The organism is Chitinophaga filiformis (assembly GCF_900102545.1).
Lineage (GTDB): Bacteria > Bacteroidota > Bacteroidia > Chitinophagales > Chitinophagaceae > Chitinophaga > Chitinophaga filiformis.
This window is the reverse complement of record NZ_FNBN01000007.1, coordinates 172,590-230,260: the sequence shown is the minus strand read 5'-3', so window position 1 is coordinate 230,260 and position 57,671 is coordinate 172,590. Positions and strand designations below refer to the sequence as shown.

Sequence of the window (57,671 nt, the reverse complement as noted above, 5' to 3'; positions counted from 1 at the left end):
ATTTCTTGGTTTCCTCACTCATCTTATTAACATGCTTGTCGTTGATATTTTCAACCTCACTTATTAGAACACGCGATGGCGCTAGGGTTAAATTCCTCTTCGTAAATGGATTAATCTCGCCTTTTTTTAGCTTAGTGTTTATTCGTCTGATTACTTTCTTCGCATAGGCATAACGATCTTGTTTTGACTTCAACCTATTGATGTTAAACGTGGGTTTCAATCGCTCCATTTTCTGCGTCACGGGATGGCGAAAGTACAGTACAAAATACCAGCTGACGGACATGTCGCCACCAGCATGGTATAATTCAAGCGGTCTATATTCCAGTTCTTCTGCCATAAATTCTTTGGCTAAGTTTTTGGCCCACTTATTTTTAAAATCGTAAAGTCCGCTACCAGAGCGGACTTTAGATGTTTCGTCGGGGTGGCTGGATTCGAACTAGCACCCCTTGCACCCATGTCGAAAGGCAATAAAAGGGTAATTCTATCAACCCAAAAGGTTAGTTACTATACCCATAACCTTACGTTATTTTTTGTAGATAATTAGGTAAACCATACCCAAAGCCGTATTACCAGCTGCTGCACTACGTATCCTGACGCCTATTTCCTTTTTTGAAGTAGGGAGATTATTCAAAATATTAGATGACTTATGTATTTTCCTGTTGTTGAAAGATTCCGTTGCCGTGATTAGGCTATTATCAATAACTACCCCATCTGAAATATTATAAAGCTCAATCAGAGCTTTTGGTCCATATGACCATGCTGTTGCACAAAAAATGATGGAGTCAACATTCTGATAGTTGTTTTTGTCAAAGTCGGGAAAAGTTGCATATATATCTCCCGTTGTTGTTGATGTGGTTGTATTTCCACCCGTATAGTCGGAAAGTATAACCTGTTTATCTGTAGGCGTACTTGTCCCATTTTGTCCATTGCATACAGACTTTACACCTGTTACTTCATCGGTATCCAGCAGATTATTCCTATTCTTATCCAAGCCGCTTTTTACAACAATACCGCCATTTATACAGTCAATACCTGGCGCTGTTTCCTGAAGGTCAACCAAACTATTGAACCCGTTGTTCTCTTTTTTACAAGAAAAAAAAATTGCTATAAACAATAGGAATGCTGGCAGAATAATAGTTTTCATGGTCTTCATAAATTTCATAGAATAGAGGATATTTTTTTGTTGGATATTAAACAATGCTTAAAACAAAAGTATAAAGGCCGCCTCATCACTGAAACGGCCTTTAAAGCTTCGTCGGGACGACTAGATTCGAACTAGCGACCCCTTGCACCCCATGCAAGTGCGCTACCGGGCTGCGCTACGTCCCGAACCGGTAACCGCCGCTTTTTCAACGGCGGGATGCAAATGTAACAATTAATTTCATTTTTTAAAATTTTTAAGTACTTATTTCTGGACCTGACAACCTTTAGCGGAAGAGCGTTATGTATCTGACTATCAGAATAGTATAAGGAGCTTTAAATTGCAACCGATGTTACATTGGGAGGCGAAGCTGAATTCACAGAGTGGCGCCTATGCTGAAAAAACTAACTTGATAAAAAGCCAGGACATATCCCCCCGTCTTATACCGTATATTTATACTCATAAATCCACCAATTATGAGAACACTTATCAACCTTTTCTTAGCCCTCTTATTCACTGTCACTACCATCACCCAATCGAATGCCCAATCCGAAGTACTTGGCGCCTGGAAATCCACTTCCGGAGGAACTACAGCCGTAATGCTGGTCACGCCCGGATACTTCAGTATCACCGAATACGACACTGCATTTAAGTCTACCTTAGGTGGTACCTGGTCAGGATCTTCCGATAACGCCGGCATGACTACCATCGAGTTCAATTCAGCAGACGCATCACAGGTAGGAAAACAGCTTGAAGCCACTGTCGACTTTCAGGGAGACCAGCTGGTAACTACATTAAACGGTAACAAGATAACCTGGACAAGAGTAGATGACGGCAACAGCGCAATGACCGGTGTATGGCAGATAACAGGCAGGGAAACGAACGGAGCGATGAATGCGATGAAACCCGGCGACAGAAAAACTATCAAGATCCTCACCGGCACCAAATTCCAATGGATAGCAATGAATACAAAGACAGGAGAATTCTTTGGAACAGGTGGAGGCTCTTACACTTTTAAAGATGGTGTCTATACAGAAAATATCGAATTCTTTTCAAGAGATAACAGCAGAGTCGGTGCATCACTCTCCTTTAAAGGCAGTGTAAATGGCGACAAATGGGATCACAGCGGTAAGAGTTCTAAAGGAGATCCTATTCATGAAGAATGGACACGCAAGTAGTGATTGCATAATATGAATTCTACGTTAACATACTGAAACCATATTGCATTGATTTGTACCCGAATTTATTTTCGCGCTTATGAAACCTATATGTACTGGCATTCTATTGCTATTGTTGTGTTGTTTTACCCATTCACAACTATCCGCCCAGACAACCCAGGCCTCCATTACCGGCGTTGTCACTGATGAAACCAAACAGCTCATTCCAGGCGCATCCGTGCTTGTCAGGAATGAATCCACTGGTTTTAGTAGCAGAACAATTACGAATACAAAAGGTGAATTCTCGCTGAAAGAATTGCCTCTCGGTGGACCCTACACGATCACGATATCCTTTGTGGGGTATGGTGAACAGAAGCGTACGGGATATTCCCTGAACCAGGGCGACCTTGTAAAGGTTAATATCGAGATGAGATCTTCTGCTGTCAGCATGAATGAGATCACGGTAAGTGGTAGTGGGCTCAAAAACAAAACAGAGAACTTCGGAGCTGCTACGACTGTAACAGCGCGTGACATCGCAAGGCTGCCGGTAAACGGCCGTAACTTCTCGTCACTGATAGATCTCTCTCCTCTGAGTAATGGTAGTAACCTGGCTGGTCAGCTCGGTTCTTCTACCAATATCACGATCGATGGTACCTCCGCTAAAAATCCTACTTCCAGCAGCGGTACGAATACCCGTATCGGCGGACCGTATGCACTGTCTATGGAAGCGATCAGGGAGTTTAAAGTAGTGACCAACCAGTATGATGTTACCTTCGGCCGTAGCGGTGGAGGTACTATCAGTACTGTAACCAAAGCCGGTACGAATACCTTCTCCGGTAGTGCTTTCCTGTATTACAGGGGAGATGCATTATCGAGTAATTATGATATCCGCGGCGCTAAGCGCGTGAATGACTTCTCTACAAAACAATACGGCTTTTCTTTAGGAGGACCTATTATTAAGGATAAGGCGCACTTCTTTGTAGCATGGGATCACCAGGCAGATGCCCGCCCGCTGTTCCTGGCAGATATTCAGTCGCCCGCTGATGAGAAACGTCTGAGTGTCACTAAATCAACACTGGATAACTTCCTGACAATTGCACGTGGTAAATATGGTGTTGCCAATTCACCACAGTTCGGATCATTTGATAAAAAGAGAGGTACAGACGCAGTATTCGCCCGTATCGATCTGCAGCTGAGTGATAAGAGCCTGCTGACATTGCGCGATAACTATATTAATGACCGCGCTCCGCTGGGACGTGATGACAATACTGCTATCAACCTGTATGAAGTATATGCAGATGCCAAGGCTGTTAACAACAGCATCCTGGCTACCTTACGTACAGTGCTGAACCCACGCCTGACCAACGAGCTGAAAGTACAACACCTGTATACGTTTGAGGAAAGTACACCCGGTGATCAGCTGCCCGAAAAGAATATTCCGCGCGGTATCGTAGAGCGCGTACAATCCATCATGGGTACTGATACAGTTTATACGTCAATACAGTTTGGCGGACAGCGTTATTCTCCTGAACATTTCTACAATCATGTCGTACAGCTGGTTGACAATGTATATTTCAGTACCAATAAGGCTAACTACACCTTTGGCGCTGATATCATGTACAGCCATATGAACTCACTGTATGGTAGTGAAATGAACGGCCGGTTCTATTTTACAGGTCTGGATAATTTCAATAACATGAAACCTTACCGTTATGCACGTGAAGTGGCATTGGCGGATGATCCGAGCGTAAAACAGAATATTATCAGTAGTGCATTGTACGCCCAGATGCAGACAAAGCTGTTTCCCGGATTTGAGATGATAGCTGGTATCCGTGCGGATTATACTACATACCTGAACAAGCCTAACTTCAATGAAATAGTTTACCAGGATCTGGGACTACGTACCGATAACTCGCTGAAAACTTTCCAGGTGCAGCCACGCCTGCAGTTTAACTGGGATATCAATGAGAAGCATAAGGATTACCTGCGGTTCGGGGCAGCTATTTTCGGCTCTGATATCAACAACTACGCAATGATCAATAACATGCTGTTTGACGGTACCAAAGTACTTACCGTGGATGTCCAGGGCAGCAGTGTTCCTGCTCCAAATTTCGTTGAGTACCGTAAGAATCCTTCTTCGGCGCCTGGTAAAGAGTTGTTCGATCAGTTAGGATTGCCTCGTCAGGGTACTATTAACATGAATGGTAAAGACGCGAGGATTCCGGTAGTATACAAGGCGAATATTTCATACAACCACTTCTTCAGTGATCGTTTTAAGATGGGGATTACCGGTTTTATGACCCTGGCGCGTCACAACTACATGTACGTTGATCGTAATATGGTGGACCAGCCTTTCTTCCGCCTGAAAAATGAAGGCAACCGCGGTGTATATGTGCCAGACAGCACGATTACAGTAAGCAACGGTGCTACCGACTGGATGAAGGGACGCAAGAGCAATCGCATAGGCCGTGTGCTGGAATTGAACAGTGAAGGGAAGGTGAACCAGTTTGCCTTTGTGGTAGACGGTACTTACCGCTACTGGAAAGACGGGGAGATCTCTTTCAGTTATACCTGGAATGATTCTAAGGATAACACCTCTTACAACGGTGATGTGGCCAATACAGCAACATTATCCCTGATGGTAAAGGATGATCCCCGCGACCTGCGTACCATGTCGTATTCTGATAACCAGTTCCGTCATAAAGTAGTGTTTTATGGTACCCTGCCTACTTTCTGGGGTATTAATGTGGGCATCCGCTACTCCGGCATTGGCGGTACGCGCTACTCGCTGGCAGTGGGTGGTAACGTGAACGGCGACTTCGTAGCCTCGAACGACCTTGCCTATATTTTTGATGTGAATGACCAGAGCGTTCCTGAAAAGATCCGCAAGAATATCCAGGCTATCCTCGACAATCCGCAGGCGTCTGAAAGTGTGAAAGATTACATCAGGAAGAGTAGTGGTAAGATTGCTGAGAGAAATGGCGGTGTAAATGGCTTCTATGGTATCTGGGACCTGAGAATAGGCACTAAGATCAAGACTTATAAATCGCAGTATATTGAGCTGTCCGGCGATTTCTTCAATGTGGCCAACCTGCTGAATAAGGAATGGGGTACTATCAAGACACTTGGCAAACAGAATATTTATTCACTGGGTGGTTTTGACAGAGCTACATCCACGTATAAGTATAACGTCAATACAAACACAGGGGCGATAACACCTTCCGGAAATCCATGGCAGATTCAGATAGGTATCAGATACGGATTCTAAATTGATACACCTTTACAATATGAGGGCTGCTTCAAAAATGAAGCGGCCCTTTTTAACTAACACAGACAAAAAATTATTTAATACCCAGCTTCTGCTTAGCCGCCGATAGCAGATCTTCACAGGTAGCTGTTACAACACTTTCTTTAGAGCTATCCAATACGCATACAATCCCTTTTTCTGCTGCCAGATCGGATACCGCTTTTTTAGCTTTTGCAAGAATAGGCGCGCTCAGTTCCTGCTCGCGGGCTGCCAGCTTCTGTTCCATGCGTCCTCTGTATTCCTCAATATTCGCTTTGGCCGTTTCCAGCTGTTTCATCCTGATCTCCTTTATATCTGGTTTTAACGTCGGTTCATCTGCCTGAAACTTCGCTGCCATTTGCTCGAATTCAGTGATAAGCGCCTGCCCGTCTTTGGCCAGTTCCCCCTGGTATACCTGCAGTGTATCGTATGCGCGTTTTGCTTCCGGCATGCTGGTAACAAGTTGCTGCATATTAATGTAGGCGATCTTAGCCTGGGCATAACTGCGTGTAGCGGAGATGGTAATAAAGGCGAATAAAAACAATGCGATTGTACAGTTCTTTAGCATAGATAGTTGATTTAAATGATGCCGTAAGTTGTACAATCATATTCTAATAAAAAGTTAAGGGAACGATAAAGGAAAGTTAAGCAGGCTCCGGTATAAACATAGCATTGCGTGTCAATGCCTGACCTTTCTTCCAATAAAACATTATTTTTTCTGGTCTTTATCTATCTTTTGCAGCATGGCATTCAGCGGTTTTATTTTGCTGAAAACATGGCTCAGATCTGCAGGAGCTAATGAAGTGCCATGGTGACAGGTGAAGCAGGTGTGGCTGGTAGACTGGAAGTAAGTCTCCATTGTACTATTGGCTAAGAGGCTTGTACCAATTGCCAGACCTGAAATGGAATCTCTGGGATTATAGACGCCACCATTTGGCACTGAACCTCCAGACGTCCATACAGCTCCAACGAATACATAGTTTTTCCTGATGTCGTTACCCGGTATCATACTCATGATCGCATTGTTGATAGCGATAATTTCAGTATTGGAAGCGGAAGCACTGGTATCCTGCTGATTAGGGATTGAGTCCATTGCTGCGCCAAATGGGAACATCCGCAGTGTATTACTGGGGGCTATACCGACACTGGGTACTGCTGCTGTCAGGCTTTGGTTACTTGTGTCGTAATTAATGTAATTAACGTTGTAGGGAGTATCTGATGCATTGCTGTTAAAGAGCCATGAGCCCTTATCGGCAGCAACGGTTTTAACCTGGCCATTGGTGTTGATATACTGGTATGCCGGATTCGGTGTATTACTCTGATGTTCAAATGTTGCCCAGATCATCTCAGGATGTCCGGCTACACTGCCAACAATATGTATCCCTACCAATGCCAGTTTCGCCTTTTGTTGTCCGGCAGGTTTCCATAGTGTATCAGACGATGCCGCATATGTAGGGATCATCGCCTCCATTAAGAAGTAGTCTTGCGGATTGTCCAGGCTGTCAGCTATTACCCAGGAGGTTTTCAGTTCCATGGTCAACGCGGTTGAATCAGAGGGAACAGGATACCCATGTGAACTTGCGTAGTTAACAACGCAGGCCATTTCCGCGGCTGTTGTCGGGAACTGTTGACTGGAAATGCTATCATTCTTGAATTTCGGGTCATTGATAGCAGTGAGGTAATAGGCATACATGTCATTCACCATGGTGATATAATATACCAGGGAATTATTTTGAGCGATCAATGCATTACGTGTAGCCTGCGTTACCTCTGCATCCACTTCATTACCATTCATATCTATGAAGACGGTGCCAGTGCTGGTTGGAAATGCATGGAGCACTTTTTCGGGATTGATCAATTTCGTAACGATCAGCGGTTGCTCGATCTTATTGCCGGCTTTATCTTTCAACAGTGCTGGTCCGTTGGGGGTCTTTTCTACGTTACCTAATTCTATCACTTTACCGGCTTTGTTTTTTATAGTCACTCTTTCTCCTGCTTTGTGGAACATCACTTCAAACAGGCGGCCTTTTTTGTCTCTGAAAACGGGGAGCCTGTTAGGCCCATTTTTATCCAGGCTGCTTGTTGCTACCGGGATAATGCCTGCTGCATGTCTTTCCATTTGTAAGCCGCCAGCCGGGTCATCTACTACATTGAAAAATACGGGGGAAGCCATCACAGAGCCTCCATACTGCTCGGAAGAAGAGGTGAGCCATAAGAACATGCGCTCTGACCATTGATAGAAATCACAGTTGTTCTGATGACCGAAGGTGACACTATTGGCATTAGTGACCGCTCCGTTTTCAGTAGCTGTACCTTTCTGAAACCAGGTATTAAATGTGTCTTTTGACACAGTGCAGGAAGCCATGGCATCCTGGGGTAGCTGAATGCGGGAATAGGACCCGGTTCCAACTGCGCTTTCTGTGGTTTTGTTGTTACTGCTGTTACAGGCGCCCAGCCAGATGAGAGTGACTGCTGCCATGAGGGAAATACCGACAATTACGTTTTTTTTCATGTTGCTTGTACTTTTTTTAACGTGAGTTGTATACAGGGAATCAGATGAAGCAACAGCCACGGCTAATTATACCAGGATAGTATAGTATAGTTAGAAAATAGGGTGGTGATGTTACCTGTACTTTTGGGTTGTGCTTTTTCAGGAAGTAGAGAAGAAGTCTTCTTTAGTTGAGTTGTCGTAATAGGGGTAAATATAGGATATATTAAATTAAATGACCAATAATTTTTTTTATTGGTTCTTTTAGCTTTTATATTCAAACGCTTATAATTGATAAAGTCTATTGCTGTGCCATTTACACTAAAAAGGCGTACCAGATTGTGATACGCCCTTCAGTATAAATAGTTATTACTTACGCACTGATCTTAAATGCAGCACTGTATTTCAAACCGCTTTTCTCCTGTATGTTCTTCGGGATCTTAATAGTCAGCTGACCATCTTTCAGCGTCCATTGCAGTTTAGCTTTTGTACCCAGCAGTGTAATACGATTGATCTTTTTGATGTCCTGTACGGCAAAGGTAACTTCTGCCGGCAGCTTCACATCATCACTGTCAGAAAGATAATAGGCATATACGGAATGCTGGTCTTTCGACTGTGTGAAGTAGATGTTCTTATCGGAATAAGGCGCTACTGGTCTTGATCCATGAATACCTTCTCCGTTGATGTCCATCCATTTGCCCATGTCTTCCAGGCGCTTATACGCTTCCGGCGCCCAATCGCCCTTGTCGCTGGGGCCAATGTTTAACAGGAAGTTACCACCCCTTGATACGATCTTCACGAGGAGGGATACCAGCTGACGGGAAGGCTTGTATTCATCCCGCGGACTATAACTCCAGGAGTAACCCATTGTCATACAGGTTTCCCATGGATAAGGCAATGGCTTGTCAGGAATGGATTGTTCCGGCGTGGTATAGTTCTCAAATTCGCCGGGAACGGTTCTGTCCACAACGATCAGTCCTGGTTGATGACTGCGGGCCATATTGACAATACGCGGCATGTCAATGCTTTGCTTGCCATCAGGCCTTACCCAGCCGCCATCCAGCCAGAGGATATCGATAGGGCCATAGCCGGTCATCAGTTCCTGGATCTGGTTGTAGGTGAAGTCATTAAACTTCTGCCAGCGTTCCGGGAACTTCTTGATATCATAGTTGACGTGTTCATCTTTAGGCGGATAATATTTCCACCAGAAGTACTGACTATGCCAGTCTGGTTTGGAGAAGTAAGCACCGATCATGAAGCTGTCCTTACGGAAAGCGTCAAAGATCTCTTTGGTCACATTGGCACGCGGATTCTTTGAGAAAGGCGTATTAGGACTGGTGATCTTATAATCAGTTTCTTTGGTATCGAACATGCAAAATCCGTCATGGTGTTTGGTTGTGAAAACCACATAACGCATACCCGCAGCTTTGGCTGCTTTCTCCCATTTCTCCGGATTGAAATCTACCGGGTTGAAATCATACTGCAGATGCTCATAAGCGTTTCTATAGGTGTTATAATCATCGCTGTAAGGGCCCTTCCTTACTACCCAGTCAACAGGACAGATACTCCAGCTTTCCACCTCTCCCCACAGGGTATAGGTGCCCCAGTGCATGAAGAGTCCGAAGCGCTGGTCCTGCCATTGGGAGAGTTTCCTGATCACTAAAGGATCTTTGGGAGCCTGGTAGTCTTTCGACATTTCATGTACTCCTTCTTTTTCCTGTGCGGATGCGTATTTTCCCGGCATGATGCCTGCTAATAACAGCGGGAAAACGACCAATAATTTCCTCATGTATAGACCTGTTTAAAATAAATTGTGATGCAGCATGTAAGATCCCGGAATTGGCTTGTACAGGATGTGCATATTTTACCTGATGCTGATAACCTTTTGTCTTTTTAAGTCGGGTACAGAGGGGATTGGGTTCTTTAATGCCGGAAGGTCAGGTTGAAGGTAATGGTCACATTTTCGCCGGTGGTGAACTGGCCTAAGAGGAAAGTAGGCGGGTCAATGTCGAAGTCACGCATGTCGACCCGTTTGGTGCCTTTGATCGTGATGCTTCTGTCTGCGTTGATCTGGGCAGCGCCGACAATGTCAATACTTTGTGTAACACCCGCTACTGTCAGGTTACCGGTACAGGCGATGACAGTACCCTGTTTGGATACGGCAGCAGATGTGAGATTGAAGGTGATAGTAGGATACTGTTTCGTTTTCAAGGCCCTGTAAGCAACCGCATCGAGTCCCGTTCGTTCGCTCTTTAAGCTTTCTGCGGGCATCGTAAAATTGAGTAAGGTCAATCCTCCCAGCTCTCCGTCTTCATAGAAGGTAAAGGTGGCATTGCAGGCAATCCTGGAGGTCTTCATCTCCCAGTCGTGCATCGTGGATGTTCCGTTGATAGTGAGTGTGAAATCATTCTTCTGCTGATACTGTACCTGTGCGATGGTGGTTGTCGTCAATTGATTAGCAACAAACAACAATGCCATTGTCTTCATGAGTGTTTTCATAGTGTGAATTCCTGATTTGATACTGCAAGTTAGAAGGACGGGCAGGAGCGGGGCATGACGGTCATCAGTCTGAAAGCTGATTGATACTTCCTGTAGAGCTGATCAACTACAGGAAGGACGGAATGGTTTTCTCCTATGTAATGCGCAGCATTTGACCCCATCAGGGAGCTTTGTGTTTGTGGCGCGGGGTTTCAACTCCGGGATACCTATTGACAGATTTCCCACAGGAATAGCCGGGATTTTTTTATATTTTGTCCTATCAATCAACCAAAATCTGTTATTGCTTATGAAACCCGGATTTATTTTATTCCTGACATTTGTGCCCATGCTGGCAATGGCTCAGTTAAAAGAACTGGATAGAAACGTGGCCAGTGTGAAAGATTCTGTTGTGAGCTGGAGAAGATATCTCCATCAGCATCCGGAGCTGTCTAACCGGGAGTATAAGACCAGTGCTTATATAGCGGCCCGTTTAAAGGCTTTGGGTCTCGAAGTGCAGACAGGTGTAGGCAAGACTGGGGTGGTGGGATTGCTGAAAGGCGGTAAACCAGGTCCTGTAGTGGCATTGCGCGCTGATATGGATGCCTTGCCGGTATACGAAAGGGCTAATCTTCCTTTTAAATCGGTGGACAGTGCCGAATACCTGGGGCAGCAGGTACCAGTTATGCATGCCTGTGGTCATGATACCCATGTGGCCATGTTACTTGGCACAGCGGCAGTATTGACGTCTATGAAGAAAGATGTACCGGGAACGGTAAAGTTTATCTTCCAGCCGGCAGAAGAAGGTGCACCTGGTGACGAAGAAGGCGGCGCTCCATTGATGATCAAGGAAGGAGTAATGGACAATCCGAAGGTAGACGCCATCTTTGGTCTGCATATCAATTCGCAGACGCCTATTGGTACTGTAAAGTATAAGTCAGGTGCAGAAATGGCTTCCAGCGACTGGTTTGTTGTAAAGGTGAAAGGGCGACAGTCACATGGTTCGCAGCCCTGGAATGGTATTGATCCTGTGGTGGTAGCAGCACAGATCATTGAAGGTTTTCAGACGATTGTAAGCCGTCAGGCAGAACTGACCAAAGCGCCTGTAGTGATCACCGTCGGTAAGATACACAGTGGTGTACGCAGTAACATCATTCCGGAAGAGTTGATCATGGAAGGAACTATCCGCACATTAGACAGCAAAATGCAGCAACAGGTACACGAGAGAATGAAACTGACGGCCACGAAGATTGCCGAAGCATCGGGTGCTACTGCGGAAGTGAGCATTGATACCAAGACGAAAGTAACTTATAATGATCCCGCACTGGTAAAACAAATGGCGCCTTCAATAGCCGCGGCAATAGGAGCGGAAAATGTGAAAGAGGGAGAATGGACAACAGGAGCAGAAGACTTTTCTTTTTACGGGGATAAGGCGCCTGCCTTCTTCTTTTTCCTGGGTGGCTTGCCCGCCGGAAAAGATCCTGCTACAGCAGCGGCGCATCATACACCCGACTTCTATATTGATGACTCCCGGTTGGATGCAGGCGTGAAAATATTCTGCCAGCTGGTGTTTGATTACGGGAAGAAGAAATAAAATAAGGAAGACGTATCAAAAAATAAACGAACGTCTTCAGAATCGTTTAAATGACTACCTGATTCCATCGGGTAACCGAATAAAAGGAGCCTGTATCATCACTTTGATACAGGCTCTTCTCATGATATGAATAATGATATTAGTACTTCACCGCTTTTCCTGCATTTATCTGTCCGTTACCGAAGAAAGCATCCTTGCCCTTTTGTCCATAGTCGTCGGATGATTTACGCAATATCAGATCAACAAGCAGAGGATTCATGTTCGGATGTTTACCATACAGCAATGCAATGGCTGCACTGGCATGCGGTGCTGCCATACTGGTGCCGGCAGACCAGCCATAGGAGAACTGACCCGAAGCCTCATCCCAGAAGCCAATATTGAAGACGAAATCAAATACATACTCATAGAATACAACACCGCCAACATTAACGATCGTTGTGTTCAATGGTTCGCTCCAGTTACCGCCTGGTGCAGCATATGAAACAAATTGTTTACCGTAGTTCGTATAGATAGCAGGTCTGTATAAGGTGGTATCCTGGTTGATACCCCAGCCCAGCGGACCATTAGCAGCAATAGACAGTACGCCCAGTGCAGCGGCAGGGTAGGTGATGAACCTCTTTTCCACATCATAGTTAAACGCATCATTACCAGCAGCGGCAACCAGTGTGGTACCGTTTAATGTAGCAAACAGGGTGGCCCTGTTGATCGCTTTGATCAGGTCTTTTATGTCCCTGTTATATTCTACTACATAGTCGTCGGATGGATCATCGGGAGTACCGTTGTCATCCGTGTAAGTCTTACGTGGCAGCTCTCCGCCAAGGCTCATGTTGACCACATCTGCACCGTGATTGGTGGCATAAAAGATACCGTCGATGATGGCACTGAATGGTCCTGAACCTGCATCAGTCAATACTTTCACGAGGATCAGTTTTACTTCAGGTGCAACGCCTACTACGCCAACGGCATCATCCAGCGCAGCAATAGTACCGGCAACATGTGAACCATGGCTGAAACCTTCTGCTCCATGATACTGTACTTCTTCCCCTTCAATGAAGCTATGGGTCAGAATAATGTTAGGGGCTATCTCCGGGTTGTTCAACAGGAAACCACCATCGAGCACAGCTACTTTAGCGCCTCTGCCTTTGTAGCCCTTAGCCCACGCTTCCGGCGCTTTTACAGATTGAAGGCCCCACTGGAGAAAACTGTAAGGGTTGCTGGCGAGTGATTTGGATTTTGCACTGGCGCCGGGTGATGACACAGGCTTGTCGGAACGGTATACTTTACCTGGGAGTCTCCAGTTCAATACAACGTCTACCACTACTGATTCTACATCAGCCACCTGTCTTGCTTTTTCGGGAAAGGTGGGATCAGGAGTTTGTACACGGATCAGGCCCAGATCCTGGTTAGCCGTTTTCAGTTGGAATTTTCTTACGTGTAATTTGCTCAGTTTTTCTGAAATAGCTTCAAGTTTAGCACCTTCTTTGGCGATAATGATAAAGCCTCTGTCCTGATGTTTGTCGTCGAGAATGTTTTCACGTACACGAAGGGTCTTGTCATCTTTCGTACAAGAGGCAATGGTCATCAACATCATAATAGGAATTGCTAGGGCAAGGAGTTGATTTCTTTTCATAGAGAGTTTTTTAAGTGATTAACAGAATGTTTCTTTTAAATGCTTACAGAAAGGTTTAAAATACTTGACAGAATGTTCATGTAACGCAGCTTAAATGCTGCTTACAGCATGGTGTTCAAAATGCTTAAGAGATGTTTTTTACGCTGCTTAAACGCTGCTTAAAGAATGGTTTTAAATGTTAACAGATGTTTTTTTGGACGCTGCTTACGAAACGATTTTAAAAATGAATAACAGAATGAAACTTGATTGGAAACGGACAGATTTTACATTGGTTGAACGAAAAAAAAGGGTTAAGTGAATGTAGATAAATTATTTAGAAAAATCAACAAGCTCTTTTATACAATTTTGAAATAATGCTTATGCAATATTTGATTTGCAGATAATGTATGATTAACTGACATATACTTTTTTATTTTATTGTTGCTGCAGTAATCTTGCCGTCGCTGTGAAATAATATCAGCACACTGCCATCCGTCTGCAATAACTAAATTGGCCTGGGTAGGATGCACAAAGGGGAATTTTTAGCCGAAACGGAGATTAGGATATTTTATAAAGTGATGAAAATCAATCAATATTTCTCCTCCGCAGACTATAATGCCGCAGATCGGTTTCTATTAGCTATATTTGGCGATTATTTAGTAGCATATTAGTTGGTATAATAATCATATAAGAGAGTACATGTACGATATTTGTTGCGTAGGGCATATCACGTTGGATAAGGTAGTAACCACAAAATCTGTGGTGCATATGGCAGGAGGCACTTCTTTCTACTTTTCCAATGCAGTCCGTCATATGGATGTTAAGTATAGACTGGTAACAGGGCTTGCAGAAAGTGAAATGAATTCAGTTGCGGAGTTACGTGCGAAGGGTATTGAAGTGGATGTGGTACCGAGCAGGCATACTGTTTATTTTGAGAATATTTATTCTGAAAACCAGGATCATCGTACACAGCGGGTGTTGCAGAAAGCAGATCCGTTTTCTATTGAGGCATTATCACATACTGATGCCCGTTTCTTTCACTTAGGCCCTTTACTGGCCGATGATATTCCGGTAGAATTAATTAAATCATTGTCTGAACGTGGAAAGGTTGCGCTCGATGTGCAGGGATATCTGCGTAAGGTAGAGAACCACAATGTACATGCGATCGACTGGCCTGCAAAACAGGAAGCGTTGAAGTATATACATACGCTGAAGGCGAATGAGCATGAGATGGAGGTACTGACTGGTCTGAAGGATGTGCGTAAGGGGGCGAAGGTGCTGGCAGAATGGGGTGTGAAGGAAGTAGTGATCACTTTGGGTAGTATGGGTTCTGTTATCTATGCAAATGGTGTGTTCCATCATATTCCTGCGTATGTGCCGACTGTTGTGATCGATGCTACAGGTTGCGGTGATACTTATATGGCGGGGTATTTATCCCAGCGTATAAAAGGTGCTACACTGCAGGAAGCAGGAGAATTTGCAGCTGCCATGGCTACGTTGAAGATTGAGTCTTCCGGGCCCTTTACAGGTACAAAAGAAGATGTGCTGGATTTGCTGGCGGCGAGCAGGGAGAAGGTGTTTGCTGAGCTGTAATTCATTCGCTACATTAGACCCCGGCAGGGGTCTTATTGTTTATAGCCCGGGGTGACAACCCCGGAAATAGGTTATTATCAATACCGATCATTCGCTGCATTAGATCCCGGTAGGGGTCTTATTGTTTGTAGCCCGGGGTGATAACCCCGGAAATAGGTTATTATCAATACCGATCAATCGCTGCATTAGACCCCGGTAGGGGTCTTATTGTTTGTAGCCCGGGGAGACAACCCCGGAAATAGGTTATTATCAATACCGATCATTCACTGCATTAGACCCCGGCAGGGGTCTTATTGTTTATAGCCCGGGGTGATAACCCCGGAAATAGGTTATTATCAATACCGATCAATCGCTGCATTAGACCCCGGCAGGGGTCTTATTGTTTGTAGCCCGGGGTGATAACCCCGGGAACACCAATTATGCGGTAAATACATTACGTATTCAACGCCTGTTCCCTGAACGCCTTTGGCGTCTGCTGTGCTCTGGCTTTAAAGACCGTTGAGAAATAAGCAGGAGAAGAGAATCCACAGGTGTACGCTATTTCCGAAATGGATGACTGTGAATTCACCAGCAGATACTTCGCTTTCTTTACCCTTGCATCCAATATAAAATCATTCACATTACAATCCAGCAGTTGTTTTACTTTGCGGTATAACTGCATTTTAGAGATGGACAGCTGCGTACAGATATCTTCCACATTAAACTGATCGTTCCCCAGGTTTTCTTCTACGATTGCGGTGAAATCATTGACAAATTTTCTATCTGGTTTATTGGATTGAACGGAATGCACCCTTGTTTCCGGTTCTGTGATATAGTGATCTTTCAACAGTGCGCGGTTACTGAGCGTACTGGCAATACTCTCTTTCAGGTATTGCATATTGAATGGTTTGCTGATATAGGCATCCGCTTTATGTTGCATACCCCTGATCCGCTGTTCCTCACTGTTATTCGCGCTTAAAAGGATGACAGGAATATGGGAGGTCCTGATATCCTTCTTTATTGTTTCCAGCACTTTAATGCCATCTATGCCCGGCAGCATGATATCACAGATAATGATATCGGGGATGTGGCGGAATGCCAGTTGTAATCCTTCTTCTCCATTGCTGGCATGGAATACTTCATAACTTTCGCTGAGATAACCTGCCAGAAAGCTGTTCAGGTCCGGATGATCTTCTATGATGAGGAGGGAATGAGATTGTTCCTGACGGGAAATAGTTACAGTGGTTACAGGACCCATATTTTCCAGTTCCTCTACATAGTTGTGGAGAGATTCATTGATCACATTGATATGTTCTTCTTCCTGCTGGATCTCTTCGGGTGCGAATGGTGCGCTGGTAGCAGGTAAGGTGATGGTGAACGTAGTACCGGCGCCTTTTTTACTTTTCACGGAGATATTGCCATGGTGTAGTTGGATGATCTCTCTACTGAGGGCGAGTCCGATGCCGGTGCCTTTATGTTCGCTTTCCCTGCTTTGATAGAAGAGTTCGAAGGCATGCATGAGGGTATTCTCGTCCATGCCGGCACCGTCGTCTTCAATGCGTAAGATGGCCTCTTCGCTGTTGCCGGACAGCTCCATGTATATATGCACCTTGCCGTAGTCTGATGTGAATTTAAAGGCATTGGACAGCAGGTTATATAACACGCGGTCAAAGAGGCGCTGGTCCAGCCATGCTTTGATTCCTGGCTGGCGACTGATCAGGCGAAAGTCGATATGCTTCTTCACGGCGATACCCTTGAATGCTTCCATGATCTCGGTGACGAAAACGGAAAGCTCATTCTCAGAAACCTTTAACTGCAGTTTGCCGCTTTCTATTCTGCGGAATTCCAGGAGCTGGTTTACGAGTCGCATGAGGCGGACCACATTCCTGCGCATCAGTTCCAGTTGCTGTTTCTGGACGGACGATAGTTGTCTTCCTGCCAGGAGATTTTCCAGGGGCGCCTGTATGAGGGTGAGCGGTGTCCGGAATTCGTGTGAGAGATTGGTGAAGAAGGCAAACTTTGCTTCAGTAGCCTTTTCTGCTTTACTGGTCATTTCTACCAGTTGGTCGCGTTGCTGAAGTATCTCGTCGCGCTGCTGTTTCAGCTGGTGATTGATACGCCGGTTGGTGCGCAGGATGAAGAACAACACGATCCCTAAGAGGAAGGCCATACAAAGGGAGGTGGCCACAATACGCAGGAGGTGTTGCTGGTCCTGGTACAGGCGGCGTTGCTCCTGCAGGAGGGACTGCTGCTGTTCAATTTCCTGGTGCTGCACCTGTATCTTGTCGATCTGGAGGCGCATCAGTTTTACGTTGGTGCTGTCGATCAATACTGTTTGTAACAGCGTATTCCGGGGAGGCTTTTTACCTGCCAGGATACCGGCAGCCATGCTGATGGCTTCCTTACCGCCACTGGGGTACAGCAGGGAGGCGCTCAGCACACCACGCGATACCAGGTCAATGCCGGCATCCGGGTAAGGAGAGGCATCGACTCCTATGAACCTGATATTGGAAATACCCTTATCCCGGCAATATTGATACATGGCATAAGCCATGACGTCGTTCTGTGCGAAGATGATATTGGCCTGGCGGATGGCGGCATCATTCCTGGCGGCGGCTTCCTTTGTTTTATCGGCTACCCAGCTTCCTTCCATGGTGGTGATCAGCTGCAGGCCGGGGTATTGGGTGAGCGCCGTACGAAACCCTTCATGCCTTTCCACGGTAGGGGATGAGCCCCGTAGTCCGGTTACTTCTATAATGCGTCCATTCCCGTGTAACTGGGCGGCAATGTACTCGGCTGCCTGTTTGCCGATATTACGGTTATCGCCTCCTATATAGGCAGTAAATGAGTCGGTAGCGGCTTTACGGTCAAGGATGATCACCGGGATACCCTGGGCATATACTTCTGCGATAATGGGCGCCAGGGGGACTGCTTCATTGGGAGATACCAGCAGGATATCGATCTTCTCTTTCAGCAATTCCCGGATCTGTGCCACCTGCCGGGGGCTGCTGCTCGCTGCATCCTTATATAATAGTTTCATTTCAGGATGGTAGAATAGCTCCCTTTTCATTTCTGTGAGCATGTTCCGTCGCCAGTCGTCATTGCCTGTACACTGGGAGAAGCCGATACGGTATTTTGGTTCCGCTTCACGGCGGCAACCCAGACTGCATAAAATGGCTGAGAGCAGAAAAATATAGATATGTCTTGTAAAGCTGGCTGACAACGTGGACAGTTTTTTAACGGTGGAATGTTTCAATATCTAAAAACAATGATACAAAAACGAAATGATTAGGTATTGATCTTTATTCTTGAATTATTTAAGTAGCTGATAATTATAAAATTATAGTTTTTTAGAGAAGTTACAAATTTGATAGTAATGGAGACGGAGTCGTAAGGGCTGGCATGAGTGATTGAGTAGGTTTGGGTCATAAACGATTCTGCGTTATGACTAATAAAACGGTGTTTTTCTGGGCTTTTGTGGTGGCCCTGGGTGGTTTCCTCTTCGGTTTTGATACCGCTGTTATTTCGGGTGCTGAGCAGTCTATTCAGCAATACTGGGGTTTATCGGAAGTGCAACATGGGTTTACGGTATCTATTGCTTTAATAGGGACGGTATTCGGCGCCCTGGGAGGCAGTATTCCTTCCGACAGACTGGGAAGGAGGTCAACGCTCTTACTGGTAGCAGCCATTTACCTCTTCTCTGCCATTGGGACCGCCCTGGCCACCAACTGGTATCTTTTCCTCTTATGCCGTTTTATTGGAGGACTGGGAGTAGGGGCATCTTCGGTAACGGCTCCTATTTATATCTCCGAGGTATCGCCGGCAAAGTACCGGGGACGTATGGTGGCCCTCTTCCAGTTTAATGTGGTGCTCGGCATCCTGGTATCTTACCTGTCCAATTACCTGATCGGTATGGCAGGCGACAGCTCCTGGCGGTTGATGCTGGGCGTACAGGCGGTACCTGCAGGTTTGTTCCTCGTGTTGCTGAAGTGGGTGCCTGAGAGTCCCCGCTGGCTGTTGATCAATGGCCTAAGGGAGCCAGCCGCTATTGCCACCCTGAAGGTAATCAACCCGGAAGGTTATCAGGCTGATATCGATACCATCCGGCAGTCGCAACAGGTACAGGTCAGCCAGGTACAAAGTGAAAAGCTGTTTACGGCAAAGTATAATACACCAGTAATGCTGGCGGTATTGTTTGCCATGTTCAACCAGGTATCTGGCATTAATGCCATCATCTATTATGCGCCTCGTATTTTCGAAATGTCTGGTCTGGGCGAGGGGTCTTCACTGCTTTCTACGGTAGGTATCGGTATCGTCAATTTCATTTTCACTTTAACTGCTATCCGCTTCATAGACAGGATAGGCCGGCGTCAGCTGATGCTGATAGGCACCATCGGGCTGATTGCTACACTGGGACTGGTGGCAGTGTCTTTCTATATGCATATCGGCGGTATTGCTGTCGTGTCTTATCTCCTTATTTACATCGCATTCTTTGCCTTCTCCCAGGGGGCGGTGATCTGGGTATTCATCTCAGAGATCTTCCCTAACCAGGTACGCGCCAAGGGACAAACACTGGGCAGCTTTACGCACTGGATCATGGCGGCTGTCATTGCTTTCACGTTTCCTTACCTGGCCAGTCGCATCGGGGGCGGACATATCTTCCTTTTCTTCTGCGTGATGATGGTGTTGCAGCTGGTGTTCGTACTCCGCTGGATGCCTGAAACGAAAGGCAGGACACTGGAAGAGATCGAGATGACCATGGTGGTACACTAAATGATTTTATCAAACTCTGATTACAGCTATGACAAACTATAACATCGTGAGCCTGGGAGAGATCCTGTGGGATATATTACCGGAGCAGGAATTGCCGGGAGGCGCTCCACTGAACGTGGCCTATCATCTGCATAAACACTCGCAGCGGGTAGTATTGGTATCGAGGATAGGGAATGACAACCACGGACAACGTTTGCTGGACATCATGCAGCAGCGCGGCCTTGCTACTGATCTTATTCAGCGCGACAACAGATATGACACAGGTAAGGTGTATGCCCGTATGGATGAGAAACTGGATATGCAGTATGATATCGTATACCCGGTTGCCTGGGATCATATCAGCTGGGATGCGGCGCTGGAAGCAATGCTTCGGAATGATGAGCTGCAATACCTTGTATATGGCAGTCTGCTGGCAAGGAATGATGTATCCCGCAATACACTGGAAAAGGCGTTGCAATCGCGTGCCACCAAGGTACTGGACATCAACCTGCGCGCTCCTTATTACACGAAAGAAACACTGGAGTGGTTGCTGTTTAGTTGTGATCTGTTAAAGCTGAATATCGGCGAACTGGAACTGATCTCCTCCTGGTACAATAACGCAGGAACAGCGGAAGAGCGGATACAGGCCCTTTCAGAACGATTCAATATTACTACCATCATCGTAACGCTGGGCAGCAAAGGATGTATGGGTTATATACAGGGACAATTTTATTACCAGGAAGGACAGCCTGTGAAAGTAGCAGATACAATCGGTAGTGGCGACGCTTTCCTGGCGGGATTCCTTACTTCACAGATCCGGGGTTACACACCGGCATACAGTCTTGCGTATGCCAATGCACTCGGAGCATTGGTAGCATCGAGACCGGGAGGCTGTCCGGAATACGATCCGCAGGAAATAACAGACATGATCATCAGGAAGAAAGAACACGTCAGCACGGGACAATAATGCATTCCACCAATTTTCACAATCAGCTAAAATTCCAATTATGAAAAGATTATTCTACCTCTTACCTATGCTGCTGTTCAGCATACTGGCCGTAGCACAACAAAAGCTCTATCAGGGTACTGTTACCAGTCGTCAGGGCAAGACGCCTTTACCCGGCGTGACCGTACAGGCGGGCAAGTCGAACGCTATTACAGATAATGCCGGCCACTTCTCTATCAATGCGGCTCCCGGAGAGACGCTCACGTTTACCTATCTGGGTATGAAACCAACGACGCAGGAAGTGCCTGCGAATACTTCTGTATTGTCAATCGAACTGGAAGAGAATGCTACTGACCTGAACCAGATTGTTGTAACGGGTTATCAGACCCAGAAAAAGGCAGATCTGACGGGCGCTGTAGCGGTTGTGAATGTAGCTGAGATCAAAGACATTCCATTGGGTAATCCGCTGAAAGCCCTGCAGGGAAGGGTGCCCGGGGTAATGATCACTTCTGATGGTGCACCCAACAGCGCTGCTACTGTGAGGATTCGAGGCATTGGTACACTGGGGAACAATGATCCTTTGTACGTGATAGATGGTATTCCCACCAAGCGCGGATTACAGGAACTGAACCAGAATGACATCGAATCAATACAGGTATTGAAAGATGCATCTTCTGCTACTATTTATGGTTCCCGTGCGGCGAATGGCGTCATTATCGTAACTACCAAAAAAGCGAAGAAAGGGTTTAGTAAGATCAATGTGGATGCCTCCTCTTCACTACAGTATTACAGTACAAAGTTGAAGACACTGAATACGGAAGGCCGTGGACGCGCTTACTGGCAGGCGGCAGTGAATGATCATTCAGATCCGAATAATAACCAGATCTATCAGTACGACTGGAATGGTGATTATAACAATCCTGTGCTGAACAAGATCGTACTACCGGAATATATTGACGCGGCGAAGACGATGAAGCCGGCGGATACTTACTGGTATGATGAGATCGCACAAACCTCGCTGTTACAGAACTATAATATTTCACTGACCAATGGCGGAGAGAAAGGTAATTCCTTCTTTTCTGTAGGGATGTATAATAACAAGGGTATCGTGCGTGATACGCGTCAGCAGAAGCTTACCGCCCGTTTTAATACAGACTATTCTTTCTTTAAAGGAAGATTGAAAATGGGAGAGAATCTATCTGCTACTTATATCAAAGATGCATTGGTGCCGGCAACTGATATTCTTTTTGCAGCGCTGGTACAACAGCCGGTGGTGCCTGTACACTCTGTAGATGGCGGCTGGGGCGGTCCTGCGCCCGGTATGACCGACAGGCAGAACCCGGTGCGACTGATCGAAGATAATAAACAGAATAAAAGTCAGTTCGTAAGATTATTTGGTAATGCTTATGCTGACCTGGAGATCATTCCACGATTGCATTTCAAGTCAAGTTTTGGTATTGATTACAATGGTACTTTCCAGCGTGTACTCCGTAAATCCTACACTTCCGGTTTCCTTTCTGATAAGACCAACCAGGTGAATACTTCGCAGGATTACAATGGCAACTGGGTATGGCAGAATACCCTCTCTTACAATGTTGCATTAAAGAAGCACCGTGTAGACTTCCTGCTGGGAGAAGAACAGATCAAATACATGGCGCAGAACTTCTTTGCCAGCCGGCAGGGATATGCACTGGAGAATATAGATTATGCGTACATCGATGCCGGTACTACACAAAAAGATAATGGCGGCAGTGGTAGCGGATATACCTTGTTGTCTTATTTCGGTAAGGCGAATTATGTGTATGATAACAAATACCTGGCTTCTGTAACATTGCGCCGGGACGGTTCTTCCCGCTTCGGTAAGGAGAACCGCTTTGGTACTTTCCCCGCATTTTCATTGGGATGGCGTATCAGTGAAGAAGGTGCAGTAAAATCAGCCTTGCCATTTATCTCAGATCTGAAACTGCGTGCAGGCTGGGGTAGAAGCGGTAACCAGGAGATTGTTAACAATGCTACATACACACTGTATTCTGCTATCTATGGTATTGATCCTACCTGGGACTTTGACAGCGGTAGCGCTTACGATCTGAATGGTAGTGGTACCGGTCAGCTTCCTTCCGGATATACATTGATCAGGCAGGGCAATACCGCCTTGAAATGGGAGAGTACGAAAGAAATGAACCTGGGTGTTGACTTCGGTTTAATGGATAATCACATCTCCGGATCGGTGGATTATTTCATCAAGAAGACTTCTGATATCCTGATCAATCCTGCTTACCTGGCAGTGATCGGTGAAGGTGGCTCCAGGTATGTGAATGGCGCCTCTATGGAGAATAAAGGCCTGGAAGCGTTCGTGACTTATTCCGGTGATGTTGCTCCGGGACTGACACTCACCATGACAGGCAACGTGGCCACATACAGGAACAGGATCACTTATCTGCCTGATGAAGTACTGACTTCTTATCCCGGTAATGGCCAGGATAAAACTATCCTGGGACGTTCTATCAATTCTACCTTCGGTTATGTGGCAGATGGTATTTTCCGTTCGCAGGAGGAAGTGGATGCTCATGCCAACCAGATCGGAAAAGGTGTAGGACGTATCCGTTATAAAGACCTGAACGGCGACAAAGAGATCAATGATAAAGACAGGGATTATATCGGTAAGGGAGATCCTGATTTTACTTATGGCTTGAATGTATCACTGGAGTATAAACACTTTGATCTGTCTTTCTTCCTGCAGGGTGTACAGGGTATACAGGTGTATAATACCTACAAGACCTATACTGACTTTGCCTCCATCTGGACAGGCACTAACTGGGGTGACCGTACCCTGGATGCATGGACACCCCAACATACCAATACGTCCATTCCTGCATTGACATTGGTAGACCGTAACAATGAGAATCGTACATCTACCTATTTCCTGGAATCAGGGTCCTATCTGAAATTAAGGAATATCCAGCTGGGGTATAGCTTCAGGCATTTGTTCAGCAGGCAATTGCAGACAGCGAGAGTATATCTGCAGGGTAGTAATCTATTCACTGTTAAGAGTAAAAGCTTTACTGCTACTGATCCGGAGAATCCTAATAATGCGTATCCTATTCCTGTTATCGGCACTGTAGGATTGAACCTGTCATTCTAGTACCTGTTAAATTTGATCACAATGAAACGCTTCATATATCTGTTTACTTGTTGTAGCCTGTTGTTTGGCAGCTGCAGCAATTTCCTGGATCAGACGCCACAGGCGGTGGTGTCTGGCGATGATCTGAATACGCCTGAGAACGTAGATAAGATGGTGACTGCCGCTTACTCTGCGTTGGGCAATGACCACTATACAGCACCTTATTCCAGTATGTGGCCTTACGGTAACCTGCGTAGTGGCGATGCTTATAAAGGTGGTGATGGTGCAGGTGATATCAGTGAATACCATTTTTATGAAACCTTTGCATTGAACAGGGTGGATAATAATCTTACGGACCTGCTATGGTTCCGCCTGTATGTATGTATTGGTCGTACGAATGATGCATTGGCTCGTCTGAATGCCATCAGTGAAGACGCATTTCCTGAAAAGGTAGTGCGACAGGCAGAAGTGCGTTTTCTCCGTGCGCATTACTATTTCCTGCTGAAGGTCCTTTTCAAATATGTACCTTATATCGATGAAACAATAGCGAAGGAAAACTATCCGACTATTGCCAATAAAGCCTTGAGCAATGATGAGCTGTGGACGAAGATCGCTGATGATTTCAAATTTGCGGCAGATAACCTGCCTGTTACACAGCCACAGATAGGCAGGGTGAATAAATTTGCTGCAAAGGCTTACCTGGCTAAAACGCTGTTATACCAGGCTTATAAGCAGGATGAGAATAATACGGTGACCGGCGTGGACGCGGCTGCTTTACAACAGGTCGTTGCATTGTGTGATGAGGTGATCGGCTCCGGACGTTATCAGCTGAATAGTGACTTTGCGAATAACTTTAAAGCTGCTAACGAGAACAGCGCAGAATCGATCTTTGCTATCCAGTATTCCAGAGAAGATGGAACGCCTAAGGGCAGGCTGGACTACGGGCATGCGCTGGATTATCCGATGAATACAGATTACGGTTGCTGCGGATTCCATTCTCCCAGTTATAACCTGATCAATGCGTTTAAAACAGATGCTTCGGGATTACCGATGTTCAATACCTTCAATGATAAGAACATCACCGGCGGCAGCGATTTTCAGACCAATACATTTGATCCGCGCCTGGATCATACCGTGGCGATACCCGGGCATCCTTACAAATATGATCCCGGTTTTATCTACCAGCGTTCCTGGGCCCGTGCTCCGGATGTATATGGCAGTTATCTGAGTCTGAAGGAGGCTGTATTGCCGAATGATGCGGCATTTCAGAAGATACCTCCTTTTATGTCGAGCTCCAAGAACTGGGATATTATCCGTTATGATGATGTACTGCTGTTTAAAGCAGAAGCATTGGTGGAACTGGGCCGACAGGATGAGGCGCTGGCGTTGGTAAACAGTATCAGGACGAGGGCTGCCAATAGTACAGGGTTGCTGAAACAATCAGATGGTTCCTTTACTTCTAATTACAAGATAGATGTTTACAAGCCGGGTATCAACTGTACCTGGTCGCAGGACTTCGCCAGACAGGCTGTTCGCTGGGAGCGCAGGCTTGAGTTTGCCATGGAAGGGTATCGTTTTTTTGATCTTGTACGCTGGGGCATTGCGGCCGAATATCTGAATGCTTATTTTGCAGTAGAGAAGACCCGGAGTCCGCATCTGGCTGACGCTGCATTCAAGAAGGGAAGGGATGAATATCTGCCGGTACCTTTGAATCAGATGAACTATAGTAAAGGATTATATAAACAAAATACTGGTTGGTGATTGATACCGGCCCATTAAAAACATTGTCCATTTTATGAATAAGCAACTGTTTACATTCTGGCTGATATGCCTGTTACCATTCACTTTGCTGGCCCAGGAAAAAGCGGTTCCTACTCCGCAGTGGCGACCTGTGTATCATTTCACTCCCGCAAAGAACTGGACGAATGATCCGAATGGATTGATCTATCTGAATGGGGTATACCACCTCTATTATCAGCACAATCCTTATGAGAACAAATGGGGGCACATGAGCTGGGGACATGCGACCAGTACAGATCTGCTGAACTGGAAACATCTGCCTGTAGCTATTCCGGAGATAGAAACCAAAGATACCACGACCTGGATCTTCTCCGGTTGTGCGGTGCTGGATAAAAACAATACCAGCGGTTTTGGCGTGAAAGGTAAGGCACCGCTGGTAGCTATTTATACGGCGGATCAACCAAAGCAGCAGAAGGAATCGCAGTTTGTAGCGTATAGCAATGACGGTGGTTTGACCTTCATCAACTATGCAGGCAATCCGGTAGTGGATATTCATAAAAAGGATTTCCGTGATCCCAGTGTCATCTGGATGGAGGAGCAACAGCAGTGGGTGATGACAGTAGCTGTTCCGCATGAGCATAAGTTACAGTTCTACAGCTCAAAGGACCTTAAGAAATGGGACTTGCTGAGTGAGTTTGGCAACCAGGGGGATACCCGTAAGATCTGGGAATGCCCGTCTTTGACGCCGCTCTATGTAGATGGAGATCCTGCGAAGAAGAAATGGCTGATCATGATCTCTTCCGGGAACCAGGATGCGGCTACGGGAATGCAGTATTTCATTGGCGATTTTGATGGTAAAACCTTTAAGAATGATAATCCGGCGGAGCATCAGCAGTTCGTGGATTATGGGAGGACGTTCTATGCGGCGATTCCTTACAACAACCTGCCGGATGGTCGGCATACGATGCTCGGCTGGCTGATGCCATTTGAAACACCAACTTATCCATGGCGGGGCCAGATGTCCATCGCGAGGGATTTACTGCTCAAGTCAACACCGGAAGGTGTGCGACTGTATCAGCAGCCTGCAGCGGTGTTGAATGCTTCGTTGGAGAAGCTGCCGGCATCTAAAAAGCTGGTAAAGCAACAGGTGGAGGTTGATGGGGAGATGCCGTTGAATAAGGGAAAGCAGTTTAGTTCAAATGCGAATTGGATAGATGTGACTTTTATACCGGGCACAGGAGAGGAATTCGGGCTTAAATTAGGGCAGAATGTTGCCAATGGGACTGAGATAATCGTTGGATATAATAAGGCCCATAAAGAGCTTTATATTGCGAATGAAAAGGGTGTGGTGATGGATAAGGTGAGCGTTAAGCCGGCTGAGGGGAAGATTAGGTTGCAGGTGTTGTTTGATAAATCTTCCCTGGAAGTGTTTGTGAATGGCGGGGAGCGGGTGTTGACGACGTTGATATTCCCGGGGGAGAAGGCGACGGGGTGTGCTTTGTTTTCTGCAAAGGGGAAGGTGATGGTGGAGACGCTGAAGGTGTGGGATCTGGCGAAGTAAATATTTAGAGGTTTGATAACAGGGGGTGTATGCTTTTGGATACCGCTTTGATACCGCTAATCCTGCGTTGATCTTACGTTCATGAACGTAAGATCAACGCAGGATTAGCGGTATCAAAGCGGTATCAAGACAGTGTCAAACCAACACACTAAACCGTGATCATTCGCGCTGATAGGCCCCGTCAGGGGTCTTAGTGTTTGTAGCCCGGGGTTGAAAACTCCGGGGACCACGATGATACCCCCAACGCCGAATTTCAAACCCCATTCGAACCATATATTTGTAACGATATAACAATCCCCGGGACCATGTATTTATGACCCCGGGGATTGCATTTCACCCTCACAGTTTTGCATCTTGTATACACGATTTTGTGTCCCGTATACATGCCTCAAAACTGCCTTTAAATCTTTCCTGATATTGCCTTGTGACGAAGCAATACCTTACTGAACAATGATCTTCCTCACTTCACGGGTGCCTTTCTGATCGATCACTTCCAGCATGTAATAGCCTGCCGGCAATGTGTGTTGCAATGACAGCGGGTAGGTGCTGGTTGCCTTGCTCACATTGATGGCGGTGGTGAATACAGGCTGATTCAGTGAATTGAACAGGATGACATGGTATTTGCCGGCTGCGTGGTTGACCAGTTGAAGGTTCAACTGATTGCCGGTTACCGGGTTAGGGTAAGCGATGATATCAGCGGTGGTATTGGTTTGTTTGGCTGTCGTTGTTGTACCGGTCCGGGTTAGGGAGATGTAGTCAACATTGAAGCCGTCTGTTTCCATCACGATACGCAATGTTTTAATACCGGTGGTAAGGGCTGGTGTGGTAGCAGTCAGTGTCTGGTAGGTCTGCCAGCCGTTGGTGTTAGGAATGTTGATGGTACCGGAAATGTTTACACCGTCCAGTTCTACATGCAGGCGCCTGCTGCCGTAAGGGGAAGCAACGCGTACCTGTAGCGTGTAGGTACCGGGTGTAGTGATGTTTACCGTGTAGTTCAACCATTCACCGGCAGCGGTATAACCTACGTCGTAGCCGCCGTCGCTGCAGGCTTCTACGTCGACACCTTCGGATCTGTATAAGCCGCCGTTGTTTGCAGGGTCGGCATCTGAGTAAGCAATGCCTTGTCCGCCGTTGTCGAAGTTCTCTGCTTCAATTTTGCCGGGAATGGCAGCAGGTGTGCCACCATAGGCGTTGATGGACGCTTTTACGGTATCGATGCAGCTGGCAGTTTTGTTGCCGTCTACGGTGGTGACAGTGATGGTAACGGTGCCGGGTGCGATGGCAGTTACTTTGCCGCTGGTATCAACAGTAGCAATAGCCGGGTTGGAGGAAGTCCAGGTCTTCGCTTTGTTGGTAGCATTGGCAGGGAGGATGGTAGCGGTTAGTTTTTGCGTGCCGCCAATGTTGAGACTTCCTGAGGAAGGTGTTACGCTTACGCTGGCAACGTTCACCCGGCCGAATACATAGAACTCATGGATGGACCAGTAGTTGCCTTTGGAGCCTGTCTGTACGATGCGGATATAGCGACCCACTTTTTCAGGGAAGGTAATCAGCGTCATGCCCTGCTGACCGGTACCTGATGCAATAGGGCTGCCCCAGTTAACGCCATCATTGGAGATGTAAGCGCTGTAGCCGGCAGGGGAGTCGGAAGGACTGTCGGTAGCATCCAGTATGATCCTGTTGATGGTATTGACAGTTTTCATGTCGACGGTGAAGGTTTGTCCGTTTACCTGGCTACCCTGGGTATCCCAGCGGGTGACGGAGTTGCTGTCGAGCGCATTCTTAGCGTTATTGGTATTGACAGAAGCGGAGGCTGTCCAGCCTTGCCTGTCCATCGCGCCAGCTACAGAAACAGCCCAGATATTACCCAGGTTGTTTTTCCATAGCGCGGCTTTGTATGCATCGATGTTGGCGCTGTCGACGATGGAAGATTGTGCAGAGAGTTTAGGTTCTGCACCGGCATTCAGCAAGGTGCCTACCGGCCAGATGGTAGAGTTGTGCAGGCTCAGTGAACCATTGCGGATGACTCCCCAGTTCTGGAAGCCAGGTTCCGCGAAGTTGGCCGATTGCAGGTTGATCGAGCCATTGTCTGATACGATCGATCTGGCTGGATTACCCCAGTAGTCAGAGTTGTACAGGTTGATCTGACCATTGAAGGTACCGGTGGTATTGAGATAGCTGGTGGAGGTGTCCTGGTTGTTGTTCAGGGCTACGATCTGGCTGTTGATGAAGTCAAATCCACCGGCGCCCATTTTCTCAAAGCTGATCGCGTTCTTGGTACCATCCAATCCGAGGCCCATACTGATGCCTGAAGCGCCGCCGCCTTCATTGGCGAGGATCAGTCCGTGGTGTGCACCGTATACGAAATCATTGTAGAGGATTTCGTTCTGTGCGTTGCCGAGGATGATAAAATCCATGTTGTTCAGCTGGTAGGAGTAGATGGCAGAGTTATCACCTTGTGGTGAGTTGGGCCAGCTACCGAATTTTGATTCGGCGCCTGCTGCGTATGCGATGGTGTTGAATTGTGTGTTGGATATTTGTCCGCCGCTGGTACCACCACCTACTTTAATGGCATTGTGGAATACGTGTCCGGTGAGCCAGTCCACATAGTGGTTATTACACTGATAAGTGAACATATCTATACCGTTGTATACGGCGCGGAGGCCGACGTTGATGATATAGACATCGCTGCCCGTTACCTGTATGGTGTAAGGATATACGGGGAAGTTAGGCACCAGGGAAGCCAGTTGTTCCGGGTAGTTGATGGTGATGCCTTGTAGTCCGCTACCGGCTGATAATTTAATGAAAGGCGGACCGTTAGGATTGCCTTTATCAGCGTAAGGTTCCAGTACGGCGCCGGGACCTGTAGGCGTGGTACTATTATCCGCAGCACCTTTGAGTTCCACGTTGGTAGGCACGGTGAGGTGGCCGGTCACTTTATATTTTCCGGGAGGCAGGAATACGATACCACCACCGTCTGTACCTGCCTTGGTCAGTGCGTTCTGGATAGCGGTCGTGTTGTCGGTGACACCATCAGGTTTGGCATTGAAGGGCGCTGCAGTAGCGAGATACAATACCTGGCGGGATGGTTTATGTGTAGGCTGTGTGATGGTCGGGAATGGAGGCAGTTTCTTCAGTGTCAGCGGCGTGTGATCGATGGCGTTAGTATAGAGTGAATTGTTCTCGATGTTCACGCCATTTTTGAAACGGTTGCCGGTGATGATACCTCTTGCATTAGCGCCTAATACTATCTGCGGAGCTTTGTTATTGAAGTCGCAGTCAGACGCTGCAAAGGTGCCGCCACCAATGTTTACATTACCGCCGGTGATGGTACACTGTTGCAGCATGATCCTGGCCACACAGGTAGGAACGGCGCTGATAGCGTCAATAGATCCACCGAAGGTACAGGTATGCAGCTGTAAAGCGCCATTGGTAGAAGAACCGCCACCAATGGCCAGACCGGTGGCACAGTTGACCGTTGTGCAACGGGCAAACATGATACCTACATTGCTGACTACTTCAGCATAGATACCTGTTTTACAGTTGGTGAAGGTCATGGCGTAGTTCTGTCCGTTAGGGATCGCTGGCGCGCTTGGAATAGAAGTCGTGGCATGAAAGCCGATCGCATAGCCTTCGATGTCCACGAATGCGGTGTACGACCAGTCGTTTCTGCGCATTACGATACCGGTACCATTCTGGTAGATCCAGTTAGCGTAGGAGCCACCAGCAGCAGGCGCATTCGGTAATCCGGAGCCCGACCAGTAGGCAGGAGAGAGGTTGATGTTCTCAATTCTTCCTACGTCAACGATATTGTCTATCTCCACACCTCTTGACAATGGGGTGCCATATATGCCATTGATGACAGGGCAGGTACCGCCATTTGTTCTTGAGAAGAGAATGCCTGTATATGCGTTGACGAAAGTGACGTTCTTCGCATTACAGAATTCATTACCGAAATAGTTGGGCGCTCCGAAGATGATGGCAGGCGGATAAGGTGTGATATTATCCGGTAGTTGTTCCGGGTACCAGATCGCCAGATCGCGCACCGCAGCGGAGGTTTGCATGGTAATGAAAGGTGTGGCATTTTCATCGCCACGACCGGCGTAAGCCATTAGGATGGTACCGTTGATGGGCTGACCTTTGGTGGGTTTCTGCCATTCGCCGCGGAGGGTGATGCCTTTCGGAATGAGCAGTGTGCCACGGATCACGTATTTGCCGGCAGGCACATACAATGTACCGCCACCTAAAGCGCCGAGGGCATTGAGGCGGTCCTGGAAGATGCTGGTGACATCGGTTACACCATCGCCGGTAGCGCCGTAATCGGCAACGGAGTAGGTGATGACAAAAGCATCTGTAGTCGGGTATGTGGGTTGGGCCAGTCTCCAGTTCTGGGAGAAAGCGGGTGTACCAGTCATACCTGTCATGATAATGGAGAGGACAAGCGCGGAGAGTAATGTTATACTCCTGCGTGTCACGACACGGGTTGTGTTCATATGGTTTTCATTTAAGGGAATTGGATTGCAAGGTTTTTCGATAGGTACAACAGCTGGATGCTGTACGGTAAAAATGGTTTCCTAAAGGATATTTTTGTAATGGATCAACAGCCAATCAAATCACAGTCGACACTTCGTCTTGCGTGGCAGTATGAATATGGCCATTTTGTGGTGCGAAGATAATGTAAAAATTGAAAGCGTGCGATATACTCAGATCAGGGATATCTGTTCCGGAGGAAAGGGATATTTAGCCTATCTGTTGTATATTAGAGGGAATAAATACTGCCATCCGCTATGCCCTACGAGAGCAGAAATACCAAAACTATCACTTCTCCCTCAACCTTTGCCACATCTAATCAAAGTATATCAGGGATATCGAAGACTGCCGTGCCACCGCTTCAAAAGGCGCCGACTGAAGAGCAATCGGAAGAAAGGATTGCACAAATGTATAATGAGCATGCCGGGAAAGTGAATTCATTTCCACTGCCTGATGGAAATAAGTCTGCAGGTGATGAAAAGGCTGGTATAACGCCTTTTCAGTTAAAGGAAAGCAATAAGGGAGAGGCCGCGGATGCGGCGCCGGAGGCATGGCATGTAGTACAGCGGCAACAGGGACGTGTACAAGCTGCAGTTCAGTTGAAAAAGGGGGATGGCGCTAAAGGAAATACATCGGAGAAGCCTGTTCAGCGAATGGTGAAATATGAATTTGATCCTGGCACTAATAAGTTTTTCAATGTGAAGTATATCCGTGGCAACCAGCCCTTATCGCTCATTGGCAAGATGCATGGCAAACATACAACGGCAGATGCCTCTCAGGCCGCAGTTTATGAGCTGGGGCTGGAAGGAAGGACGCTTGAGGATGGATTACACTACCTGACCGAAGTAACAAAGGCATATCTTAATATGCCCGGCAATTACCTGATGGAGTTTCATATGAACAATACGGGTAACATCGCATATAATTCCAGAAATGAAGGCATACCATTAGCCTTTCATACATATTTTGAGCTGCACAAAAAGTTGTATCTATATTCCCTGCAAGCCGGCAACCTGGTGCAGCAGTATAAAGGCGCCGATGATGCAGGGAAACAGATGCTTGCTTTTCAAATGTTGGCCATGGTCAACAACATCACTTACAATCTTGGCGAATTCCGCGATGTAGTTCCCCTGGTGAGCCTTTACAGCAAAGGTGAAAAAGGAGGGAAAGAGAAAGAAGCAAAGGCATCACTATATGAAACAGAGCGTTTATTGAGAGGAGGAGGAACCATTGACGAAGAAACAAAAGCCGAATTGAAACTTGAGTTGATGGATCATTTTGATCTGGCTGCGATTAAAATGATTTATGATACTTCAGAGGAGGCGGACAAGGAAGAGGCTTATGCATTGAATCTGAGAACGGCATTGAACTGGCTTGATATTGATCTATTGGCCTCGAAGGTTGTTGACATGGATAGCGGAAAGATAGCAGACAAAAAGGTATTTGAAAGAATTGCGGGAGAGCTGGTTACCAATATGATCCATAACCATATTGTTCAGATGTATGTGTCTTATCCCGAAGTGGCCAAAGCGGTGAATTTCCAGAATTTCTCAATAACGGATATTACGGCGCTGATGGAGAAGAAGAATTTTTCCCCGCTTAATGATGAAGTTGCACAGATCTATGAAGAGGGGATTGTGGATATGTGGGAAGAAGAAGATGATGCGGAAGTAGAAGAGGAGACAGAGGGGAAAGGTAAGGAGAAATATGATGGTGAAGGCGAACTTGATGAAACCGAAGATGCTGTTGGTGTGGATATAGAAAGTGACTACGACTACGACTATGATGAGGGTTTAGATGGAGAAAATGCGCTTGACGAGGAAATAAAGGGCTTGAACGAAGAAATAACAACTGATAACTTTATACCTGCCAGTACAAAAGAGGAGAGAAAAAATACAACATACCACTTTTAATAGAAAGGGGACAATTCAAAAGTAAGTTGGACGTTGGGAATCGCTTAAATTAAATGACTACCAGACGCCGTCGGGTACCCGAATGAAAAAGAGGGTGTACCGTACTGTTGATACACCCTTTTACTTTTTGTAACTATTTAGCAGCAGTCGCAACAGCAGGTGCTTTCGCGCCACGGAATCTTTTCAGGAAATGTTTTGCCAGGGATCTTCTGATCTTCCAGCTGCGGTGTAATTTCGCCAGCGTAAGCTTTTTGTATTGAGCATCCCAGAAGCTGGTGTCGTAGTCTGCCCAGATACTATAACCGGAGTGGATCGTCTTTCCGAGGAAGTCCCATGGTTTTGGTGCTCCTGCGAAATGGAAGATCACATTGTCCAGCTGTGCTGGTGGCTGTTGTTCAGGCGTCCAGATATTGTTGAAGCGACCTTCGAAGTAATGGAATTTACCGCCAGAGAGACCGTTAAGGATGGTCTGGTCGTGCGATGGGAATTCCTGCGGAAATTGTTCGAAAAGGTCGAGTATACGCTGGTCAATATTCCGTTCTTTCCATACCTTCAGATTGAACAGCAGTACGCCTGCATTGAAGCAGCGCTGTTCTCCGTCAACCCCTAATTTCTCCATCAGGAATTTTCCATCTAATGCATTTTTGAATGGGCCTCTTGGCGCGGCTGCCAGGAAGTGGTCATTAAATTTGATATCCTGCAGTGAGAGGATGTCAAGCAGAATGAGCAGATCGGCATCGAGATAGAGTGCGTATTCTGCATCGATGACTTCAGGAATGAGGAACTTACCGTATGTAGTCCAGTTGCCGTGCAGGGAGTTGAGATGGCCGAATCTCTTCGGGGCATCGAAGTCATGAAATTCCGTTTTACCGGCGTATGCTTCTTCCTGCAGGAGGCGTAGGATGTTATTTTTATGCTTAGGGGTTACATCGGAACAGATAAAGTGAAGTGTCAATTTTTCTGTGTCCCCACAGTTTCTTACGAGCGAAGTGAGTGTGGTGCCGAGGCCTTCAAATGCAAGAAGGTCGATTACAAATGCAATATGCATGTTGAACTAGGTTGTAAATGAATAAAGATGATATATGGTATAGTATTATAATTGAATGTTTTATATACTGCGGAAGTATATAAATATAACATTACAAATATATGAATGAAATTTGTAATTCCTATGTTTGGGGGATTTTTGTTGTTTATTGGGATTGGGGGTGGATTGGACTTTACGCGATTCGGTTGGGACAACCCGGGGGTGAACTTTGGGGATAATCCGCTAATGGACATTGTAGTTACGAAAGCGGACAACATGCCGATGATCCTACAACCCATACCATTATGATCAGGAACTATTTCAGCATTGCCTGGCGCAATCTTTTGAAGAGCAAAGGGTATTCCCTTATTAATATCGGTGGATTAGCTGCAGGCATGGCGGTGGCCATGCTGATTGGGCTGTGGATATGGGACGAGCTTTCCTTTGATAAGTATAACAAAAACTACGATCGCATTGCACAGCTGATGCAGACGCAGGATTTCGGTGGACAGCTGGATACCTGGCAGACGATGCCCTATCCGGTGGGAGATGAGCTGCGTGAAAAGTATGGGAGTGACTTTAAGCAGGTAGTGATGTCTTCCTGGGATTTTTATAAGGTACTTTCTGTCGGTGATAAGAAGCTGCGGAAGATCGGGAAATTCATGGAGCCTGCGGGACCGGCATTGATGGATGTTCAGATGTTGCGCGGTTCACAGGATGCACTGAAAGATCCGTCTTCTATTTTGTTGTCTGCTTCCACGGCTGCTGCTTATTTTGGAGAGGAAGATCCGATGGGTAAAACCATGCGGCTCGATAATAAAGAGAACCTGATCGTAAAAGGTGTATACGAAGACCTGCCCTATAATTCCAGCTTTAGTAATATCGGTTTTATTGCTCCCTGGAGTGTCTATGTTAAAAATGATGTACCCTGGGTGAAAACCAGTAGCGATATATGGGGATCTAATTCATTCCTGGTTTATGTGAAGCTGGCGGATAACGTAGATATGGCGAGTGCTTCGGCGAAGATCGCTAAATTAAGAGCGGAGCATGTTGGTGAACAGGAGAAGCGCTTTAAGCCGGTTGTTTTTCTGCACCCGATGAGTAAATGGCATCTGCATGAGGAATTTAAAAACGGGGTGAATTCCGGAGGGCGTATTCAGTTTGTCTGGCTGTTTGGTATTATTGGCGTGTTTGTACTGTTGCTGGCCTGTATCAATTTCATGAACCTGAGTACGGCACGTTCAGAGAAACGTGCGCGGGAAGTGGGGATTCGTAAAGCTATCGGTTCATTTCGTTCACAGCTGATAGGTCAGTTCTTTAGTGAATCTTTGCTCGTTGTGGCGTTGGCGTTTGTGGTATGTATTGGTATCACACAGTTAATCCTTCCTTTTTTTAATAATGTGGCTGATAAGAAGATCTCCATCCTCTGGAGCAATCCTCTCTTCTGGTTGACTGGTATCGTTGTCACTTTGCTGACGGGATTAGTGGCGGGTAGCTATCCGGCCTTTTACCTTTCTTCTTTTCAGCCTGTGAAGGTGTTGAAAGGTACCTTTCGTGTGGGGCGTAATGCGGCTTTACCTCGAAAGATACTGGTGGTGATGCAGTTTACCGTTTCGCTGGTACTGATCATCGGGACGATCGTTGTATTCCGGCAGGTGCAGTTTGCCAGGACACGACCAGTAGGGTACTCCCGCGAGGGACTGATCACCATGGAGCTGAATGTACCGGATATTCATGATCATTTTGAGGCGGTACGTACTGAGTTGATAAATAGTGGGGCGATTATTGAGATGTCGGAAACGAGTACTCCAGCTACAAATGTCTGGCAGACGAATGGGGATATTTCCTGGAAAGGGAAAGATCCTAATCTGGCGATAGACATGCCGAATGTTGCTGTCACTTCAGGATATGGTAAAGCTGTGGGCTGGCAGTTTAAAGCAGGCCGCGACTTTTCAAGGGACTTTTCTTCGGATTCTTCTGCCTTTGTGGTGAATGAGGCGGCGGTGAAGTTTATGGGATTAAAAGATCCTGTAGGCGAGATCGTGCAGTGGGGCAACATGTCTTTTACCATCATTGGTGTTGTGAAAGATATGATCATGGAATCGCCATATCAGCCGGTAAGGCCGGCGCTCTTTCATCTGAATAAGGATAACCTGGGTATTATGCTGATACGTATTCATCCGAAGCTGGACGCACATGCTGCGCTGGCGAAGATAGAATCAGTATTTAAACGGTATAGTCCGGAGCAGCCGTTCGACTACCAGTTTGTAGATGTTGAATATGCGAGGAAATTCGAAACGGAAGTGAGGGTAGGGAAACTGACGGGTTTCTTTTCTATGTTGGCGATCTTCATTAGTTGTCTGGGGTTGTTCGGTATGGCATCGTTTATGGTGGAGCGGCGAACGAAAGAGATTGGGGTGAGAAAGGTGTTGGGTGCGTCGGTGTTTAATCTCTGGACGATGTTGTCGAAGGATTTTGTGGGATTAGTGGGAGTGGCGTTTTTGATTGCAGGGCCGGTGGGGTATTATTTTATGGGGAGATGGTTAGAGAGGTATCAGTATAGGGCAGAGATGGCGTGGTGGGTGTTTGTAGTGGCAGGAGTGGGAGTGTTGGTGGTGACGCTGGTGACGGTGAGTTTTCAGAGTGTGAGGGCGGCGTTGATGAATCCAGTGAAGAGTCTTAAGGCTGAGTGATATTCTTTTGTTTTTTGAGAGCCGCGTCTTTTCGGATGCGGCTTTTTTGTGTTTAGGCTTATGCGGTTCGGTTTGAGGTGGGCTACTGAGTTTCTGAAGTTCTTTGTCTTCTGGTGTTTTGGGAGGATGGGGCGGATTGGACTTACGCGATCCGGTTTGAGTGTGGGATCACTGGCTGAGTTCTTTGAAGCTCCTTGCTATGGGGCATTTATTTGACGGTTGGGCGATGGGAATGCTATCAAACCCCTGGTAAGTCGCATAGGCATACTTCAAAGAACTCAGGCCAGCGATTCCCACCTCAAACCGTCCGCAGTTATAGCCGCCATCCCTATCACTATCGCTGGTCATTTATTGCCTATTCCGATTTCAACGACTGCACGGGATTCACCAATGCAGCTCTTATTGACTGGTAGGATACTGTCAGTAATGCGATGACTACTGCGATGAAGCCGGCCAGGATGAAGACCCACCACTCGATGTGGACGTGGAAGGCGAAGTTTGTAAGCCAGCGATCCATGGCGTACCAGGCAAGGGGAGTGGCGATGATGATGGCGAGTACGACCAGTTTGAGGAAGTCTTTTGAGAGGAGCATCACCAGGTTGCTGATACTGGCACCCAATACTTTTCTAACGCCGATTTCTTTGGTGCGCTGTTCTGCCATGAAGGCGGAGAGTCCTAATAGACCGAGGCAGGCAACGATAATGGCGAGTACGGCGAAGCTGGTGAAGATCTGGCCGGTTTGCTGTACGTCGGTGTACATGCGGGCAAAACGTTGATCGAGGAAAGTGTATCGGATGGGCTGATGAGGCGCATAGTCTTTCCATACTGACGTGATCGATCCGATGAGATCGTGCATGCTGGCAGTACTTGCTCTGACTGATATGATAGAGGAACTGTTGTCTATTATGAGGCAGAGTGGTCTGATAGCCTGGCGGAGCGATTCGAAGTGGAAGTCTGCTACAACGCCGATAACGGTCCAGGTAGCGCCGTTATTGGTAATGCGCTTGCCGATCGGATCCTTCAGGTTCAGCTGCTTTGCCATTGTCTGATTGATGATGACAGCCTGTGAGTCAGTGCGCATGTCGATAGAGAAGTCTCTTCCCTGCACAATGTTCATGCTTAGTGTTTTGATGTAGTCATGATCAACCGCCCATAACTGACCGGAGATGCGGCCATCTTGCTGTGACCTGCCTTCAATCGAGAACAGGTTGTCGTTCCGTTTGGTACCTGATACAGGCAGGTAGTCGCTGGCTGAGACGCTTTTTACTCCAGGGACTTGCAGCAGCGCATTTTTGAAGGCGGGTATTCTGTTGCCTAATGTATTGGTGCCTTGTATGAGCAGGACGTGCTCTTTATCAAAACCGATCTTTTTATCGAGGATGTATCTCATCTGACGGTAGATGACGAAAGTGCCGATGATCAGTGCAATGGAGGTGGTGAACTGGAAAACAACCAGTGCACTTCGCATATTGGAAGGTTTGTGTCCCTGTGTGACCTTGCCTTTGAGTGCATGGATCGGCTGAAAGGAAGACAGATAAAAAGATGGGTACAGACCGGCCAGTATGCCGATCACTGTTGCTGATACGAACAGTATTGGCGCGAACCACCAGGCGCTCCAGGGAATCCCCAGTGATTTACCTGATAATAAATTGAAATAAGGTAAGAGTATCCATGCCAGTACCAGTCCCAGGACAAGGGAAAGAAAGCTGAATAAAAAAGATTCACTGAGGAATTGCCTGATCAGACTTTTGCGATCAGAACCTACTGCTTTTCTGAGTCCTACTTCTTTGGCCCTGTTGGCAGATCTGGCGGTGGACAGGTTAATGAAATTAATGCAGGCGATGATGAGGATAAAGCCGGCAATGGCTCCGAAAAGCCATACCAGGCGTATATCGCCATGACTTATTGAGCCGTCGTTTATTCCGTCAGATCTCAGATAAACATCCTTTAATGGCTGTACGGAAAAGCTGACCTTCTTTACGATATCAATGATCGCTTTATCTCCGGTCTTCTGCGCGTTTGCAAGGAAGTATTTATCCTTAAGTGCCGCCACCTTTGACTGGAATTTTGCCATATCGGTGCCGGGACGAAGTAATATATAGGTTTGGTAGTTGTTGGCCAGCCAGTATGTTTGTTCGCCGGGCCAGAGTTCAACGCCTTTCAGGGTAAGCAGGAAATCGAACTGAAGATGAGAGGTAGTGGGAAGGTCTTCCAGCACGCCGCCTATCCGGTAAGGTTTGCTGGTATTGTCGTTCACGATGAGCGTTTTGCCTACCGGGTTTTGATGGGGAAAGTATTTATCTGCTTTACGTTTTGTTATTACGATTGTATTAGGCTCACTCAATGCATGGGTAGGATCACCATACACAAAAGGGATCTTCAATATATCCAGTAGCTCCTGATCTGCAAACAGGACGCCTTCTTCATAGGTGTTGTCCTGTTTGTCCGATGGCCTTATCTGGCTGCTGCCTGCTCCAAAAAGTTCCCCATCTAAAATACGGCCCGCCTGTTCTACTTCAGGGAGGTCCTTTCTTACAGCGTCGGCAAAGGGCGCCGGAAAATAAGTGTTTCTGGTATCAGGGTTCCCCCAATCTATTATTGCCCTGCAAATGCGTTCTGAATAAGGATAGTTGTGGTCATAGCTAAGCTCCTGCCCGATATATAAGGCTATCAGCAAACAGGCGGCTATACCGAGAGAGAATCCTCCTATCTTGATGGCAGAAAACATTTTTTGCTTGGCCATACTGCGCCATGCTATCTTGAAATGGTTGCTTAACATGCCAGATTGTTTCTTCCCACGACACAAGAATGTTGCCACTCCTTCAAATCATTGTTTATGGCCACTTTACATACTTTGAAGGCGCGTTTATTTGTCCGGATCTGAACAATCTTTGTTGGGAAGCGAACAGGTAAGTGCTGTCATTAGCCAGGGCGTCTTCACTTTTCCGGAAGAGGTTCTTCAGAAATCACATTGCCCGGAAGGTGCATTGGCAATGATGCCTGTAGCCCTTACTTCTTCCTGAACTGGAACGTGCCCCATAAGTCGGGCGACAACAGCGCTTCGGAAGGTACATCCGCAGTGATACCAGTTGCCTTGTTGCTCCAATAGAGGCGGGAAGTAGTCTCGCCTTTATCACCCCGTAGAATGCCTACATCGCCCTTTATTTTGAGTCCGTCGCTGGGTTGGAGGCCCAATGCCGATACCGGGATAGAAAGCTCGTAATCGCCCCCGGAAGCGGCAAACTGGAGCTGACCAGTGATGTTGTCAACCCTGTCGAAAGTGATAGTCCGGGAGGGTGAGGAGAACGGCACTTTGTCTTCTGAGCGGGTACCAGGTACTACAGCACGGTAGAGCAAGGCCTGTGGCTTGCCGTTGATGACGCTGATGAGCAGTCGGCAGTCGCCGGCAACTGCTGTGCGGCGATTCGGATCGGCTTTGGTGTTGGCGCTGCCGATCATGATGTCGAGGGCGCCACCGGTTTTGAAGGGCGCCTGTGGCATTTCGCCGGAGTTGTCTGCCAGATGCGGATTGCCGGTACGAAAGGCGGCGTACAACCTACCACCGGAGACAGCGAGTGCGCCGGTAACATCGTATGGTTGCGCACTGGAGTTGAAGTATCCTTTTACACCTCTCTTGTCGATGTCGGCCCAGGCCGCGGACGACCAGTCATTCAGTTTACCATCTATGACAGGCTTTTGCGAGAGGATGTTGACCTGTAAGGTTTTCGGACCCGTTGCCAGCTGATTGGCGGCTTGCGTAACAGCTATCGCAGCAAGACTTCTGTTAAGAGAGGACTGATTGACATTGATGGTCATGTCGGGTAGCCGACTGATGTTGTCCATGCCGTCCAGTCTTACGATGGCGCTGCGGGCGCCATCTACCAGGTATACCTTGCCGTCTTGTGTGGCTGTAATGCTGGGCCAGAAGTTTTCTTCACCCAGGGTGATGCTGTCCAGCGACATATTCCTTTGTACAGAAGGCATTCGCCAGATACGACCACTTCTCATATTCTGAAACAGGGATGCGACGAACAGACCATCCGCAGTAAAAATATAGACGTTACCGTGATTACCGTTGATGGCCCATAGAGGACCTATATCGCTACCTTTGACATTGAAGAAACCTCCCAGCAGACGGGTGGTACCGGTGAGTTGTCCGGCGAGGTCAGCGACAGGTGCATTGTGAGATGCATGGAGCCCGGGCCAGAGATCGGGGTAGCTCCATACAGGTGTGCCATCCTTTGTACCGCTGACAGAGAGCGGAGAAAATGGTTTTGTACCTAAAGTAAGTACACTCCATCCGTCGGGACCTTCAAGTAGCTGATCGCCACCGGAGGAAGCAGGAGATTGTACGCCTTGTGCGAGTATTTTTCCTTTGTTGATATCGTAGAGTGGTACGCCCTGTCTGGTGGTACCGGTAGGGGCGAAGCGAACGGCTTTGTCGTTGATCCTGGCGATGCAGAATGACAGGTCAGGCATGATGGTGACACCGCCCGTTTTACCTTGCTGGTATTTTACTTCGCCGGGTTGTACGCGGCCATCACCGTTCTGGTCCTGCCACATGAAGAATGCCTGGCTGGAACCGCCGGGGGCATTAAGGTTAACGCCCTGGGGCCAGGATGACTTAAATGCGTCGTCTTTCAGGATGTCCCATTGCGATGCTTGTCCCATTGCTGCTACAGGATATGCAATACCCTCTCTTCTGATGAAAAGAAAAGCGGTAGGAGCGCCGCTGGTGGGATTGTTGTTGTAGCAGTTGGTGAAGTATTGTTGTCCGTTGTAATAGAGCGGCGTTTCCGGCGCCGCGTTGCGGGATGCCAGTGGCAGGTCGTTCGCGTCCGGACGGTAATAAACCTGCTTTAAGGTAGAAGTACCCGTCTGCCAGTTTATAGAGAACTCCATGGCGCCATGGGCATCGTCCGCATAATAGAAGCGGGATTTATCCTGCGGATCGAGGGTGCCGCCACCGCCGTATTTCGGAGGACCATAATAGGCGTGCAGCAGTTTACCATCGAGCGACCATACGCTGACCCTTTTGGGCAGGTAATCGGCTTCTGTTACCCAGAGTTGTTGCTGGGCATCGATGGTGATACCGGCAGGATTGTTCATATGCTGCGGATTATATGGGCCGGCAGCAGGAGCACCTGGAGTACCGATCTGGCGGAGGTATTTGCCGGAAGGAGAGAATATTTTTACTGTATGGCTTTTACCACGATCGCTGATATAGATGTTGCCTGTTTTATCGAGCGTGAGTGCATAAGGCGCATCCAGGCCATTGTCAATCAGTTTTTCAGGCCTGCTGTTACGCGGGGAGCCTGTAAAACGCAGCAAATCATTCCCCGAAAGCAATAACAAACGTCCTGTTGCGTCATAATACATACCGGCGGGTGCGGTGATCTGAAGACTGTCGGTTACCTTGCCCTTGTTCACATCGACCATTAAAATGCGGTTCCTATTACGAAGGCTGATCAGGAGTATACCGTTATTGACTGCTATGCCGGAGATGGCATCCTGCACATCATCCAGCGCAATTGCGCCGAGAGTATATTTAAGGATCTGTTTAACGTCGTAGTCGTTCTTTTTGTTGACGCTTAATGCGTTGAGGCGCAGTTCCGCAATGCCGGATTGTTTGTTGGTTTCCCATGCGGATGCTACATAGAGATCCGTGCCGGGAATGGCTTTCGGACCATTATCCATGGCCATGAAGGGAGCAGCTGTCCAGACGCCGCCTACCCAGGTACGGCCTCCCCGTTTGCGGCCGTTCATATCTACCCAAGCCATGCCGTCGGGGCCTTCAGTGATGTAACAGCCTAAGAGTACGGCGGGTTGTTTGGTGGGAGAGGCAGTTGCAGGCACGAATAAAGCTGCCTGTGGTGGTGTATGATTGGCGAGCCAGGCGCCAGTGTGATCTTCTGTTCTCCAGGGAGGAGTGCCGGTCGAATAAGTGGCGAGCTCGTAGTGCGCGTTGATAGCGCCTCTTACCAGTCCGCGGACTTTGTATTGCCCTGGTGTGACCATCTTACCGGGAACGTTGTAAACACCATGTCTTGCTGCATCAGCATCTCTTCCGAGATCGTCAAGGCCATCCCATTGTACAGTGTTCTTACCGTCAGGGAACCATGTTTCGGAGATCAGGTTGCGCACTCGTGTTCCTGTATTGTTTTCGATGACAAGGGTGACGTAACCGGCTTGTTTTAAAGTAAATTGAATCGGAATGGCGGTGGGTGATTGCTGAGCGAATGTGGTGTGTGTTACTGATAAAAGTAGTAGTGTAATGAACAGCAGGTGTTTCTTTGACATGGCTGGCATTGATTAGCATTATGGGTGGTGTAGGGCAAAGATAATGCCGGGGACTTGTACCTGCAATTTCATTTACGCTAAGTAGCTTCGGTTTCATGCTGGAATGCTCTTTTCATTTACACTAAGTAGCTTCGGTTTCAGTTTGGGATGTCGGTCGGCGCCTCTCTGGGGATTTGATCGCTGGTAGAAATTATCAAGCATTTCTGTAAGTCCACCTCAACTCCACTGCAGCTTCACTGTTACTTCGAGGTAAAGCCATCTGCACAGTATCATCCTTCGTACTACAATAGTGGGGTTTTTCGGTGTAATGATGTTAGTGTTTGGGATTGTTTGGGATTGGCAGGCATTGGCAAGGCATGTTGCATGTCTGGAAATGGTGCGTAAACGTCAAAATATTTGTTGCCGGACATGAGGATGTAAGCGGCGTTGTACCGTCAGATAAAAGAACTGCTATTTATTCAATTGCGGGATGGGGGCGTGGTTATTCCTTTAGCGGATATAGGGAAGTAGTTTGGCTGAGTTGATGGTTCTTTACTGGTTGACAGCAAGGAGGGATGATGTATAACTGAGGCGTTTTATTCCTGAATATTCTGCGGATCTTTTTAGGTTTTACTGCAGGTAGAACTGCGATGACATCCATGGCAGCAGTTTGTTTATTTGCAGATATTTCTATGGTATTGTTTATTTCATAGCCGCATTGTATCTCAAGTAGGATAATGGTTTGCTCTTTGCTGGCAGGAAGCGTTAATGTGATAGCCTGATGTATGTCCTTGCGTTTGATAGTGATTGTCTCACTGGCTACAGGGGTGATGGCGTCTTGTCTGTGATCAAATGGAAGTGCAATGGCTTTTACAGTGACATGTGTAATGCCTTTGTTCGTTTTAGTATTACTGAGATGAATACCGGGCAGCAGGATGGTTGTCGTGTTGTCCTGGCCACTGGTGATAAGTGGAGGGCTGGTTAAGAATTCATGTATTGTTTTATCGCTGTTAAAGTTAAATCCGCGGAGGGATTGCATGTTATGATGGGTGAGGACTTTGAATCCGGTGTTGTGATCTGTGTCTGCTTTTATGATATTGATAAAAGCTTTGTTAAGCCGGTTATGATCAAAGTGGTAACCATAGTATCGTAGCCATGGGCGCAGGGCATGGCGGACCAGGCGACTGCATCTGCTGGCAGTACCAAAGTCGGTAGCGGCTCTTTTGGTAGGGGCAGTCTGCTGTACATTTTGCGGAGCCCGGCGCCACCACCATTCTTTCTTTCCTTTTTTGTTTCTCCTGTAGTAGCCTACCATATCTCTCAGTTTGCCACTAAGGGGAATAATACTGTTTTGTTTACTCATTGTCATTGATTATGAATGTATTAATATAAGGAAAGTTTAGGGTATCCGGACAGGTGTGCATACTTTGTGCATATATTCAGGGGATAGTTTTCCCCGCCATCCGGCCGGCCCTTTGTTGTTTGTATGTAGGATTGAGCGCGTTTCCCAATCCGGTATGGGGGTAGGATCGCCGTGCCAGTCCGCAGGGCGCATCTGCTGGCATAATATTTAGACTATAATAAGTAGTTATGTTAGAACCAGATTGCGGACACTGATGAATAAATTTACGCTGATAATATCACTGTTTTTAGCCCTTCCCTGCTGCCTGATAGCGCAGCGTAGGGATGATGACCCGGATGAGGATACTGTACCCCGCAGGGACGTAATAGACCTGCTCAAGGGTGCCATCCATTATAAGCCGAAACCACCTAAAAAAGTGGGCAGGCGAAGGATCTATTATTCATTGTTACCGGCGCCATCCTCCATCCCAGGTGGTGGTGTAGCGCTCATCACTTCTACGAATGCGGCCTTTTACCTGGGACCACGGAGGACAACTAATCTGTCGAACGTGTCGTTTACCCCGTCTTTTTCCTTCAAAGGACGCTTTTCTTTTGCCCTGCGGTCCAATATATGGCTGGAGGGTAATAAGTACAATATGGTGGGGGATATGCGCTTTATTATCAATCCGCAGTATACCTGGGGAATGGGCAATGGCGTACCCGATGAGCAGAAGCAGTTACTGGGGAACAATTATTTCCGGTTTTATGAGACCTTTTACCGTAGGGTAAGGCCTAAATGGCTGGTGGGGCTGGGTTACCATCTGGACTGGCATTCCAATATCGGCATCCGGGATAATGACAGCCTGCCCTTATCGAAATTCGTGAGTTATAAGTATGGAACAGATAAGGGGCAGACAGTGTCTTCGGGGATCTCTGTCAACCTTCTGAAGGATTCCAGGCAGAACTCCATCAACCCACAGGCAGGGCATTATTTTAACGCCGTTTTCAGGATCAATCCGACGTTCCTGGGTAGTGACGACAACTGGGAATCGTTGTACCTGGATTACAGGAAATACATTCACTTCGGTGATGAAAGGCAGCAGAATGTACTGGCTTTCTGGGGATTTTATTGGACAACGCTGACTGGTAAGACGCCTTACCTGGATCTGCCGAGTATCGGCTGGGATCCCAATACTCGAAGCGGCAGGGGCATAGATCAGAACCGGTTCAGGGGAAAAGGACTGATAGATATGGAAGTGGAGTACAGGAGGGATATCACGAAGAATGGGTTGCTGGGATTTGTGGTATTTGCGAATGCGAATACAGTGACGCAGCCGGATAATTACAAGTTTACAGGCTTGCATCCTGCTGTGGGTACTGGCTTGAGAGTGAAGTTCAATAAGAAGTCAGGTACTAATATCGCCTTTGATTATGGGATCAGTAAGTATGGCAGCACGTTTAATATAAATTTGGGAGAGGCGTTCTAAGCACAGCGTTCACTATAATGGGCAGTGGTATTGTATGCTTTCAGCACGTATCACTAAACAATGTATTGGAAAAGAAAGTATAACCGGTAGCCGATGGTTACCGGTTATCTTTTTATATTGCAGGTTATGAAAAATGTTGTCTTAGCCAGTACATCCACCTTACACGGAGAAACCTACTTATCTTATCTGCTGCCGGTGATCAGAGAACTTTTTGCCGGTGCTCCTGAAGTGATCTTCATTCCTTATGCCCGTCCCGGAGGGATCTCACATGATGAATATACCCAAAAGGTGGCTGCGGTATTCGCAGTCGCAGGACTCAAAGTACGGGGATTGCATACGTTTGATGATCCTGCGGAAGCTATCAGGAACGGCGCCGGATTTTTCACGGGTGGTGGGAATACTTTCTTACTGGTGAAACAACTGCATGAACTTGAATTAATGGATGTACTACGCTGGGAAGTAGAAAAAGGAAAACCTTATCTGGGCACCAGCGCCGGAAGTAATATCGGTGGTGTGAACATGCAGACGACGAATGATATGCCGATTGTTTATCCGCCCAGTTTCCAGACAATGGGACTGGTACCTTTTAACCTGAACCCGCATTATCTCGATCCTATTCCGGATTTGCCGCACATGGGCGAAACCAGGGAAACGAGGATACGGGAATTCCAGGAGCAACAGGATTTAACAGTAGTAGGATTGCGTGAAGGCAGTTGGATCAGGGTGAGGGCTTCGAGGATTACACTGGAAGGAAGCGTATCGGCGAGAATCTTTCAGAGAGGGAAAACTGCGTATGAACTGGAGGTTGGTGAGGAGATTATTTTCTGATTTGATAAGCGTTGTATTTAGTGCAGGTGCTGCAAAGATTTACCTATGAAATACTTTGGGATTGAAATATTTGACGGCAAGATATATAGTGATTTTCCACTGGAGGAAGACCTGCCGCTCGAAGAGCAATGGTTTTTTCTTAGTCAGGATGTAGGTAATGTGGAATTTCACTTCAGGGGAATGATATTCGGTTTGGATATTAGCTGGTTTGGGCATTTTGAGGATATATATAATCCGGAGTATGGCTTTCGTGTAGACATAGCTGAATGGGGAAGAAATGAGTTCAAAATGATTTACAGAGTTTTTGTCAGGACTGACCTGCGAGCCTTAAAACAGGTCATGCAGGAGGCGGTTGACCTGATACAATCCTTTAGGGAAAAGAGTATCGAGGAGCTTGATGCAATGCCGGATGTGCGGCAGTGAAATTTGTAGATTTCCGATTCCCTGAAGCATTCAAACTAGATGAAATAAAAAAGGGAGTGTCTCAACTAACTGTTGAAACACTCCCTTTTTTCGGTTTGTCGTTATTCTTCGTGCACTTTCAACACGATCTTTCCACGAACATGGTGCCCTTCAACCATTTCCTGCGCTTTAGCTGCCTGTGCCAGCGGTAATACTTTTGCTATGACCGGCCTGACTATTCCTTCATCTACCAGTTTTGCGATAGCGTTCAGATCTTCCGGCCTGGCCTGCGTATACATGCTTATCAGGCGCACGCCTTTTTCTTCAAATGCATCTTTGTTTTCCGGCTTGAGCGTAGTGACCAGTATGCCTCCGGGCATTATAAATGTAAGTGAGCGTTTTTGGGAGTCGCCGCCAATAGTATCGATTACGAGATTAACACTGGTTATTGTGTTCTCATAGCCGGGGGTATGATAATCTATGACTTCATCGGCGCCTAATTGCTTCAGGAAGTCATGATTACTTTCGGAAGCGGTGGCCATTACATAAGCGCCTTTCCATTTGGCAAACTGCACGGCAAAGGTACCTACTCCGCCGGAGGCAGCATGTATCAATACTTTCTGACCCGCTTCCAGTTGTCCGTGTTCAAACAGGCACTGCCATGCGGTTAAGCCTGCCAGGGGAATGGCTGCGGCTGTTACATGATCTACAGAGGCTGGTTTATAGGCCAGCTCACTCGCCTTTACAGCAACGTATTCTGCATAAGTGCCATCGCGTTTTACATCGGGTCTTGTGTAGACGGCATCTCCCTTTTTGAAATTGTGGACGTCTGCGCCTGTTTCTTCAATGACGCCGGAAAGGTCCCATCCCGGAATAAAGGGAAGTGGGCGTTCGGCTCCTCCTGCTCTTAGTTTGTAGTCAACCGGATTTACACCACTTGCATAAACCCTTACCAGGGCTTCATCCGCAGCGATCTGTGGAACAGGGATCTCTTCCAGTTGCAGTACTTCCGGGCCGCCGAAGGAATGGATTTCAATTGCTTTCATATCCTGAATTTTACGGTGTATGAAAGTGGGCGTAAAAACTATGCCATGGATCAGGCAAGCGGGAGCGTAGATTGTCGCTTTAATAGGATAAGCCGGGTGTTTTCCGGAGATAGGTATTGGTGGTCAGCTGCTTCAGCATGAAGTCGGCTACATCGGCTCTTGAGATCTTCATTTTCAGCTTTTTCTCTGTTAGCGGAAACCCCTGTTTGTAGACGCCTGTGTAGGCCTCATCAGTAAGATTGGCGGGACGTGCAATGATCCAGTCCAGCTGACTTTGTTTGATATATTCTTCCTGCAGGGCGTGATCTGCGAAGGCTTTCTTTAAAATGAAAGGCACGATGATGTGTTTGAAGATGAAGGGTGTCTGGTCAAGGAACTTTTTGCTGTCGCCGTAGCCCATGGACGTCTGGCAGATAAGGCGTTTGACGCCAGTTGCTTTCATTGCCTGGATGATGTTTTTGGTACCTTCAGACCTGATGTTGCCGGTTTTGTTGGCAGGAGCGCCGATGGCACAAAGTACGGCTTCCTGTCCCTGTATAGCAGGGATGACGGAAGCAAGATCCATGATATCACCTTTTGCAATGGTGAGATTGGAATGCATAAGGCCCAGTTTTGAGGGATCGCGGACGAATGCTGTAACGAGGTGTCCCTGTTCAAGGGCCTGTTCCACTATACGTTTGCCGGTTGCGCCTGTAGCGCCGAAGACGATGAGTTTCATTATAGTTCGTTTTTGTTAATCCAAAGCTATAATGTCTGCACAGCGAAAAATAGAACGAAACCGGCAGCGGGTTATTTTGTGAGAATAGATAAGTTTTCTATGAGCTCTTTGGATCTTTTCTGAAACTGGAAAGGAGAGAAGCCTGCAAATTCCTTGAAGGCTCTGATGAAGTGGGATTGATCTGCGTATTCATTTTCAAAGGCGATATCAGATAGTTTGTTATAGTCGCTTTGCCTGAGCAGATCCATGGACGCCTGAAAGCGGGAGATACGGGTGAACAGTTTTGGGGTGATACCGATATGTTGTTTGAACCTGCGTTCAAAACTTCTTTCTGATAATTGTAATTCTTCTCTTAGTTCTTTTACAGAGATATTGCCGTTGGCTTGTTTAATACGATTCAGCACATGTTGCATGGCCTTATCTGTATTTTTAATATTGCTATTGATCTGTGCCAGCAGATAAGAGCAGAGGGTATCTATCTGCGCCTGGCTGGAAGAGAGATTGGATAATTGTTCGGAAAGACGAAAGCCCTGTTTATCGGCCATTCCGTCGAGGTCAATACAGGTATCGGTTAGTTCGTCAGCGTTTAGTCCGAAGATGGATTTCAGTGCATGCGGGTAAAAGAAAATGCCTATTGTATTGAATAGGCCGTTTATCCGCAGTTCGGCGTGCGTGGTGGCTTGTCCGTAGAGAATAGTACCGGGCAGTTGTTTATCGTTCTGAAATAAAATGCCTTTATCCTGGTGCTGGAAAATAAGTCCGGGGCAGCCGTCGGCAATGGTCCTGAAGGAGGCGGCTGAGATGTCTGTATCATTGCTTTCCATTACCCAGAAAAACCTGATATAATCTTTCAGGTATTCCGGCGGGGGTATTTGTCTGTATTGCATACCCTTTGAGTTTTCAGGTTAAAGTTACTATGTATTGCCAGATCTGCAAGCAGCAAAGCCGGGTGAACTTATCATGCATTCCCGTTTTTGTTTACGGTTATATGTTTATAAATTGGCTGCATGGAATTACAGGTCTTAAAAACATTATTGGTTAGGTTCCTGGAAGGGGACCAGCTAACGGAAGAAGAAGGAGAACAGTTATTGGCGGGAATAGAAGAATTGATAGAACAGCATGAGGAACACCTGCTGGTGGGGACAAAGTATTATATCGAAGAGGAGAAAGTATTGTCAGAGTTAGATTTGAGAGAGGTTTACTGGGAGGTTGAGATGTATTACGGGCGCCTCGAAGATGATCATGATCATCATCATCACGATCATCATGAATTGGAGCCGGGGAAGCCGGATTTTCTGCATAAGTGGGGATGGTTGCATGCGTTGCTGACAGGATTATTGGCGGTGTTGGCGTATTGGCTGATCAGGAGGTATGGGTTGTGAGGGGCTGCGACGGCATTGCCCTTCGCGCTACAAACACTTTGACCCTTCCGGGGGCTGACTTTCAAAGACTTAAAATTTATTTTTAAACGTTTTTCGTACCTGCGCAAAAAGATTTCGCAGACCATGCTGACTTTTGCCCTATCAATTTTTATAAAGAATGTTACTGACTATTACGACGAGACATACACCTGCTACGGACCTGGGATATTTGTTGCATAAACATCCCGCAAAGGTACAGGAGGTAGAGTTTGGAAAGGGGAAGGCGCATATATTTTATCCTGTGGCCAATGAACAGGAATGTACCTGTGCGCTGGTGCTGGATATTGATCCTGTGGGACTTGTAAGAACCAGCGGCAACCAGTTTGCGCTTGAGCAGTATGTGAATGACAGACCCTATGTGGCATCGTCCCTTATGAGTACTGCTATTGTAAAAGCATTCAGTTCGGCGATAAACGGTAAGTGTAAAGACAAGCCGGAGCTGGTGGATGTACCATTACCACTGGAAGTGAAGCTATCCGTATTGCCGGTAAGCGGAGGGGAGACGGTATTACACAGGATGTTTGATCCGCTGGGATATATGGTTACCGCCACGCAACATCCGCTGGATACGCAATTCCCGGAGTGGGGCAACAGCCGCTATTTTACCGTTACACTGACGCAGACAATCACCCTGAAGACTTTGTTATCACATCTTTTTATACTGATCCCGGTGCTGGATAATGACAAACATTACTGGGTGAACAGGGAGGAAATTGAGAAATTGCTGGCGAAGGGGAAGGGATGGCTGGAATCCCATCCGGAACGGGAGTTGATCACACGGCGTTATCTGCGTCATCAGTCGTCCCTGGCGAATGATGCAATGGCAGTGATGATGAAGGATGATATGCCGGAGGAATTGCTGTCGCAGGATACTGTTACAGAGAAGGTAAAACCCCGCTTGCATGAGATCCGTTTACAGCAGGTCTGTGATGAATTGCTTAGCACTCCTGTGAAATCTGTTGTGGACCTGGGATGTGGTGAAGGGAAGCTGCTGAAGCTTTTAATGCCTCATCAGCAGCTGACGCATATAACGGGAATGGATGTAGCGTCCCAGCGACTGGAAATAGCCAACAGGCGATTGAAGATTGACCGTTTGCCGGACAATCAGCGGAAAAGAATACGGCTGATACAGGGATCACTTACTTACCGGGATAGGAGGATTGAGGGATTTGAAGCGGCAGCATTGGTGGAGGTGATAGAACACCTTGATCCTGACAGACTGAAAGCGCTGGAGAAGTGTGTATTTGGATATGCGATGCCGGGAAAGGTGGTAGTGACTACGCCTAATAAGGAATGGAATGTGACTTTCACTGAAGATACCGCACAGATGCGACATAGCGATCACCGGTTCGAATGGACGCGTGCTGAGTTTCAGGAATGGTGCGACAAGATAAGGGCCGCCTATGGATATGTTTATGTTATAAAGTCCCTGGGAGAAGAAGTTGCGGAAGTAGGAGCGCCTACACAGATGGCGGTGTTTACAAGGTAGTGTGCAGATGAGTTGTAAAGCCCTGTGGAGGAAGTATGAGCATCCACACAGATGGTGGTGGTATTTACAAGGTAGTGTGCAGATGAGTTGTAAAGCCCTGTGGAGGAAATATGAGCATTCACAAAGATGGTGGTGTTTACAAAGTAATGTGCAGATATGTTGTAAAGCCTTTGGCGAGGAACATTAATGCAGACAGAGGCACTTACAAAGTAGTGCACCGATATTTATCAGATAATATTAAATGAATTTTATGAAGATACAGATGCCGGAGTTGTCACTTGTGGTGATGGTAGGCGCGAGTGGATCTGGCAAGAGCACTTTTGCCAGGCAATGGTTTAACAAGGCGGAAGTGATAAGTAGTGATACATGCCGGGAGATCGTGAGTAATGACGAGAACCACCTGGATGCGTCTGATGATGCATTCGACCTGTTGCATTATATAGTCGGTAAGCGACTGAAACGTGGATTGCTTACAGTAGTAGATGCTACGAATGTCCGTTCAGAGGACAGGAAAAAGCTGGTGGCGCTGGCCAGGGAATATCATGTGCTGCCCGCTGCCATTGTGTTGAATATGCCTGAAAAGGTTTGCCTGGAAAGGAACCAGGAGCGAACAGACAGGAACCTCGCACCGCATGTGGTGATATCCCATATCAACCTGTTGAGAAGAAATATCAGCAAGCTGCGGGAGGAGGGTTTCAGGAAGATATTTGAGTTGCGCGGCCCCGAGCAGGTGGCTGCAGTTACTGCGATAGAAAGGGAACCGTTGTGGAATAAGCGGCATGGCGAAGAGGGGCCGTTCGATATTATCGGCGATGTACATGGTTGCTATGAGGAGCTGTGTAATCTGCTGACCTTACTGGGCCATACTGTGGATGCAGCTGGCTATAAGGTACAGGTGAACAATGGCAGGAAACTGGTATTCCTGGGTGATCTGGCGGATAGAGGTCCGGCGACACCTGCGGTATACAAGCTGGTGATGAATGCAGTGAATGATGGCGTTGCTCTGTGTGTGCCGGGTAATCATGATAATAAGTTACTGAAGTTCCTGCAGGGAAAGAACGTACAGTTGGTACATGGTCTGGAAAAGTCAGTAGCACAGCTGGAAGGAGAGGATGCCGCTTTCAGGGAAAGCTTGAAGCTCTTTCTGGATGGGTTGATCAGTCACTATGTGCTGGACAACGGTAAGCTGGTGGTAGCGCATGCGGGATTGAAGGAAGAAATGCAGGGCCGGGCGTCCGGTGCTGTACGTGAATTCTGTATGTACGGTGAGACGACGGGAGAGACGGATGAATTTGGGATGCCGGTAAGGTATAACTGGGCAGCCAATTACAGGGGGAAGGCCATGGTAGTATATGGGCATACGCCTGTATATGAGCCTCAATGGTTTAATAATACGATCGATATAGATACGGGTTGTGTGTTTGGCGGTAAGCTGACAGCGTTGCGTTACCCCGAAAGGGAGTTGCACAGCGTACCCGCACTGGCTACTTATGTGGAACCTACACGGCCTTTGCGGATACCCGGAGAAGGCAATAACCTGCAACATGAACAGGATGATGTGCTGGATATAGAGGATCTGATGGGTAAACAGCTGATCTCTACGCGTTTGCTGAACCTGGTGACTATCAGGGAAGAGTATACTGCTGCGGCGCTGGAATCTATGAGCCGGTTCAGTATTCATCCGAAATGGCTGATCTATCTGCCGCCAACGATGTCTCCTTCAGAAACAAGTACGCTGCCTGATTACCTGGAGCATCCTGCGGGTGCGTTCAGCTACTACAGTAAGAATGGGATCAGACAGGTGATCTGCGAAGAGAAGCATATGGGCTCCAGGGCAGTAGTGATTGTGTGTAAGGATAGTGAGGTGGTTAAGCGTCGTTTCGGTATTGAAGAAGATAGTATAGGGACTTGTTATACACGTACCGGCAGAGCGTTTTTCAATGATAAGGAGACCGAACAGGCTTTCCTGGCAATGGTGCATGCCGCCTTGACCGAGCGTAACTTCTGGGAGGAGATGGAAACGGATTGGGTATGCCTGGATAGTGAATTAATGCCCTGGAATGCGAAAGCGCAGGCATTGCTGCAACATCAATATGCTGCTACGGGTGCTGCTGCTGTAAATGCTATGACAGAAACGATCGCAGCGTTGACTGCAGGAGCAGATAATCCTGCAATAGCGTCTTTGCTGAAGAATTACGAAGCGCGTGCGGAGATGTGTCATCAGTTTACGGATGCTTACCGGCAGTATTGCTGGGAGGTAAAGTCCCTGAGTGATTATAAGCTGGCGCCATTTCACCTGTTGGCTACAGAAGGGAAGACTTATTTCGATAAGGATCACGCCTGGCATATGGAACAGCTGGGCCGTTACTGCGGAGGAGAAGGAAATCCGCTGGTGCCTACCAGCTGGAGAGTGGTGGACCTGGAAGATGCAGCCGGTGTGGAGGATGCTATCAGCTGGTGGGAAGCGCTGACGGCGAAAGGAGGGGAAGGAATGGTGGTGAAGTCCCTTTCTTTCATAGAAAGAGGAGAGCGCGGATTGTTGCAGCCGGCTATCAAGATCAGGGGCAGGGAATATCTGCGAATTATTTACGGTCCGGAATATACGCTGGAAGAACATCTGACCCGGTTAAAGCAGAGAGGGCTGGGTGCTAAAAGGGCGCTGGCGCTGAAAGAGTTTGCGTTGGGTGTGCAGGCGATAGAGCACTTTGTGGCGAAAGAGCCGTTGAGGAAAGTGCATCAATGTGTGTTTGGCTTGCTGGCGTTGGAGAGTGAGCCGGTGGATCCGCGGTTGTAGTACGCAAAGTAGCATCGGTTTCGTTTTGCGCTAAGTAGCTTAGGTTTCCTGTTGGATGTTGGTCAGCATTTGTTTTGTTCTGGTTTCGTTTGGCGCTAAGTAGCTTCGGTTTCAGTATGGGATGTCGGTCGGCGCCTCTCGGGGGATTTGATCGCTGGTAGAAATTATCAAGCGTATGGGCTTATAATATCTATTGGGCATTGTCAATCGTATGCCCAAAGAGCCGAAGGCCCGACATTCCCATCTGAAACCGCGTGCTACTTGAGCGCTCCTGTTACTGGTTAGGCGGCTGGCTTATTAAGTGAAACGAGGTTGTGCCAAATTACTTTTGATTTGATACAACCTCGTTTCATTTAATCATTTAATAAGCTAGCCTTTTATTTTTTCTGCAGCGGTTTTGCCGGTGACAAGTGCTGCTTCTACAGTGCCGGGGCTTGTGCCATTGTAGAGGGCTTCACCGGCGAAGTATATAGTGTTTTCAATGGGCGTATTCAGCAATGTCTGCGCTGTTGTTGATGCAGGCGTGCCATAGCTGTAGCCTCCTTGAACATGGGGAATGGTATCCCAGTTGAAGACATGCCCATTGCTAAATTGCTCCCACATCGTGTCTACTGTCTCATTGCAGAGCGTAGCCAGAGATTCGAAAGCCAGCGCCAGCAGTTCTTTGTCTGATTGTGTGATGTAGGCAGCGGATGGAGGGCCTCCCAGCCAGCCGGTGAGGACATTTGTCTTATCAGGGTATTGTGTCCACCAGGTCGGGATGGGCGTTTTCCCTAAGAGGAAGGCCATCTGCTGTGCATGTTTTTCCCAGAACGGTGTTTTGAAGTGTAGTATTACTTTGATGACGGTTCCCCAGCCGATGTCATTGGCGGCTTTAATGTACTCAGGAATGGCTGGTGAGAAGGAAATCGTATCCTTTTGCAGCACGCCAAGGGGAATTGTAACAAGCAGTTTATCTGCTGACCAGGTTGCACCATCGGAGGTTTGTACCTGTACTTTGCCGGCAGACCATTCAACAGCTGTAACAGCTGCGTTGGTGACGATGTTGCACTGCTGTTTGCGGCATTCTTCCGCCAGGAAGTCGATCATGGCCCCATAACCCTTTTCTATCCTGAAGTTTTTTTCACTTTCGTTTGCCCACTCGTTATAGAGGTATTTTACACTCACTTTTGTAATATCTGCGAGGTCGAATCCCTGTACGAATCCCTGGATACTCCTTCTCAGGTCAGGATGTTGTTTGGAGGGGTAATACTGGTCGAGAAAATCCTGCATGGTCATGTCGGCAGGGATTTTTCCCATTTGTTCCAGCAGTTCATCCCAGTTGGGAATCATTTCATGCTGTGCTGTCCATTTCCCGTTGTCGACCTGGAACATCTGTCCGCTTATCAGATGATATCCGAGGCCTGCTTCCTTTAATAATCCTAATGTAAGGGGGAGCTCACCGTGTACGAATTCGGCGCCGGCTTCTGCTTCTTTGGTCCCTTTCCAGGAGATGGTCATTATACGTCCGCCAATATTTTCCTCGGCTTCCAGTACGGTTACTTTGTATTCTCCGGATAATTCCCTTGCGGCCATAAGTCCGGCGGCGCCTGCGCCTATAATGATGATTTCTTCTGCTGATCTAGCCATATGCCTGATGATTCTGATATGGCAAGTTATGGCTTTTTATGCTGTTAAAGCACTTATGTGATGAATGGGAGCCGATTGTAACATTTTGGAAGGTACCACGTTCTAATAACAACGCCTGGTAACATTTGTAGCAAAAAATAAACCTATAACCCATCAGCCTTTATTTAAATCAGTTAAAATATTAACCTATGAAAGGATTGCTTCTTAGTTTACTGACATTTGGATTGTTGTTTACGGCATGTGAACCGGGGAAGGAGGATCCCTTTGCAGATCCTGAAAAACGACTAGTGACCGACGTTACAGATACTGACAGTAGTGCGCTTAGCTATGATTCAATCGGGAGACTAATTCTTTTCGAACAGCATGAAAAGGCAGATAATTTTGCGTCTTTTCTCAAACCGGTATATGAAAATGACAGGCTTACGGCTGTCCTGTCCGGCTTATCTAAAAATGATATCACTCATAAGTTCAGGACTTTCGAATACAATAGGGCAGGTAAAGTGCTCAAAGTATATTCTTATGAATATGGCATTGATAAATACAGCAGGTATGACAGTCTGGTATATAATCCATCAGAGCTTATATCCACCATTTATGTTGCTGCGATCACTGACGCAAGCGGTAAGATCGGT

Annotated in this window: 35 protein-coding genes and 1 tRNA gene (2 of these 36 cut by a window edge); 18 read left to right on the top strand and 18 right to left on the bottom strand. The window is 47.1% G+C overall.

Going from position 1 to position 57,671, the window contains the following annotated elements; all coding sequences use genetic code 11:
• The 3 genes from BLR32_RS25205 to BLR32_RS25195 all read right to left on the bottom strand — a co-directional run.
• Window positions 1–337 carry the 5' portion of a tyrosine-type recombinase/integrase gene (locus BLR32_RS25205; protein WP_089835816.1) on the bottom strand. The gene continues 836 nt to the left of window position 1, outside the view, so 337 of the gene's 1,173 nt are visible here — the first part of the coding sequence; its start codon is at window positions 335–337; its stop codon lies off the left edge, out of view.
• A 186-nt stretch (window positions 338–523) separates the two neighbouring features.
• The gene (locus BLR32_RS25200; RefSeq protein ID WP_143011582.1) at window positions 524–1,144 is read right to left on the bottom strand and encodes a DUF7151 family protein; all 621 of its coding nucleotides are present in this window, start codon (window positions 1,142–1,144) and stop codon (window positions 524–526) included.
• A gap of 111 nt (window positions 1,145–1,255) precedes the next feature.
• Window positions 1,256–1,329 (bottom strand) — tRNA-Pro (locus tag BLR32_RS25195).
• Window positions 1,330–1,617: 288 nt separating this feature from the next.
• Between BLR32_RS25195 and BLR32_RS25190 the strand changes: the two genes are divergently transcribed.
• Both BLR32_RS25190 and BLR32_RS25185 read left to right on the top strand, forming a co-directional pair.
• Window positions 1,618–2,319, top strand: a complete 702-nt coding sequence (locus tag BLR32_RS25190) for a hypothetical protein (protein WP_218124250.1) — start codon at window positions 1,618–1,620, stop codon at window positions 2,317–2,319.
• A gap of 79 nt (window positions 2,320–2,398) precedes the next feature.
• Complete coding sequence (locus BLR32_RS25185; protein WP_089835812.1) at window positions 2,399–5,566, top strand: TonB-dependent receptor; 3,168 nt, start codon at window positions 2,399–2,401, stop codon at window positions 5,564–5,566.
• A gap of 73 nt (window positions 5,567–5,639) precedes the next feature.
• Here BLR32_RS25185 and BLR32_RS25180 read toward each other — a convergent pair whose 3' ends face one another.
• The 4 genes from BLR32_RS25180 to BLR32_RS25165 form a co-directional block, all read right to left on the bottom strand.
• Complete coding sequence (locus tag BLR32_RS25180) at window positions 5,640–6,152, bottom strand: OmpH/Skp family outer membrane protein (RefSeq protein ID WP_089835810.1); 513 nt, start codon at window positions 6,150–6,152, stop codon at window positions 5,640–5,642.
• Between the two features lie 141 nt (window positions 6,153–6,293).
• Window positions 6,294–8,096: a hypothetical protein gene (locus BLR32_RS25175; RefSeq protein WP_143011581.1), complete on the bottom strand. Its 1,803-nt coding sequence runs from the start codon at window positions 8,094–8,096 to the stop codon at window positions 6,294–6,296.
• Window positions 8,097–8,445: 349 nt separating this feature from the next.
• On the bottom strand, window positions 8,446–9,861 hold the full coding sequence (locus BLR32_RS25170; RefSeq protein WP_089835806.1) for an alpha-L-fucosidase: 1,416 nt from the start codon (window positions 9,859–9,861) through the stop codon (window positions 8,446–8,448).
• Between the two features lie 134 nt (window positions 9,862–9,995).
• Complete coding sequence (locus BLR32_RS25165) at window positions 9,996–10,571, bottom strand: YceI family protein (RefSeq protein WP_089835804.1); 576 nt, start codon at window positions 10,569–10,571, stop codon at window positions 9,996–9,998.
• A 286-nt stretch (window positions 10,572–10,857) separates the two neighbouring features.
• Here BLR32_RS25165 and BLR32_RS25160 point away from each other — a divergent pair, with 286 nt between their 5' ends.
• The gene (locus tag BLR32_RS25160) at window positions 10,858–12,141 is read left to right on the top strand and encodes an amidohydrolase (RefSeq protein ID WP_089835802.1); all 1,284 of its coding nucleotides are present in this window, start codon (window positions 10,858–10,860) and stop codon (window positions 12,139–12,141) included.
• Between the two features lie 139 nt (window positions 12,142–12,280).
• Here BLR32_RS25160 and BLR32_RS25155 read toward each other — a convergent pair whose 3' ends face one another.
• Window positions 12,281–13,771, bottom strand: a complete 1,491-nt coding sequence (locus BLR32_RS25155) for a S8 family serine peptidase (RefSeq protein WP_089835799.1) — start codon at window positions 13,769–13,771, stop codon at window positions 12,281–12,283.
• Between the two features lie 678 nt (window positions 13,772–14,449).
• On the opposite strand from BLR32_RS25155, the gene BLR32_RS25150 reads away from it, so the two are divergent.
• Complete coding sequence (locus BLR32_RS25150) at window positions 14,450–15,343, top strand: PfkB family carbohydrate kinase (RefSeq protein ID WP_089835797.1); 894 nt, start codon at window positions 14,450–14,452, stop codon at window positions 15,341–15,343.
• Window positions 15,344–15,776: 433 nt separating this feature from the next.
• Here the strand turns inward: BLR32_RS25150 and BLR32_RS25145 are convergent, their stop codons facing one another.
• Complete coding sequence (locus BLR32_RS25145) at window positions 15,777–18,545, bottom strand: hybrid sensor histidine kinase/response regulator transcription factor (protein WP_143011580.1); 2,769 nt, start codon at window positions 18,543–18,545, stop codon at window positions 15,777–15,779.
• A gap of 221 nt (window positions 18,546–18,766) precedes the next feature.
• Between BLR32_RS25145 and BLR32_RS25140 the strand changes: the two genes are divergently transcribed.
• The 5 genes from BLR32_RS25140 to BLR32_RS25120 are packed head-to-tail and all read left to right on the top strand — an operon-like array spanning window position 18,767 to window position 27,442.
• Window positions 18,767–20,095 carry a sugar porter family MFS transporter gene (locus tag BLR32_RS25140; RefSeq protein ID WP_089835793.1) on the top strand — a complete coding sequence of 443 codons (1,329 nt, stop codon included), beginning with the start codon at window positions 18,767–18,769 and terminating at the stop codon, window positions 20,093–20,095.
• A 28-nt stretch (window positions 20,096–20,123) separates the two neighbouring features.
• Window positions 20,124–21,041: a carbohydrate kinase family protein gene (locus tag BLR32_RS25135; protein ID WP_089835791.1), complete on the top strand. Its 918-nt coding sequence runs from the start codon at window positions 20,124–20,126 to the stop codon at window positions 21,039–21,041.
• A 40-nt stretch (window positions 21,042–21,081) separates the two neighbouring features.
• Window positions 21,082–24,162 carry a SusC/RagA family TonB-linked outer membrane protein gene (locus BLR32_RS25130; RefSeq protein ID WP_089835789.1) on the top strand — a complete coding sequence of 1,027 codons (3,081 nt, stop codon included), beginning with the start codon at window positions 21,082–21,084 and terminating at the stop codon, window positions 24,160–24,162.
• A gap of 21 nt (window positions 24,163–24,183) precedes the next feature.
• Entirely contained in the window at window positions 24,184–25,902 is a 1,719-nt protein-coding gene (locus tag BLR32_RS25125) for a RagB/SusD family nutrient uptake outer membrane protein (RefSeq protein ID WP_089835787.1), read from the top strand.
• Window positions 25,903–25,936: 34 nt separating this feature from the next.
• Window positions 25,937–27,442, top strand: coding sequence for a glycoside hydrolase family 32 protein (locus tag BLR32_RS25120; RefSeq protein WP_089835785.1), 1,506 nt, complete (start codon window positions 25,937–25,939; stop codon window positions 27,440–27,442).
• Between the two features lie 440 nt (window positions 27,443–27,882).
• Here the strand turns inward: BLR32_RS25120 and BLR32_RS25115 are convergent, their stop codons facing one another.
• Window positions 27,883–31,935 carry a carbohydrate-binding protein gene (locus BLR32_RS25115; protein WP_143011579.1) on the bottom strand — a complete coding sequence of 1,351 codons (4,053 nt, stop codon included), beginning with the start codon at window positions 31,933–31,935 and terminating at the stop codon, window positions 27,883–27,885.
• 294 nt (window positions 31,936–32,229) lie between these two features.
• On the opposite strand from BLR32_RS25115, the gene BLR32_RS25110 reads away from it, so the two are divergent.
• A complete protein-coding gene (locus BLR32_RS25110; RefSeq protein ID WP_143011578.1) occupies window positions 32,230–33,885 on the top strand; it encodes a hypothetical protein in 1,656 nt (551 codons plus the stop codon).
• Between the two features lie 133 nt (window positions 33,886–34,018).
• Here the strand turns inward: BLR32_RS25110 and BLR32_RS25105 are convergent, their stop codons facing one another.
• Window positions 34,019–34,933, bottom strand: coding sequence for a glycosyltransferase family 8 protein (locus BLR32_RS25105; protein WP_089835779.1), 915 nt, complete (start codon window positions 34,931–34,933; stop codon window positions 34,019–34,021).
• Between the two features lie 284 nt (window positions 34,934–35,217).
• Here BLR32_RS25105 and BLR32_RS25095 point away from each other — a divergent pair, with 284 nt between their 5' ends.
• On the top strand, window positions 35,218–37,605 hold the full coding sequence (locus BLR32_RS25095; RefSeq protein ID WP_089835775.1) for an ABC transporter permease: 2,388 nt from the start codon (window positions 35,218–35,220) through the stop codon (window positions 37,603–37,605).
• A gap of 355 nt (window positions 37,606–37,960) precedes the next feature.
• On the opposite strand, the gene BLR32_RS25090 is transcribed toward BLR32_RS25095, so the two are convergent.
• The 3 genes from BLR32_RS25090 to BLR32_RS25080 all read right to left on the bottom strand — a co-directional run bounded on the left by BLR32_RS25090 (window position 37,961) and on the right by BLR32_RS25080 (window position 45,247).
• Window positions 37,961–40,384 (bottom strand): ABC transporter permease, encoded by a 2,424-nt coding sequence (locus BLR32_RS25090; protein ID WP_089835773.1) that lies wholly within the window; start codon window positions 40,382–40,384, stop codon window positions 37,961–37,963.
• A 230-nt stretch (window positions 40,385–40,614) separates the two neighbouring features.
• Window positions 40,615–43,905, bottom strand: a complete 3,291-nt coding sequence (locus tag BLR32_RS25085) for an NHL repeat-containing protein (protein WP_089836099.1) — start codon at window positions 43,903–43,905, stop codon at window positions 40,615–40,617.
• Between the two features lie 481 nt (window positions 43,906–44,386).
• Entirely contained in the window at window positions 44,387–45,247 is an 861-nt protein-coding gene (locus tag BLR32_RS25080) for a hypothetical protein (protein WP_089835771.1), read from the bottom strand.
• A gap of 253 nt (window positions 45,248–45,500) precedes the next feature.
• On the opposite strand from BLR32_RS25080, the gene BLR32_RS25075 reads away from it, so the two are divergent.
• The 3 genes from BLR32_RS25075 (at window position 45,501) to BLR32_RS25065 (ending at window position 47,963) form a co-directional block, all read left to right on the top strand.
• A complete protein-coding gene (locus tag BLR32_RS25075; RefSeq protein ID WP_089835769.1) occupies window positions 45,501–46,712 on the top strand; it encodes a BamA/TamA family outer membrane protein in 1,212 nt (403 codons plus the stop codon).
• A 126-nt stretch (window positions 46,713–46,838) separates the two neighbouring features.
• Entirely contained in the window at window positions 46,839–47,540 is a 702-nt protein-coding gene (pepE, locus tag BLR32_RS25070) for a dipeptidase PepE (protein ID WP_089835767.1), read from the top strand.
• A 45-nt stretch (window positions 47,541–47,585) separates the two neighbouring features.
• Window positions 47,586–47,963, top strand: coding sequence for a hypothetical protein (locus BLR32_RS25065; RefSeq protein WP_089835765.1), 378 nt, complete (start codon window positions 47,586–47,588; stop codon window positions 47,961–47,963).
• 101 nt (window positions 47,964–48,064) lie between these two features.
• Here BLR32_RS25065 and BLR32_RS25060 read toward each other — a convergent pair whose 3' ends face one another.
• From BLR32_RS25060 to BLR32_RS25050, 3 genes are all read right to left on the bottom strand, one after another.
• Window positions 48,065–48,988, bottom strand: coding sequence for an NADP-dependent oxidoreductase (locus tag BLR32_RS25060; RefSeq protein WP_089835763.1), 924 nt, complete (start codon window positions 48,986–48,988; stop codon window positions 48,065–48,067).
• A 79-nt stretch (window positions 48,989–49,067) separates the two neighbouring features.
• Window positions 49,068–49,706 (bottom strand): NAD(P)-dependent oxidoreductase, encoded by a 639-nt coding sequence (locus BLR32_RS25055; RefSeq protein WP_089835761.1) that lies wholly within the window; start codon window positions 49,704–49,706, stop codon window positions 49,068–49,070.
• Between the two features lie 71 nt (window positions 49,707–49,777).
• Window positions 49,778–50,593 carry a helix-turn-helix transcriptional regulator gene (locus tag BLR32_RS25050; RefSeq protein ID WP_089835759.1) on the bottom strand — a complete coding sequence of 272 codons (816 nt, stop codon included), beginning with the start codon at window positions 50,591–50,593 and terminating at the stop codon, window positions 49,778–49,780.
• Between the two features lie 120 nt (window positions 50,594–50,713).
• Between BLR32_RS25050 and BLR32_RS25045 the strand changes: the two genes are divergently transcribed.
• The 3 genes from BLR32_RS25045 to BLR32_RS25035 all read left to right on the top strand — a co-directional run bounded on the left by BLR32_RS25045 (window position 50,714) and on the right by BLR32_RS25035 (window position 55,410).
• On the top strand, window positions 50,714–51,088 hold the full coding sequence (locus BLR32_RS25045; protein WP_089835757.1) for a hypothetical protein: 375 nt from the start codon (window positions 50,714–50,716) through the stop codon (window positions 51,086–51,088).
• Between the two features lie 157 nt (window positions 51,089–51,245).
• Window positions 51,246–52,616, top strand: a complete 1,371-nt coding sequence (locus tag BLR32_RS25040) for a 3' terminal RNA ribose 2'-O-methyltransferase Hen1 (RefSeq protein ID WP_089835754.1) — start codon at window positions 51,246–51,248, stop codon at window positions 52,614–52,616.
• A 250-nt stretch (window positions 52,617–52,866) separates the two neighbouring features.
• Window positions 52,867–55,410, top strand: a complete 2,544-nt coding sequence (locus BLR32_RS25035) for a polynucleotide kinase-phosphatase (protein WP_089836097.1) — start codon at window positions 52,867–52,869, stop codon at window positions 55,408–55,410.
• Window positions 55,411–55,779: 369 nt separating this feature from the next.
• Here BLR32_RS25035 and BLR32_RS25030 read toward each other — a convergent pair whose 3' ends face one another.
• A complete protein-coding gene (locus BLR32_RS25030; protein ID WP_089835752.1) occupies window positions 55,780–57,039 on the bottom strand; it encodes a flavin monoamine oxidase family protein in 1,260 nt (419 codons plus the stop codon).
• A 188-nt stretch (window positions 57,040–57,227) separates the two neighbouring features.
• Between BLR32_RS25030 and BLR32_RS25025 the strand changes: the two genes are divergently transcribed.
• Window positions 57,228–57,671, top strand: partial view of a hypothetical protein gene (locus tag BLR32_RS25025; protein WP_089835750.1) — the 5' portion only. It continues 378 nt past the right edge of the window; only the first 444 of its 822 coding nucleotides appear in the window; its start codon is at window positions 57,228–57,230; its stop codon lies beyond the right edge, outside the window.

Bases quoted from the DNA above. Each gene is read 5' to 3' on its own strand.
- BLR32_RS25200 (WP_143011582.1), bottom strand. From the start codon at position 1,144: ATGAAAACTATTATTCTGCCAGCATTCCTATTGTTTATAGCAATTTTT.
- BLR32_RS25190 (WP_218124250.1), top strand. From the start codon at position 1,618: ATGAGAACACTTATCAACCTTTTCTTAGCCCTCTTATTCACTGTCACT.
- BLR32_RS25185 (WP_089835812.1), top strand. From the start codon at position 2,399: ATGAAACCTATATGTACTGGCATTCTATTGCTATTGTTGTGTTGTTTT.
- BLR32_RS25180 (WP_089835810.1), bottom strand. From the start codon at position 6,152: ATGCTAAAGAACTGTACAATCGCATTGTTTTTATTCGCCTTTATTACC.
- BLR32_RS25175 (WP_143011581.1), bottom strand. From the start codon at position 8,096: ATGAAAAAAAACGTAATTGTCGGTATTTCCCTCATGGCAGCAGTCACT.
- BLR32_RS25170 (WP_089835806.1), bottom strand. From the start codon at position 9,861: ATGAGGAAATTATTGGTCGTTTTCCCGCTGTTATTAGCAGGCATCATG.
- BLR32_RS25165 (WP_089835804.1), bottom strand. From the start codon at position 10,571: ATGAAAACACTCATGAAGACAATGGCATTGTTGTTTGTTGCTAATCAA.
- BLR32_RS25160 (WP_089835802.1), top strand. From the start codon at position 10,858: ATGAAACCCGGATTTATTTTATTCCTGACATTTGTGCCCATGCTGGCA.
- BLR32_RS25155 (WP_089835799.1), bottom strand. From the start codon at position 13,771: ATGAAAAGAAATCAACTCCTTGCCCTAGCAATTCCTATTATGATGTTG.
- BLR32_RS25150 (WP_089835797.1), top strand. From the start codon at position 14,450: ATGTACGATATTTGTTGCGTAGGGCATATCACGTTGGATAAGGTAGTA.
- BLR32_RS25140 (WP_089835793.1), top strand. From the start codon at position 18,767: ATGACTAATAAAACGGTGTTTTTCTGGGCTTTTGTGGTGGCCCTGGGT.
- BLR32_RS25135 (WP_089835791.1), top strand. From the start codon at position 20,124: ATGACAAACTATAACATCGTGAGCCTGGGAGAGATCCTGTGGGATATA.
- BLR32_RS25130 (WP_089835789.1), top strand. From the start codon at position 21,082: ATGAAAAGATTATTCTACCTCTTACCTATGCTGCTGTTCAGCATACTG.
- BLR32_RS25125 (WP_089835787.1), top strand. From the start codon at position 24,184: ATGAAACGCTTCATATATCTGTTTACTTGTTGTAGCCTGTTGTTTGGC.
- BLR32_RS25120 (WP_089835785.1), top strand. From the start codon at position 25,937: ATGAATAAGCAACTGTTTACATTCTGGCTGATATGCCTGTTACCATTC.
- BLR32_RS25115 (WP_143011579.1), bottom strand. From the start codon at position 31,935: ATGAACACAACCCGTGTCGTGACACGCAGGAGTATAACATTACTCTCC.
- BLR32_RS25110 (WP_143011578.1), top strand. From the start codon at position 32,230: ATGCCCTACGAGAGCAGAAATACCAAAACTATCACTTCTCCCTCAACC.
- BLR32_RS25105 (WP_089835779.1), bottom strand. From the start codon at position 34,933: ATGCATATTGCATTTGTAATCGACCTTCTTGCATTTGAAGGCCTCGGC.
- BLR32_RS25095 (WP_089835775.1), top strand. From the start codon at position 35,218: ATGATCAGGAACTATTTCAGCATTGCCTGGCGCAATCTTTTGAAGAGC.
- BLR32_RS25090 (WP_089835773.1), bottom strand. From the start codon at position 40,384: ATGTTAAGCAACCATTTCAAGATAGCATGGCGCAGTATGGCCAAGCAA.
- BLR32_RS25085 (WP_089836099.1), bottom strand. From the start codon at position 43,905: ATGTCAAAGAAACACCTGCTGTTCATTACACTACTACTTTTATCAGTA.
- BLR32_RS25080 (WP_089835771.1), bottom strand. From the start codon at position 45,247: ATGAGTAAACAAAACAGTATTATTCCCCTTAGTGGCAAACTGAGAGAT.
- BLR32_RS25075 (WP_089835769.1), top strand. From the start codon at position 45,501: ATGAATAAATTTACGCTGATAATATCACTGTTTTTAGCCCTTCCCTGC.
- pepE (WP_089835767.1), top strand. From the start codon at position 46,839: ATGAAAAATGTTGTCTTAGCCAGTACATCCACCTTACACGGAGAAACC.
- BLR32_RS25065 (WP_089835765.1), top strand. From the start codon at position 47,586: ATGAAATACTTTGGGATTGAAATATTTGACGGCAAGATATATAGTGAT.
- BLR32_RS25060 (WP_089835763.1), bottom strand. From the start codon at position 48,988: ATGAAAGCAATTGAAATCCATTCCTTCGGCGGCCCGGAAGTACTGCAA.
- BLR32_RS25055 (WP_089835761.1), bottom strand. From the start codon at position 49,706: ATGAAACTCATCGTCTTCGGCGCTACAGGCGCAACCGGCAAACGTATA.
- BLR32_RS25050 (WP_089835759.1), bottom strand. From the start codon at position 50,593: ATGCAATACAGACAAATACCCCCGCCGGAATACCTGAAAGATTATATC.
- BLR32_RS25045 (WP_089835757.1), top strand. From the start codon at position 50,714: ATGGAATTACAGGTCTTAAAAACATTATTGGTTAGGTTCCTGGAAGGG.
- BLR32_RS25040 (WP_089835754.1), top strand. From the start codon at position 51,246: ATGTTACTGACTATTACGACGAGACATACACCTGCTACGGACCTGGGA.
- BLR32_RS25035 (WP_089836097.1), top strand. From the start codon at position 52,867: ATGAAGATACAGATGCCGGAGTTGTCACTTGTGGTGATGGTAGGCGCG.
- BLR32_RS25030 (WP_089835752.1), bottom strand. From the start codon at position 57,039: ATGGCTAGATCAGCAGAAGAAATCATCATTATAGGCGCAGGCGCCGCC.